41 protein-coding genes (2 of these 41 cut by a window edge) are annotated in these 57,671 nt (G+C 39.3%); 19 read left to right on the forward strand and 22 right to left on the reverse strand.

Going from position 1 to position 57,671, the window contains the following annotated elements; translation table 11 throughout:
* The 4 genes from Q4597_RS01395 to Q4597_RS01410 form a co-directional block, all read left to right on the forward strand.
* Positions 1-575, forward strand: partial view of a ligase-associated DNA damage response exonuclease gene (locus Q4597_RS01395; RefSeq protein ID WP_303404476.1) — the 3' portion only. It extends 460 nt beyond the left edge of the window; 575 of the gene's 1,035 nt are visible here — the last part of the coding sequence; its start codon lies beyond the left edge, outside the window; it ends in the stop codon at positions 573-575.
* Between the two features lie 62 nt (positions 576-637).
* The gene (locus tag Q4597_RS01400) at positions 638-2,266 is read left to right on the forward strand and encodes an ATP-dependent DNA ligase (RefSeq protein WP_303404806.1); all 1,629 of its coding nucleotides are present in this window, start codon (positions 638-640) and stop codon (positions 2,264-2,266) included.
* Between the two features lie 81 nt (positions 2,267-2,347).
* Positions 2,348-2,632, forward strand: coding sequence for a GIY-YIG nuclease family protein (locus tag Q4597_RS01405; protein ID WP_303404477.1), 285 nt, complete (start codon positions 2,348-2,350; stop codon positions 2,630-2,632).
* A gap of 24 nt (positions 2,633-2,656) precedes the next feature.
* On the forward strand, positions 2,657-5,122 hold the full coding sequence (locus tag Q4597_RS01410; RefSeq protein WP_303404478.1) for a ligase-associated DNA damage response DEXH box helicase: 2,466 nt from the start codon (positions 2,657-2,659) through the stop codon (positions 5,120-5,122).
* Positions 5,123-5,193: 71 nt separating this feature from the next.
* Here the strand turns inward: Q4597_RS01410 and Q4597_RS01415 are convergent, their stop codons facing one another.
* Positions 5,194-5,628, reverse strand: a complete 435-nt coding sequence (locus Q4597_RS01415) for a lipocalin family protein (RefSeq protein ID WP_289060699.1) — start codon at positions 5,626-5,628, stop codon at positions 5,194-5,196.
* Between the two features lie 76 nt (positions 5,629-5,704).
* Between Q4597_RS01415 and pdeM the strand changes: the two genes are divergently transcribed.
* Both pdeM and Q4597_RS01425 read left to right on the forward strand, forming a co-directional pair.
* Entirely contained in the window at positions 5,705-6,337 is a 633-nt protein-coding gene (pdeM, locus tag Q4597_RS01420; protein ID WP_303404479.1) for a ligase-associated DNA damage response endonuclease PdeM, read from the forward strand.
* Positions 6,338-6,437: 100 nt separating this feature from the next.
* Positions 6,438-7,238 carry a tryptophan-rich sensory protein gene (locus tag Q4597_RS01425; RefSeq protein WP_303404480.1) on the forward strand — a complete coding sequence of 267 codons (801 nt, stop codon included), beginning with the start codon at positions 6,438-6,440 and terminating at the stop codon, positions 7,236-7,238.
* Between the two features lies 1 nt (position 7,239).
* On the opposite strand, the gene Q4597_RS01430 is transcribed toward Q4597_RS01425, so the two are convergent.
* Positions 7,240-8,589 carry an NAD(P)/FAD-dependent oxidoreductase gene (locus tag Q4597_RS01430; protein WP_303404481.1) on the reverse strand — a complete coding sequence of 450 codons (1,350 nt, stop codon included), beginning with the start codon at positions 8,587-8,589 and terminating at the stop codon, positions 7,240-7,242.
* Between the two features lie 302 nt (positions 8,590-8,891).
* Between Q4597_RS01430 and mfd the strand changes: the two genes are divergently transcribed.
* The 4 genes from mfd (at position 8,892) to Q4597_RS01450 (ending at position 17,014) form a co-directional block, all read left to right on the forward strand.
* Positions 8,892-12,284, forward strand: coding sequence for a transcription-repair coupling factor (mfd, locus tag Q4597_RS01435; RefSeq protein WP_303404482.1), 3,393 nt, complete (start codon positions 8,892-8,894; stop codon positions 12,282-12,284).
* Positions 12,285-12,365: 81 nt separating this feature from the next.
* Positions 12,366-13,664 (forward strand): acetylxylan esterase, encoded by a 1,299-nt coding sequence (locus tag Q4597_RS01440; protein WP_303404483.1) that lies wholly within the window; start codon positions 12,366-12,368, stop codon positions 13,662-13,664.
* Positions 13,665-13,714: 50 nt separating this feature from the next.
* Entirely contained in the window at positions 13,715-15,640 is a 1,926-nt protein-coding gene (locus Q4597_RS01445; protein WP_303404484.1) for a CocE/NonD family hydrolase, read from the forward strand.
* 54 nt (positions 15,641-15,694) lie between these two features.
* Positions 15,695-17,014: a TlpA disulfide reductase family protein gene (locus tag Q4597_RS01450; protein ID WP_303404485.1), complete on the forward strand. Its 1,320-nt coding sequence runs from the start codon at positions 15,695-15,697 to the stop codon at positions 17,012-17,014.
* A gap of 5 nt (positions 17,015-17,019) precedes the next feature.
* On the opposite strand, the gene Q4597_RS01455 is transcribed toward Q4597_RS01450, so the two are convergent.
* A complete protein-coding gene (locus Q4597_RS01455) occupies positions 17,020-17,679 on the reverse strand; it encodes an aspartate kinase (protein WP_215437488.1) in 660 nt (219 codons plus the stop codon).
* Positions 17,680-17,829: 150 nt separating this feature from the next.
* On the reverse strand, positions 17,830-18,189 hold the full coding sequence (locus Q4597_RS01460) for a YraN family protein (RefSeq protein ID WP_303404486.1): 360 nt from the start codon (positions 18,187-18,189) through the stop codon (positions 17,830-17,832).
* Positions 18,190-18,384: 195 nt separating this feature from the next.
* Here Q4597_RS01460 and Q4597_RS01465 point away from each other — a divergent pair, with 195 nt between their 5' ends.
* Both Q4597_RS01465 and Q4597_RS01470 read left to right on the forward strand, forming a co-directional pair.
* A complete protein-coding gene (locus Q4597_RS01465) occupies positions 18,385-19,878 on the forward strand; it encodes a DUF1800 family protein (protein WP_303404487.1) in 1,494 nt (497 codons plus the stop codon).
* A gap of 10 nt (positions 19,879-19,888) precedes the next feature.
* On the forward strand, positions 19,889-21,601 hold the full coding sequence (locus Q4597_RS01470) for a DUF1501 domain-containing protein (RefSeq protein WP_215437479.1): 1,713 nt from the start codon (positions 19,889-19,891) through the stop codon (positions 21,599-21,601).
* Positions 21,602-21,683: 82 nt separating this feature from the next.
* On the opposite strand, the gene Q4597_RS01475 is transcribed toward Q4597_RS01470, so the two are convergent.
* The gene (locus Q4597_RS01475) at positions 21,684-21,857 is read right to left on the reverse strand and encodes a hypothetical protein (RefSeq protein ID WP_303404488.1); all 174 of its coding nucleotides are present in this window, start codon (positions 21,855-21,857) and stop codon (positions 21,684-21,686) included.
* Between the two features lie 190 nt (positions 21,858-22,047).
* On the opposite strand from Q4597_RS01475, the gene metG reads away from it, so the two are divergent.
* Both metG and Q4597_RS01485 read left to right on the forward strand, forming a co-directional pair.
* Entirely contained in the window at positions 22,048-24,117 is a 2,070-nt protein-coding gene (gene metG, locus Q4597_RS01480; protein ID WP_303404489.1) for a methionine--tRNA ligase, read from the forward strand.
* Positions 24,118-24,179: 62 nt separating this feature from the next.
* Positions 24,180-26,306, forward strand: a complete 2,127-nt coding sequence (locus Q4597_RS01485) for a Tex family protein (protein WP_303404490.1) — start codon at positions 24,180-24,182, stop codon at positions 26,304-26,306.
* Between the two features lie 29 nt (positions 26,307-26,335).
* On the opposite strand, the gene Q4597_RS01490 is transcribed toward Q4597_RS01485, so the two are convergent.
* The gene (locus Q4597_RS01490; protein WP_303404491.1) at positions 26,336-26,959 is read right to left on the reverse strand and encodes an HPP family protein; all 624 of its coding nucleotides are present in this window, start codon (positions 26,957-26,959) and stop codon (positions 26,336-26,338) included.
* Between the two features lie 539 nt (positions 26,960-27,498).
* On the opposite strand from Q4597_RS01490, the gene Q4597_RS01500 reads away from it, so the two are divergent.
* Entirely contained in the window at positions 27,499-28,401 is a 903-nt protein-coding gene (locus Q4597_RS01500) for a histone deacetylase (protein WP_303404493.1), read from the forward strand.
* 166 nt (positions 28,402-28,567) lie between these two features.
* Positions 28,568-29,401: a phosphatase PAP2 family protein gene (locus tag Q4597_RS01505; RefSeq protein WP_303404494.1), complete on the forward strand. Its 834-nt coding sequence runs from the start codon at positions 28,568-28,570 to the stop codon at positions 29,399-29,401.
* Here Q4597_RS01505 and Q4597_RS01510 read toward each other — a convergent pair.
* The 13 genes from Q4597_RS01510 to mutY all read right to left on the reverse strand — a co-directional run bounded on the left by Q4597_RS01510 (position 29,398) and on the right by mutY (position 52,226).
* Entirely contained in the window at positions 29,398-31,047 is a 1,650-nt protein-coding gene (locus Q4597_RS01510; RefSeq protein ID WP_303404495.1) for a solute:sodium symporter family transporter, read from the reverse strand. The genes Q4597_RS01505 and Q4597_RS01510 overlap by 4 nt on opposite strands.
* A gap of 47 nt (positions 31,048-31,094) precedes the next feature.
* Complete coding sequence (locus tag Q4597_RS01515) at positions 31,095-31,652, reverse strand: sugar O-acetyltransferase (RefSeq protein ID WP_215913698.1); 558 nt, start codon at positions 31,650-31,652, stop codon at positions 31,095-31,097.
* 9 nt (positions 31,653-31,661) lie between these two features.
* The gene (locus tag Q4597_RS01520; protein WP_303404496.1) at positions 31,662-33,413 is read right to left on the reverse strand and encodes a glycoside hydrolase family 36 protein; all 1,752 of its coding nucleotides are present in this window, start codon (positions 33,411-33,413) and stop codon (positions 31,662-31,664) included.
* 417 nt (positions 33,414-33,830) lie between these two features.
* Complete coding sequence (locus Q4597_RS01525) at positions 33,831-35,147, reverse strand: vanadium-dependent haloperoxidase (protein ID WP_303404497.1); 1,317 nt, start codon at positions 35,145-35,147, stop codon at positions 33,831-33,833.
* Positions 35,131-38,643 (reverse strand): VCBS repeat-containing protein, encoded by a 3,513-nt coding sequence (locus Q4597_RS01530; protein WP_303404498.1) that lies wholly within the window; start codon positions 38,641-38,643, stop codon positions 35,131-35,133. Before Q4597_RS01530 ends, Q4597_RS01525 begins: the two co-directional genes overlap by 17 nt.
* Positions 38,640-42,176, reverse strand: coding sequence for a VCBS repeat-containing protein (locus Q4597_RS01535; protein WP_303404499.1), 3,537 nt, complete (start codon positions 42,174-42,176; stop codon positions 38,640-38,642). The genes Q4597_RS01530 and Q4597_RS01535 overlap by 4 nt, the downstream gene beginning before the upstream one ends.
* 117 nt (positions 42,177-42,293) lie before the next feature.
* Complete coding sequence (locus Q4597_RS01540; RefSeq protein WP_303404500.1) at positions 42,294-43,820, reverse strand: RagB/SusD family nutrient uptake outer membrane protein; 1,527 nt, start codon at positions 43,818-43,820, stop codon at positions 42,294-42,296.
* A 21-nt stretch (positions 43,821-43,841) separates the two neighbouring features.
* Positions 43,842-46,940 (reverse strand): TonB-dependent receptor, encoded by a 3,099-nt coding sequence (locus tag Q4597_RS01545; protein ID WP_303404501.1) that lies wholly within the window; start codon positions 46,938-46,940, stop codon positions 43,842-43,844.
* A gap of 386 nt (positions 46,941-47,326) precedes the next feature.
* Positions 47,327-48,340, reverse strand: coding sequence for a substrate-binding domain-containing protein (locus Q4597_RS01550; protein WP_303404502.1), 1,014 nt, complete (start codon positions 48,338-48,340; stop codon positions 47,327-47,329).
* Between the two features lie 210 nt (positions 48,341-48,550).
* Positions 48,551-49,105: a gliding motility lipoprotein GldD gene (gene gldD, locus Q4597_RS01555; protein ID WP_303404503.1), complete on the reverse strand. Its 555-nt coding sequence runs from the start codon at positions 49,103-49,105 to the stop codon at positions 48,551-48,553.
* The gene (locus Q4597_RS01560; protein WP_303404504.1) at positions 49,098-50,411 is read right to left on the reverse strand and encodes a gliding motility-associated protein GldE; all 1,314 of its coding nucleotides are present in this window, start codon (positions 50,409-50,411) and stop codon (positions 49,098-49,100) included. The genes gldD and Q4597_RS01560 overlap by 8 nt, the downstream gene beginning before the upstream one ends.
* Positions 50,412-50,584: 173 nt before the next feature.
* Positions 50,585-51,049, reverse strand: a complete 465-nt coding sequence (locus Q4597_RS01565) for a single-stranded DNA-binding protein (protein WP_303404505.1) — start codon at positions 51,047-51,049, stop codon at positions 50,585-50,587.
* A gap of 145 nt (positions 51,050-51,194) precedes the next feature.
* The gene (gene mutY / locus Q4597_RS01570) at positions 51,195-52,226 is read right to left on the reverse strand and encodes an A/G-specific adenine glycosylase (protein WP_303404506.1); all 1,032 of its coding nucleotides are present in this window, start codon (positions 52,224-52,226) and stop codon (positions 51,195-51,197) included.
* A 178-nt stretch (positions 52,227-52,404) separates the two neighbouring features.
* On the opposite strand from mutY, the gene Q4597_RS01575 reads away from it, so the two are divergent.
* From Q4597_RS01575 to Q4597_RS01585, 3 genes are all read left to right on the forward strand, one after another.
* The gene (locus Q4597_RS01575) at positions 52,405-52,695 is read left to right on the forward strand and encodes an HU family DNA-binding protein (protein ID WP_038236075.1); all 291 of its coding nucleotides are present in this window, start codon (positions 52,405-52,407) and stop codon (positions 52,693-52,695) included.
* 283 nt (positions 52,696-52,978) lie between these two features.
* On the forward strand, positions 52,979-54,526 hold the full coding sequence (locus tag Q4597_RS01580; RefSeq protein WP_303404507.1) for a ribonuclease E/G: 1,548 nt from the start codon (positions 52,979-52,981) through the stop codon (positions 54,524-54,526).
* Between the two features lie 132 nt (positions 54,527-54,658).
* Complete coding sequence (locus tag Q4597_RS01585; protein WP_303404508.1) at positions 54,659-55,132, forward strand: regulatory protein RecX; 474 nt, start codon at positions 54,659-54,661, stop codon at positions 55,130-55,132.
* An 11-nt stretch (positions 55,133-55,143) separates the two neighbouring features.
* On the opposite strand, the gene Q4597_RS01590 is transcribed toward Q4597_RS01585, so the two are convergent.
* From Q4597_RS01590 to bioB, 3 genes are all read right to left on the reverse strand, one after another.
* Positions 55,144-55,641 carry a DUF6646 family protein gene (locus Q4597_RS01590; RefSeq protein ID WP_215437424.1) on the reverse strand — a complete coding sequence of 166 codons (498 nt, stop codon included), beginning with the start codon at positions 55,639-55,641 and terminating at the stop codon, positions 55,144-55,146.
* Positions 55,642-55,680: 39 nt separating this feature from the next.
* Entirely contained in the window at positions 55,681-56,541 is an 861-nt protein-coding gene (locus tag Q4597_RS01595) for a cupin-like domain-containing protein (RefSeq protein ID WP_215437422.1), read from the reverse strand.
* Between the two features lie 67 nt (positions 56,542-56,608).
* On the reverse strand, positions 56,609-57,671 hold the 3' portion of the coding sequence (gene bioB / locus Q4597_RS01600; protein ID WP_215913684.1) for a biotin synthase BioB. 32 nt of this gene lie beyond the right edge of the window; the window shows 1,063 of its 1,095 coding nt (coding positions 33-1,095); the start codon falls outside the window, past its right edge; it ends in the stop codon at positions 56,609-56,611.

The following is a 57,671-nucleotide window of genomic DNA, read 5'->3' on the forward strand; positions in this document are numbered from 1 at the left end:
TCAACCAGTGGTGGACAGATAACCAGGCTGAGGGGAAAACCTCAATTCTATTTGGTTATAGCCTGGGAAAGGCACAAAGGCTACTCAAATATCTGGATACGGATATCGGCAAGATATACACCCATGGAGCCATTGAGAACATGACCCAAGTGCTTCGCCCATTAGTGGATTTTCCCGAAACGACCTTAATTACCAAGGAAACTAAAAATGAGGAACTTCTCGGAAATATTGTTCTAGCTCCGCCCAGTGCACATGGCAGCACTTGGATTCGTAAAATGGTTCCATACGTTACGGCTTCCGCAAGTGGTTGGATGACTTTTAGAGGTGCCCGCCGCAGAAGGGCGATTGACAAAGGTTTTGTTCTGAGCGACCATTGCGACTGGCAGGGGCTCCTATCCAGCATTGAGGCAACGGGAGCGGAAAAAATAATTTGCACCCACGGGTATACCGAAATCTTTTCAAGATACCTGCGCGAACAGGGTTATGATGCCCGTACGGAAGAAACCCAATACGGTGATGAGGAAGACAGCACTACCCCAGAAGAGACCACACCCCTTGAAACCCAAACCTCATGAAGCAAGAACAAACTACATCGGAAATTGATAATGCTACGGTTTTTGAATCGAAGGAACTTGGTATGCGTGGTTTTGCCGCATTGATAAAAACCTTGGACAGCACCAATAAGACCAATGTTAAGGTCCAGGCCTTGACGGATTATTTTTTGGCAGCGAGCGACAAGGACAAAGTATGGACGATTGCCATTTTATCGCATCGTCGCCCACCTCGTCCCGTAAACACCACCCTATTACGGGAATGGGCTTCCGAACTGGCCAACATTCCACTTTGGTTGTTTGAGGAAAGCTATCACATTGTGGGCGATTTGGCCGAAACCATCGCTCTCATTGTTCCATCCAGCAAGACATCCACAGAAAAAACATTGACCCAATTTTTGGAGGAGATGATAGCGTTAAAAAAGAAGTCGGACAATGATAAAAAAACCTACCTCTTTGAAAACTGGAAAGTACTTGATTATTATGAGCGGTTTGTATTTACCAAATTGATTACCGGAGGGTTTCGCATTGGTGTAAGCCAGAAATTAATGACCAGGGCATTGGCAAAGGCCACTGAAATAGATGAAGATATTTTGGCCTATAAACTTATGGGGAACTGGGACCCTAACGTAATTAGCTTTCAAGAGCTTATTTTAGAAGAAAACGAAAGCGATTATTTGTCCAAGCCCTATCCGTTTTATCTTGCGTATGCTATTGAAGGTGAGCCAGAAGATTTGGGCGATGTCAGCCTGTGGTCCGCAGAACATAAATGGGATGGCATACGTTCGCAGGTAATTCTCAGAAATGACGAGCTGTTTGTTTGGAGCCGAGGTGAAGAATTGGTGACCGATAAATATCCTGAGTTCAATCAATTTAAAACAACCATTCCCAATGGCACGGTGATAGACGGGGAAATTCTCCCCTACATTGATGGACAAATAGGCACTTTCAACGATTTACAGACACGCATTGGACGTAAGACCGTTTCAAAGGCCTTACTTAAAAAGGTACCCGTGGTTCTAAAGGCCTACGATATTTTGGAATGGGAGGCAAATGATATCAGAAACAAACCTTTTGCTGAGCGCAGGGTCATTTTAGAAAAATTATACCAAAAGACGAAAAAAACAGATATACCGTTTCACCTTTCCGAAACGATGCATTTTAGCTCTTGGGAGGAAGTCGCCGAGGAGAGGGAACGCTCCCGGGAAATGTTCAGCGAAGGACTCATGCTTAAACGTAAGGATTCCCCTTATTTAGTGGGAAGAAAAAAAGGGGATTGGTGGAAATGGAAAGTAGACCCATTAACCATTGATGCCGTCCTAACCTATGCCATGCGAGGACATGGTAGACGCAGTAATCTGTTTACCGATTATACCTTTGCTCTATGGAACGAAAATGACAAAGGTGAAAAAGAACTGGTTACTTTTGCCAAAGCCTATTCAGGATTGACCGATGCAGAATTTAGAAAAGTTGATGCTTGGATCAAGAAAAACACCTTAGAACGGTTTGGACCCGTTCGCTCGGTTACCCCTCATCACGTGTTTGAAATTGCATTTGAGGGCATAGCTTTATCCAAGAGGCACAAAAGCGGTGTGGCCACTAGATTTCCAAGGATATTGAGATGGCGTAAAGACAAAAATATTCATGAAGCCAATTCCTTAGACGATTTAAAGTCGATGATTCCGAACGTAGTGAAGGAATCTCCCAGCAAGTAAACCTATAATTTGGTATAATCACTAACTTACTTAATCAGAATCGTATAATATAATTGAGAGCTTTACTTAGGGAACAAATGTATGACCAAAGGATATTGTTACATATTGACCAATAAAAACAAAACTGTCCTGTATGTAGGTGCTACAAACGATTTAAAACGGAGAATACTCGAACATAAAACTGGCAAATACAAGAATGCGTTTAGTAAGAGATACAATTGCACGCTACTTGTATATTTTGAAGAATTCGAAAACATAAAAGACGCTTTTGCAAGAGAAAAACAATTAAAGGCCGGTAATAGAAAACGAAAAATGGACTTAATTAACAAAGAAAACCCGGAATGGATTGACCTTTCCATACATTAAACAGATTGCTTCGCGCTGCTCGCAATGACTACAAGAGAAGAACTTTATCAAGTCGCACAAAATTGGTTCGACCAACAAAACTGGAAGCCTTTCAAGTTTCAAAAAAATACTTGGAAAGCTTTCCTACAAGGTAAAAACGGACTATTAAACGCCCCTACGGGCAGTGGTAAAACTTATGCACTCTGGTTTCCCATTGTTTTGAACTACATCAAGAAAAATCCGCAGTACAAGACCAAACACAAAAAAGGTTTAAAAGCCATTTGGATTACCCCGTTACGGGCACTTTCACAAGAAATCAGGCAATCGGCAGAGCGGGTCACCGCAGATTTAGAAACCCAGATGACCGTAGGCATAAGAACCGGCGATACGACGGCTAAAGAACGGGCAGGACAGAAAAAACAAATGCCCGACCTATTGATTACAACGCCTGAAAGTCTTCAGCTTTTATTGGCTACAAAAGGCTACGATAAGATTTTTAAAGACTGTTCTGCAATCGTGGTTGATGAATGGCATGAACTGTTGGGCACCAAACGAGGTGTTCAAATGGAACTGGCCTTATCCCGTTTGAAAACCATATCCAAAGACCTCCGTATTTGGGGAATATCAGCAACAATTGGCAACCTGGACCAAGCTCGGGAAGTATTATTAGGCCCACAGACCGATGCCTTGGAAAATTCCGTTATGATAAGGGCGAATATCAAAAAGAAAATCAAGGTAAAGAGCATCATTCCCAAGAAGATGGAAACCTTCCCGTGGCGCGGGCACCTAGGATTACACTTATTGGAAGATGTTGTGCCTATCATCAACAATAGTAAAACCACCCTGCTATTTACCAATACCCGTAGCCAGTGTGAAATATGGTTCCAGAAAATCTTGGAAAAACACCCAGAATATGCAGGAGTGATAGCCATGCACCACGGAAGCATCAACAAAGAAACGCGGCTTTGGGTAGAACAGGCCATCCGAAACGAGAGTCTTAAAGCCGTGGTCTGTACCTCTAGTTTGGATCTGGGTGTGGATTTTGCTCCCGTGGAAACGGTCATACAAATTGGCGGACCAAAAGGCGTAGCCCGTTTTTTACAACGTGCGGGCCGTAGTGGCCACCGACCCGGAAAAGAAAGTGTCATTCATTTTTTACCTACCCACGCCATGGAACTTATTGAAGCATCCGCATTACAAGTAGCCGTCAAGGATAATGCCGTGGAAGACCGTCTGCCCTACCTCAACAGTTTTGATGTACTCCTTCAATATTTGACCACTTTGGCCATCTCGGACGGGTTTTATCCCAATGATATTTTTCCTGAAATAAGACGAACTTTTTGCTACCAAGGTATCACCGAAGACCAATGGCAATGGCTATTGAATTTTTTGGTGATGGGCAGCCAGAGTCTTAGCAGTTATGACGAATATAAAAAAGTGGAGGTTGAAGAAGATGGTAAGTTTAAGGTGAACAACCGCGGTATTGCCATGCGCCATCGTTTTCAAATCGGGACAATCGTTGGTGATGCTACTATTACCGTCAAGTACCAAACCGGAGGTTACATCGGCTCTATTGAAGAGTATTTTATTTCTAAATTAACACGAGGGGATGTCTTTACATTTGCAGGAAGAAATTTGGAATTCATCCGTATTAAAGGCATGCAGGCGCATGTACGTAACTCCACCAAAAAGACCAATAAGGTTCCTAGTTGGATGGGAGGTCGACTTAGTTTTTCGGCACAGATGTCAGAATTGCTTCGTCAAGAACTATACAAAGCTGCTGCCAATGAGTTGCAAGGTCCGGAATTAAAATCGCTTAAACCTATTTTCGACAAACAGCGGGAAGAAAGTATCGTTCCCACACCTGCGGAATTTTTAATAGAAACCTTTAAGACCAGAGACGGGTACCACCACATATTCTACCCTTTTGAAGGCAGGGCCGTTCATGAGGCTATGAGTAGTTTGCTGTCTTACCGAATTAGTCTGTTGCAACCTATAACGGTCTCCTTGGCATTCAATGACTACGGTTTTGAGATGTTGAGCGATAAGCCCATAGACATTCAAGCGGTTTTGGACAATGATTTGTTCACTACGGATTATATGTTGTCCGATTTACAGAAGAGCCTCAACTCCAACGAAATGGCGCGCCGAAAATTTCGCGATATCGCCGTAATTAGCGGTATGGTCTTTACCGGGTATCCTAATAAAAATATTAAAATGAAGCACCTGCAAAGCAATTCCCAGTTATTATTTGATGTTTTTAAGGATTATGAGGCGGACAATCTACTTTTTCAACAGGCTTTCACCGAAACTTTTGAGCATCAATTGGAAGAAGGACGTTTACGAATGGCCCTTACGCGAATTGAACATCAAACTATTGTCTGGAAGGAATGTTTAAAAGCCACTCCCTTTTCGTTTCCGATTATAACGGACAGACTGCGAGAAAAACTGAGTTCGGAAAAATTGGCCGATCGTATTAAGCGGATGACCAAGATTCTAATGAAAAAATAAGAGCAAAAAAACCTGCTAATCCTTAGGACTTAGCAGGCTATCATGATGTTCTTTAGTACTGTATTTTTCGACTATTTTCTAATATATATCGTTTCGTAGACAAAAGTTTCATCCCCATCTTCTTCAATATCAGTAATGGTCAATGTATTGCCTGAGATAGCATAGTCAACTGTATAAGGTTCAAAATCATCTTCTATAACAATTAATTTACCTTCTGACGATATAGACCATTCACCAACCGAACTATCATCATCTAGAACACATTCATTCTCATTATCTTCAGCTGGGTCATAATCCAAAAATTCAAAGACTCCATCGGATTTAAACACAATAGTCTCTTCTAAATCACAATTATCCAACTCGTACGGGTCACCGTTTTCTAGTTCTGCAGTAAGCTGCCAAGAGCCCTTTAACGTATCTTCTGGCGTATCCGAACTATCGTCGTCGCTACATGAAGAAAACAGACCTAGGGCGATTGCACTGAATAAAATAAAACTTCTTTTCATAAGTAAAGGTTTGGGGTTTTTGTTATTTGATTTTTAACAAAACGGATCATTTATCCTTTTAGTATCTTTGTTCGTTATGGCCCCATCTTTGGAAATAAAAAAACACCATTTTATCATGCACCCTTCAGGAGCACTTTTTTGGGAGGAAAAATCAACGCTTCTCATAAGTGATGTGCATTTAGGGAAGGTTTCTCATTTTAGAAAATTTGGTGCCGCGGTTCCAAAATATGCGGTACATAAAAATTATATTTTGATGGATGAACTCATCAAAACCTACCAACCTTTCAATGTATGTTTTATGGGAGACCTGTTTCATTCGCACATCAATAAAGAATGGGCACTATTTGAGAATTGGGTGGCAAAAACCCCATCAAAAATCACATTGATTACCGGCAATCATGACATCATAGCTCCTGAAAGATTTGAAGCATTGGATATAGACCAATTTGACGAATTAATCGTAGAAGGCTTTCTTCTGACCCACCACCCTGAAGAAAGAGAAGGTTTGTTCAATTTTTGCGGACACATACATCCTGCTATAAAACTGAAGGGTTTTGGGCGTCAACACCTGAGACTCCCTTGTTTTTTCAAAACAAAAAATCAAATGATTTTGCCCGCTTTTGGCGCATTTACGGGGACGTATGTTCTGGAACCTCAAGAAAGTGACCAGATTTTCGTAATTGCCGATGACGAGGTCATTAAGGTATAACGTTTATATTGCTTGCCCGTATTAAAAAAGTTCTTTTTAAAAGGGATACGATTCACTAAAATAAGTTGAGCTGACTACATTTGCCTAAAGCAAAAAAAACATGGCCAAAACATACTCCATCCTCAATTTATTTTCGGTAATTCTAGTGATTTTAGTCAATTATGTTTCTCAAGCATTTCGGTTGAATGAAACTACGATAGGAGAAATCAGTGCCAAATATGATAATCTCTTTACTCCCGCGGGATATGCTTTTTCCATTTGGGGAATCATCTTTTTAAGTCTTATTGGCTATTCTATTTTTCAGGTGAGACGGGCTTTTTTCAGCAAAAAGGAAAGTGACTTTATTAATCAAACGAGATATTGGTTCTTTATCGCCAACATGCTCAATGCGGCATGGGTGCTGGCCTTTGTTTTCGATTATACCGGATTATCGGTTTTGATAATGCTCGGAATTCTATTCTCGCTCATTAAAATTATTCTGAATACGAATATGGAAAGGTGGGACGCTCCTATTGAAATTATTGCTTTCACTTGGTGGCCTATCTGTATCTATAGCGGATGGATTGCGGTAGCAACTATTGCTAATATTTCCGCTTATCTAACGAAATTGGGTTGGAGCGGAGGTCCGTTTTCAGAAGAAGTATGGACCCTTATACTTCTCGGTATTGCCACGGCGATAAATCTGACCATCACTTGGAAACGGAACATGCGCGAATTTGCACTTGTGGCCGTTTGGGCTTTTATCGCAATATTTGTTAGACACCAAGAAAACTATCAACTGATTGCCTATTCTGCACTTGTTGCATCCGTAATTCTGTTTGTTTCTTCAATGATACATGGCATCAAAAACAAGGACACCAGCCCAGCTCATAAACTTAAGGAACGGCTCAATAATCATTAAGCTAAACCATGGATTTAATATCGTTGGACCATGATGGATACGTAAATATGGTCTTTTTTATTTGATCAGCGGTCATACCTTGATTAATTGCCATAGCAAATAGATTTATAGTCTCACCAGCTTCAGGGCCAATAAGGTGAGCACCAACAATTTCCTGAGTACGCTGGTTCAAAAGAATTTTATACGCGTATACCGGAGCATTAACACGTTTGGCATTGAACCAATCCGGTACCGACTCAAAATTGACAATCACATTTTTATACCTTCCCTTTGCCTCTTCTTCGGAATAGCCTACAGAAGCTAAATTTGGCAACGTGTACACCACAGAAGGAGTAACCGGTACATCAAACTCACCCTTGTTACCTTCAATAATATTGTCTGCCACTATACTACCTTCTATTCCAGAAAGTGGGGTTAATGGCAAACCTTTATCCGCAACATCCCCACAAGCATATACATTTTCGTTGGTTTTGCTCTGTAGATATGCGTTTGTCTCAATCCCGTTATCGCCATAGACTACATTTCCATTTTCTAGTTTCAGCTTTGCAATAGCAGGAATACGACCGGCCGTATTAAAAACAGAACGCGTTTTTAATATCTCTGATTTTCCTTTTTTATCGTAAGCGATTTTATAGTTTTTAGAACCCTTTTTTACGCCTGTAATTTTAGCTCCAAAAATAAATTTGATGCCCAAGTCTTTTGAATAGGAGGTCAATTCTTTTACCAAATCCGCATCAAAAGGCTTAAGTGGCCTTTTGCCCGAATCTATTACGGTAACCTTAGCGCCCGCTCTAGCAGCAATATGTGCAAACTCCATGCCTACATACCCCGCTCCGATAAAGGTAATGTTCTTAGGAAGCTTCTTTTGACCCAAAAAGTCATCACTTGCCTTTAAGTGTTTATTCCCTTTAAAATTCAATTTTCTAGGCTCATACCCTGTTGCGATAACAATCTTGTCCGCTTTAATGGTTTTCCCCTCAACGGATAATGTCTGTTCATCCAGAAACTCGGGCGATTGATGATATAAGGTGATACCTCTATCCTTTAAATCCTCTTCTGTTGCTTTGGGCACGGGAGAAGTGAAATTTTCTTTAAACTTCATCAACTTTTTCCAGCTCAGATCAGGAATGCTTTTAATTCCCTTACCTAGAAGTTGGTTGCTGGTCTCTAATACCTCAGTGGCACCCAACAACACTTTTTTGGGGTCACAGCCCCGGTTGGCACAGGTTCCGCCATATTCGCGCTTATCGGCCATGGCCACAGTAAGGCCTGCATCAACACATTTTTTGGCAACTACCTTACCGGCAGTTCCACTTCCTATCACAAATACATCATATTTTTGTTCCTTCATCTGAATTCATTTTTAGCACCGTCGCAACTAGACGGCAATCCTCAAATTAGTCAAACAAGTTCCTTTTTTTGCCTCAAACCTATTGATGCTACCGCTACAATTGTGAACGCTATACCACGAGGTTCATTAATTTATAGCAATACAACACAAAAAACCGATTAATAGGGTACAAAAACATGAGCCGAGTTCGCTACCTTTACACTCACAAAAATGAAAAGACCTGTTCATTATCAGGTCAAGGTATTATCATCTTGAACGGACCGGTACCATAAAATCCGTTTAAGTTCTTAAAAAACTAACGGTTGACGCAATCTTCTATTCAACAACTGTTTTCTCAGTCTCCGCAAACGCAGAAACTGCAGGACACTATTGCCCAAAAATTCACGGAAAACGCAAAAAACACAGAGTCTATTATTCTAAAAGGCCTTTCCGGCTCTGCTTTGTCGTTTACTTTTTCCGATGTCTTTCAAAAAACAAACAAGCCCTTTCTCCTCATATTCAATGACAAAGAAGAAGCTGCCTATTACCTGAACGATTTGGAGCAGATCATAGGCGATAAAGACGTGCTCTTTTATCCTGGTAGTTACCGCAGGCCTTATCAAATAGAAGAAACCGACAATGCCAACGTGCTCTTGCGTGCGGAGGTACTCAACCGCATCAACTCTAGAAAAAAGCCGGCCATAATCGTCACCTATCCTGATGCTCTTTTTGAAAAAGTTGTCACCCGCCGGGAACTGGAAAAAAATACGCTTAAAGTAAAATTAAACGACACCTTATCACTTGATTTCCTTAACGAGGTGCTTTTTGAGTACAAGTTCAAAAGGGTGGACTTTGTTACGGAACCTGGCGAATTTTCGGTGCGTGGTGGAATCGTAGATGTTTTTTCGTTTTCCAATGATGAGCCCTACCGTATAGAATTCTTTGGTGATGAAGTGGATAGTATCCGTACGTTTGATGTAGACACACAACTCTCAACGAGCAAAGTGAACAAGATAAACGTTATTCCTAACGTAGCCAGTAAATTTCTAGAGGAGAAAAGACAAAATTTTCTTGAGTACGTTTCTTCGGATACCATCATATTCGCCAAAAACACCGATTATATTTTTGACCGTTTGGATGATTTCTTTGGAAAGGCCATAGAAGCTTTTTCTAAACTATCGCAAGACATCAAGCATTTAGAGCCCGAAGCGCTTTTTATGAATTCGGAAAATTTTAAATCACAGTTGAAAGGGTTTGGGCTTATGACTACCGAAGCTACTACAACTGCCGAATTAATTAGTGGTGCTTTAACCGTTCAATTCAACACCCACCCGCAACCTTCTTTCAACAAGAAATTCGATTTGTTGATTGAAAACCTTAACGCTTATAAAGCACGTGGGTATACCAACTATATTTTTTGCGCCAGTGACCAACAGGCCAAACGTTTTCAGGCCATTTTTGAAGAGGTTAACGAGAAGGTTCATTATCAAACCGTGGTAACACCCATTTTTCAAGGTTTCATTGATGATGACCAAAAACTGGTGTGTTATACGGATCATCAGATTTTTGAACGTTACCATAAATTCAACCTTAAAAACGGGTATGCAAAAAAGCAGGCCATTACCCTAAAAGAGCTGAACAAACTTGAAATTGGGGATTATGTAACCCATATAGATCACGGAATAGGGAAATTTGGTGGACTTCAAAAAATTGATGTAGAAGGCAAAAAGCAGGAAGCCATAAAGCTAGTGTACGGCGAGCGGGATATTCTGTATGTGAGTATTCATTCGCTTCATAAAATATCCAAATTCAATGGGAAGGACGGGGCCGTTCCTAAAATTTACAAATTAGGGTCTGCAGCTTGGAAAAAACTCAAGCAAAAGACAAAAACCCGCGTCAAGAAAATTGCTTTTGACCTTATTAAAATTTATGCCAAAAGACGCTTGGAAAAAGGTTTTCAATATGACCCTGACAGCTATTTACAAACAGAACTAGAAGCTTCTTTTATTTATGAAGATACCCCGGACCAAAGCAAGGCTACCGAAGATTTTAAAAGAGACATGGAAAGTGAGCGTCCCATGGACCGCCTTATCTGTGGCGATGTTGGCTTCGGAAAAACCGAAGTGGCCATCCGTGCGGCCTTTAAAGCGGTAGACAATGGCAAGCAGGTTGCCGTGCTAGTGCCCACTACTATATTAGCATTTCAGCACCATCGTACTTTTGCGGAACGTCTTAAGGAGATGCCCGTAAATGTAGATTACCTGAATCGGTTTAGAACGGCAAAAGAGCGTAAGGAAACTTTAGAAAAGCTGGAAGCAGGACAAGTAGATATTATCATTGGCACGCACCAATTGGTGAATAAAAACGTGAAATTCAAAGACCTAGGACTCCTTATTGTTGATGAGGAACAAAAATTTGGGGTTGCGGTCAAAGACAAATTAAAGTCCATTAAAGAAAATGTAGACGTACTAACGTTAACGGCCACTCCTATTCCAAGAACGCTACAATTTAGCTTAATGGCCGCTCGTGATCTTTCGGTCATAAAAACACCCCCGCCCAACCGTTACCCTATTGAAAGTAGGGTCATTCGTTTTGGGGAAGAAGTTATACGGGACGCTGTTCGGTACGAGATAGAACGCGGCGGGCAAATATTTTTCATACATAACCGCATTGAAAATATCAAAGAAGTAGCAGGTATGATTCAGCGCCTTGTACCCGATGCCAAAGTAGGTATTGGTCATGGCCAGATGGACGGAAAAAAATTGGAAGCCCTCATGCTCTCTTTTATGAACGGCGAGTTTGATGTTCTGGTATCCACGACCATCATAGAAAGTGGCTTGGACGTTACCAATGCCAATACCATTTTCATTAACAACGCTAATAATTTTGGACTAAGCGATCTGCACCAAATGCGTGGCCGTGTGGGGCGTAGCAATAAAAAGGCATTTTGCTATTTTATCACCCCTCCTTATGAATCCATGACGGCGGAAGCCAGAAAACGTATTGAGGCACTGGCCCAGTTTACAGAGTTGGGCAGCGGCTTTAATATTGCCATGAAAGACCTTGAAATTAGGGGTGCCGGCGATTTATTGGGCGGTGAACAAAGTGGGTTTATCAATGAAATTGGATTTGAAACCTATCAAAAAATATTGGGTGAAGCCATAGACGAACTCAAGGAAAACGAATTTAAAGACCTGTATGAAGAAGTAGAAGGTCATAAGGAGAAAGTTTTTGTAAAAGAAACCCAGCTAGATTCTGATTTCCAGTTGCTTTTCCCAGATGATTATATCAACAATATTACCGAAAGACTTACCCTTTACACAGATTTGAACGAGATTACGGACGAAGAGAACCTACAAAAATTCGAGGCCCAGTTAATAGACCGTTTTGGAGAGCTTCCTACCGAAGCCGAAGATTTATTGAATTCCGTACGTATCAAATGGATTGCCAATAGCATAGGTATTGAAAAAGTAGTAATGAAGAAAGGCAAGCTAATTGGTTACTTTATTTCGGACCAGCAGTCGCATTTTTACCAAAGTCCGGTTTTCACCAAAGTCTTACAATTTGTACAAAGTCATCCGCAGTACTGTAAAATAAAGGAAAAACAAACCAGAAACGGACTTAGGCTCTTGTTGGTCTTTGAGCGAATAACATCCGTAGAAAAAGCATTGAAAGCCATGGCTCCATTTGATGAAATCGTTGAGCCGGTTTCATAAAATGTTTTAATTAAACTATATTAGTTAGAGCTAAAACTATAGAGTTTTGGCCCTAATTCTTTTGTTTACCAAACAACTTATATGACCATGAAACTAAAAATCTGCTTTAGCCTAACGGCAACTCTCTTGTTGTGCTTTAACCTCATTGCCCAACCTAGCAAAGAACTCGTAAACGTGATTGTGACACCGGACCATACGGATTGGACCTACAACGTTGGTGAACGGGCCGAGTTTTCAATCACAGTCTTAAGAAACAACGTACCTCTAGAAAACATCACCATAAATTACACTGTTGAAACCGACCCAGGTTATCGCTCCATAAAAATATGGAATCAAGGAGAGCTTAAGTTGAAAAATGGTGTTGCAAAAGTAAAATCGAATAAATTCAATGAACCTGGATTTCTGCGCTGTACGGCCAAAGTAATTGTAGATGGCAAAGAATATAGTTCGTACGCCACTGCCGGCTTTTCTCCCGAAAAAATAAAGGCCACGACCACATTACCTTCAGATTTTGAAGCCTTTTGGAACAAGGGTAAGGAAGAACTAGCCAAGATTCCTATGAATGCTGTTATTACATTAATGCCAGAACGATGCACGGACAAAGTGAACGTGTACCACGTACGATTGGACAATATAAAAGGTAAGATTTACGGTATTCTTTGCACTCCCAAAAAAGAAGGAAACTACCCCGCTATTTTGCATGTTCCGGGAGCAGGTATTCGACCCTATTATGGTGAGGTAGACGAAGCAGCCCTAGGTTTTGTCACCTTTACCATTGGTATTCATGGTATACCCGTAAACCTTGACCAGCAAGTGTATGATGACTTACGAGCCGGAGCTTTAAGTAACTACAACACCATGAATTTAGATGATAAAAAAAATACGTATTACCATAGGGTTTACCTTGGCTGTATTCGCGCTGTAGATTTTCTAGAAAGTGTATCCAATTTTAATGGCGAGGATATTGCCGTTACCGGAGGAAGCCAAGGAGGTGCCTTGTCTATAGTAACTGCAGGACTTGATGACCGTATTGACTATCTGGCTGCATTCTACCCAGCATTAAGCGACCTTACCGGATTTTTACATGGCCGTGCCGGTGGATGGCCACAGCTATTTGTTGATGACTTTACGAACAAATCAGAAAAAATTGAAGTTTCAAAATACTACGACGTTGCCAATTTTTCACGTTTTGTAAAAGCAGAAGGTTGGTATAGTTGGGGCTACAATGACAATGTTTGTCCGCCTGCTTCTACCTATTCGGCATACAATCTTATTCCGGCCAAGAAAGAACTTCACGTTTTTCAGGAAACCCGTCACTGGACATTTCCTGAACAACACGAACTTAAAAACAAATGGTTGTTTTCAAAGTTAAGAGACTAGTCAAAATTCTTACAATTATCTATCTTTAAGCACACAGAAAAAACACTACTATGAAAATAAGGTTTCTACTAGTTCTCTTCATTTTTACGGGAGCTTTGGCGTCACATGCCCAAAATGCCGACTCACTTTACTTTAGACAGCATTATGACTTAAAGGAATACCGCATTCCTATGCGTGACGGAGCTGAGCTTTTTACCGCAGTTTACACGCCAAAGGACAAGTCTAAAGACTACCCTATTTTACTCAACCGCACATGCTATAATGCCAGTCAATATTCAAACTTCAATTACAGTAGTTACCCTTCTAGATATTTAATTGAGGACGGTTATATTTTAGCTTTTCAAGATGTTAGAGGAAGATATATGTCCGATGGTGAGTTTGACAACATGCGCCCTAATATCCCGGGAAACAATCGTAGGAACAAAAAAGATATTGATGAGAGCTCGGACACTTACGATACCATAGATTGGATGATTAAAAAAATAAAGGGCAACAATGGCCGTGTGGGTATGTATGGCATTTCATATCCGGGGCACTATACCGCCGCTGGAATGATAGATGCACACCCCGCTCTCAAAGCATCTTCTCCCCAAGCCCCAATTGCCGATTTTTTCTTTGATGATTTTCACCATCAAGGTGCTTACTTAGAAAGTTACACAGCCGCATTTGCCGTGTTCGGATATCAAAAAGACAGCCTTACCAGAGACCCGTGGTACATGGATAAATTAATGCGTCTGTATGGCAACCCAGCTGCTGATGCCTATGATTTTTATCTGAAATTAGGACCACTTAAGAACATTACAAAAAACTATCATCACGATAACTTTTTCTGGAACCAGATTGTTGAACACCCCAATTATGATGAATTCTGGCAAAAAAGAAATATCCTTCCTCACCTAAAGGATATTGACCATGCAGTAATGACCGTTGGTGGATGGTTTGATGCTGAAGACCTTTACGGACCTTTAAACATCTACAAAACCGTTGAAGCCACTAGTTCAAAAGCCAAGAACAGCATTGTAATGGGCCCTTGGGATCATGGTGGCTGGGCTAGAGAAAAAGGCAAGACTGTACACAACCACATTTATTTTGGGGATAGCATTTCTTCCTTTTATCTAAAAAATATTGAACGAAAGTTCTTTGCACATCATTTAAAGGAAGATGGTCCGGACACCCTTCCGGAAGCCTATATGTTTGATACCGGAGCTAAAAAATGGGAAACTTTTGATACTTGGCCCCCTAAAGAAATTGAGCCTATTAGTCTTTATTTTGGTGAAAACGGTCAACTAAGCATCAATGAACCAATTGATAAAAAGGCGGTTTTTGAATACACTAGCGATCCCAAAAAGCCGGTTCCATATACATCACAAATAGAGGGGTTGACGTTCACCCCAAGAAGATATATGTCCGATGACCAGAGACAAGCTTCAAGAAGACCGGACGTACTAACTTTTGAGACGGATGTTCTTGAAGATGACCGGGTTTTGGCAGGTGAAATTATGGCTAAGCTTAAAGTAGCCATGACCGGTACGGATGCCGATTTTATAGTAAAGCTGATAGATGTTTATCCTAATGATCACGAAAATTACGAACACAATCCGGATAACATTATCATGGGTGGCTACCAGCAACTGGTACGTGCCGAAGTTTTTAGAGGACGATTCAGAAACAGTTTTGAAAATCCAGAACCGTTTGTACCCGGTGAGCCAAGTGACGTTAACTTTAGATTGCAAGATATACTGCACACGTTTAAAAAAGGGCATCGTATAATGATTCAGGTTCACAGTACTTGGTTTCCTTATATTGACCGTAATCCTCAGAAATACGTAGACAATATTTATAAAGCCAATGAAGATGATTTTATTAAGTCTACCATTAAAGTATTTGGCTCCTCGTCAATAGAAGTAGGCGGTACGCAGGATTGTTGCGCACCTGAACCGTTTCGTACTGCGAACGAAAATCCAATAAAAGACTAGGGTATCGCTCCAAAACTGATACTTTTGTGGTATCATTTTTGGAGCATTTATATCATGAAAAAAATTCTAGTCGTATTTACGCTGCTTTTTGCGTTTTTTGCACAGGCACAACATAGCATTTCCGGAACTTTTACACCTGCCAGCAAATACAAGTATTTATTGGCTTATAAGCTAAAACCGGGCTCACAGTCCTTTGTTGCAAATACGTCTATTAAAGATGGTAAATTCACATTACAAATACCTGAAAACGCCAATCCGGGCATGTACCGCTTGGTTTATGCGGTTCCTCAAGACGAGTTCTATTTTGATGTCATTTACAATGGCCAAGAAAATATAGAACTAACTTTTGATGAAAACCAGGGCGTTTCCTTCATTTCTTCAAAAGAAAATAAAATCATGGACTCCTACTTCCGAGCAATTGGCTCATTAGTAGAGGAGTTGGTAGATTTTTATGTGGAAGGAAAATCCGATAAGAAAGAATTCAAGGAATGCACGGAGCAACTAACTGCTACCCAAGAAGCCTATGAAGAGCAGGCTAAAAATCTAATGGTAGAGCACTTTATTAAAGCCAATAAACCTTACGTTCCCTCTCAGTTTGAAACCGTTCAGGAGTATATAGCGCATAAAAAAGAGCATTATTTTGATTACCTAAAAGTAGACAACAAAGTTCTACAAGCTTCTGATTTTTTAACTGATAAACTCAAAAACTACGTATTTACGGCCCTACCTGCAAAACAATTGTCTGCCGCAGATATGGAAAAAGCAATCCAGGCCAATATTAAAAAAGTGAACACCCAATTGGCCCCAGTTGCTGATGCCTATAAGTTTGATGTATTCTATAACATATGGAAAATGAGTTCCAATAGTGGGCTACACGAAACTACGGATTTTGTTTACAACAACTATTTAGAGTCTCTTATTCCCGCTTCCAGTGACCCCAATAAAGCTCAGACCCTAGCTGCTCAGCACCGCTTGCGAATTGGCGCGAAAGCACCGGAATTGGAATGGACCACGGGCAATGCCCAAAAAAAATTAAGCACTATTGAAGGAGCCGAAAAGTATCTACTGGTTTTTTGGAGCAGCACCTGCTCGCACTGTTTAAAAGAGCTTCCCCAACTTCACAAAGAACTAAAACAGTACAGTACTATAAAGGTCATTGCCGTAGGTTTGGAAGACGATACTACTACATGGACACCTGAATCTGCCAAACTACCAAATTTTGAACATGTCATTGCCCTAGGCAGATGGGAAAGCAAATATGCAAGATTGTATGACATAAGCCATACTCCCACATATTTCTTGTTGGATTCTGATAAGCGCATTATTGCTAAACCAGAGAGCGATAAAGATGTAGTAGAACTACTAAAAAAATAACCCTTTTAAAGGGTTTTTAAGTCTTTTATGGTCTTGAAAGCTACATCTACCTGCTTGTCATCTACTAGGATAGTAAATTCGTTTGTTGTGGATATTACTTCATATAGTACTATTCCCTCCCAAGCTAAGCGCTGAAAGATAAAGTAATAAATTCCAGGAACGGATACGTTCTCAGCAGGAAGCTTTACTGTAATAGATGATAGATTCTTGGCCTTTTGAGTACACTTTTCATTCTTAAAAAGCTCCTCTACCGTACCATCCAGACTATTACTTACTACAATATTCAGTTCATTTACACCACGCGAAGACGTGTAAAATACATCTTTGTTCTTATTTACCTCTTCTAACAGTTGGGTCTGGTTCTCAAGAATGGACTCAGAGACCAAAAATGTAAAATCGGTGAGCGAAGAACGCACCGTAATCTCACCAATATTTTTTAAAACCTTTATGATTTTGTGGGTTGCCCTGAACTCTAAATCATCTGATAAACGTTTTAAGGCCATAACAATCGCTCCGTTGCGAATGTCTTTTCCTAACTCATTTTCAATTTCAGGTTTTACAATCCTTGAAAGTGACGTTAAATTAATGATGCCCTGTGCCAACGCACTTTGCAAGAAAGGCTTCTTTTTAATGTACTGTTCCACTACGGAAGAAATCGTTTTCATGGGTTCACAAGTATTGGTTGCTGAGCAAAAATAACATATTGTTATAAATAAAACAAATTGTGTTGTAATCTTCTTTCTTAAAATTTTTGCAACCTCAGTTTTTGCCCTAAAAATGGGAAGTATCCCATGGTTTTAGATTTTGGAAAAACATTAAAAATGATAAAAAGCACTTTCCAAATGTTCAATTTTAAAGATTTTACTGTTCTTTAAAATGGTAATTACATCAAAACGAACTTCTACATCTAGGTCATTTTCAACAATGTAGTTATCCGCAGCGGCAACAAGCAGCTTTATTTTTTTAGAGGTTATTGTTTCCGCTATAGGTATAATTTGGTCGTTACTACGGGCACGCACCTCAACTATGGCCAATACATTTTCCTTTTGGGCTATAATATCAATTTCCGCTTTTAAATAGCGATAGTTTTTATAGAGGATATCATATCCGTTCTCAAGCAGAAAGTCGGCAGCCAATTTCTCCCCTTCTTTGCCAAATTCATTATGTTTTCCCATAAAACCACCTGTAAATCTTAATAAAACGTGTCATTCGTCGAAAAGTCGCGTAAAACAACATCAAAAATTGGATTGCGTTCGTAAATGAAGCAACAGTACATCGAAAATACCAGAAAAGACATACTATCCAAAATCTTTGTGCGTTAAGAACTAGCCCCAAACACATGAAACGGTTCTTTAAAGCCTACGAAAATTATGGAATATTTTGTTAACTGTAATACGGCGCCATTGGCACCGTATACAACTCCCTTAGACAGAAATAGGGCGGCTCATCTGTACAGAAGACTCGGTTTTAGTGCCTCTACAGAGACCATTGACCAAGCCGTTGGTTCTACAGCAGAGACCATAGTAAACACCCTAATGAACCAAGCGCAAAGCGCAGCACTTATTCCAGCTCCCGAATGGGCAGATTGGAACGGCAGTAACTATCCAGAAGACGACACCCAAAGAAATCAATTAAAACGAACCCAGGAAACGGATTTTAGTTTGGCCTATGCCAAAGACTTACTGAACAACAACCTGCGTGATCGTATGAGCTTCTTTTGGAGCAACCATTTTGTTACCGAGTTGGATATCTATGAATGTACCCCTTATCTATATTACTACGTAAACTGTTTGCAACGTAATGCCCTTGGCAATTTTAAAACGTTCGTGAGTGAAATTGGGCTTACGGATGCCATGCTTTATTATTTAGATGGAGTTTACAACAACGGCTACAACCCCAATGAAAACTATGCCCGTGAACTTTATGAGCTTTTTACCCTTGGGGAAGGAAACAATTATACCGAAGAAGATATTATAGAAACCGCACGTGCCCTCTCCGGTTACGTAGAACGTGGTGAATTAGGTTGTGAAAAGGTAACTTTTGATGCGGAACGCCATGATGCCGACAGTAAAACGATTTTTGGACAGGCGGGCAATTGGGGATACGACGATGTTATTGATATCCTATTTGAACAACGGCCTAATGAAATAGCGGAATTTATATGCAGAAAATTATACGAGTTTTTCGTGCACCCGGACTCACAGGACAGTGCAGGTAACGCCCAGACTATAATTTCTGGCATGGCAACAACATTTATTGCCAATGATTTTGAAATTACTCCGGTACTTTCCCAATTATTTAAAAGTCAACATTTCTTTGATGATGAAGCTATCGGGGTAATTATTAAAAGTCCTTTTGATTTTTATTTCAACTTACTAAAAGAAAGTAGTTTTAGTTATGATGATACGGTTCTAGCCAGTCTTATAAACTATAGCGGACTCCTTAGTCAGCGTATGTTTGACCCCTTTGATGTGGCCGGTTGGCAACGAAACCGCTCTTGGATCAACACCAATTTTATGATTGGCCGGTGGCTGACCATAGAAACTATTCTGGAAGATTTCTTTAATGCCGATGATGAGCAGTTCAGAGCCTTGGGGCTCTCCATATCCGGTAATGACGGACTCACCAGTAACAACCCTGATATTGTAGCCAGACCAATTATAGATTTTATTCTTCCAAAAGGCCTGTTGAACGAATCTGAATACGAAAAGGCATACACTATTTTTAGAAGTGACATCCAACCGCAATATTATGAGGGAGGAAGCACACCAACTTGGACTTTGGCCACGGCAATGGAAGGGCCAACCCAAGTATACCTACTCTTACAATATTTAGCCAGACAACCTGAATTTCAACTAAAGTAAACCTACTACTATGTGCGACAATCATCATAATCATCCCCATAAAGGCATAGAACACGACGGTCATGACCAAGAACATAAAACTTGGAGCAGACGTTCATTTTTACAGGCATTGGGCATTGCCGGTTCAGGTTCAATGATGCTGGGCAGTAACTTGCTTACCGCTTCTGCGCCATCACCATTAACATCGGCCATAGCAAATGCGGAAACGGATAAAATTTTAATCTTGATTAGGCTTTCCGGTGGTAACGACGGCCTTAGCACGGTTATTCCCATTGAACAATTTGATTCGTACGCCAACGCAAGGCCCAATATCTATATTCCAGAAAGTAAGGTTTTAAAACTTACAGATGAATTTGGTGTACCTTCCTATATGAAATCTTTAGAACCCATGTGGGGAGAAGGTCAGTTTAAGGCGGTTCATGGTGTAGGCTACGAAGGCCAGAGTCTATCTCACTTTACGGGATCCGATGTTTTTGCAAATACCGATTTAACCTCAACAGGTTTTAGCGGACTGAATACAGGTTGGATGGGAAGGCATTTTGAGGAATGCTACCCAGATTATCTAATTTCTCCCCCACCCGCTCCGGCGGCCATCCAAATTGGTCAGTTTGGCAGTTTGGTTTTTCAAGGAGACGAAACCAACTATGCATTTGTTACTTCAAATGTGGAACAACTAGAAGAGATTGCTGAATCTGGTGTTCGCTACGGTCTTGAGCAGGAACTATTTAACGACTGTATGTATGGCGACCAATTGAAATTTTTGAGAGGTGTTGCCAACACCACATATGAATATTCAGGTGTAATACATGACGCTTGGTCACGAGGCCAAAACCAAGTAGAATATCAGAAAAACAGCTTTGCTAGGCAGTTGGCCCTTTTAGCTAGATTGATAAAAGGAAATTTAGGTACAAAGGTCTATATGATTTCCATGGGTGGTTTTGACACACACGGTAATCAACCTTTAGCCCACGAACGCCTAATGAGCACCCTATCTATTGCCATTGACAATTTTTATGAAGATTTGGCTTATACGGAACAGGATGATAACGTTCTTAGTATGACCTTCTCCGAATTTGGAAGGCGTATTTTTGAAAATGGTTCCAATGGTACCGACCATGGCAAGGCCGCACCAACACTTTTCTTTGGTCCCGGTCTACAAGGCAGCGCCTTTGTTGGCGAGCACCCTACGCTAGACAATCCGGATGGAAGAGGTAACTTGGAATACACTATGGATTTTAGAGACCTATATGCCACGGTTTTGGCAGAATGGCTCTGTGTGCCTATACCGTTAGTAGAACAACATTTATTGGGGCATACCTATGCTCCGGTAAATCTAGGATTTAATTGTAGCGGCACGGATTTTCCGGACATTGTATATAGCGATGGGGAACCAACCATACCAACATCTCCGGATGGTGGATTAACGGACAAACCGGTAATTCCTAATAGGGAAGAATTAAATGCCATAGTCCATAAACCGTTCTATCCTTCGGAAAACACACCGCATATCTACCTAGAAATGCCCGTTACGGCACATGTAGACATCCAGCTTTTTAATATTATTGGACAAAAAGTAGGAACCATTAGCAACGCTATTATGTCCGAGGGAGTAAATGAGATAAACATTAAAGAAAACATTCCCGGTCATTTGGCCGCAGGCAAATACATTTACCGCATTCAAGTGCAGCAACATAAAATGAGTAAATCGGTTATGGTAGCATAACCATTACCAAATTCAACTTATAAAAAAACCTTCGCTATGAATTTCTCATTCGCGAAGGTTTCTTATATCCAATGAATTTTTATCAAGCAAGCTTAGATTTATTCTTGGTCTTGAAAGATAGTTCTATTGAGATGCGGGAAGCTTTGTTTTTGTACAGATGGGTTACGTCCTCAGTATCCACTTCACTTTTTATCGATTCAACACTCTTTTTAATTTTTTCTAGGTTCTTGAAGTTCCGGGGGTTAATTGTACTCATAGTTAATAGTTTAGGGTAATGCTTATTAATAAAACCAAATAGTCAGGAAATTAGTATACATCTTCGGCAAACCGCACAGCTACATCACTCCTGCCTAAAATCATTGTTTTTAACCTCACTATTTTCATTCTACATTCCGCTTGTGTAATGCAGTGCAAAATCAGTACTTTTGCACCCTAATTCATAATCAATGGCCCAGAAGCTAACACAACCAGAGAGATATACAATTACAGCCGCTTTGCCTTATACAAATGGCCCAATACATATTGGTCATTTGGCAGGTGTTTATGTGCCCGCAGATATTTATGCACGTTACTTACGTTTAAACGGAAACGATGTTGCCTTTGTTTGCGGTAGTGACGAGCACGGTGTAGCTATCTCTATGAAGGCGAAAAAAGAAGGTATTACGCCAAAAGAGGTCATTGACAAGTATGATGGTATTATCCGTAAATCGTTTGAAGATTTTGGAGTTACTTTTGATAATTATTCACGTACCTCTAGGGAAATTCACCATAAAACAGCCTCCGATTTTTTTGTAAAGCTATACGAGCAAGGAGATTTTATAGAAGAAACCACCGCTCAGCTTTATGATGAAGAGGCAAAACAGTTTTTGGCAGACCGCTTTGTAGTAGGTACTTGCCCTAAGTGTGGGCATGAGGAAGCTTATGGAGACCAATGTGAAAATTGCGGTTCTACTTTGAACGCAACCGATCTTATCAATCCAAAATCTACCATTACCGGTACCGTACCTACCACCAAAGAAACCAAACACTGGTTCTTACCGTTGGACCGTTATGAAGACTTTTTGAAAGAATGGATTTTGGAAGGCCATAAATCTGATTGGAAACCCAATGTATACGGACAATGTAAAAGTTGGATAGATGACGGACTAAAACCACGTGCCGTAACCAGAGATTTGGATTGGGGTATTCCCGTACCTGTTGAAGGTGGTGAGGGCAAAGTACTTTACGTTTGGTTTGATGCGCCCATAGGCTACATTTCCTCTACTAAAGAATGGGCAGAACGAGAAGGCAAAGACTGGGAGCCGTATTGGAAAGATGAAAACACCAAACTGGTTCATTTTATAGGAAAGGACAATATCGTTTTTCACTGTATTATCTTCCCGGCTATTCTAAAAGCTCACGGCGGTTATATCTTACCTGAAAACGTACCCGCAAACGAATTCCTGAATTTAGAAGGTAACAAACTTTCTACTTCCAAGAACTGGGCGGTATGGTTGCATGAATATTTAGAGGAATTCCCGGATATGCAGGATGTACTTCGGTATACTTTGACCGCAAATGCTCCCGAAACCAAGGATAACGATTTTACATGGAAAGATTTTCAAGCCAGGAACAACAATGAGTTGGTTGCTATTCTCGGAAACTTTATTAACCGCGTAGTGGTCTTGACAAACAAATATTACGAAGGAGTAACTCCTCGAAAGCATCAAAACTATGGAGAATTTGAAGTTATTAATAATGCTCCAATGGACATCTCTGAGTCTATTGAAAACTACAGGTTTCGAGAAGCTTCTCAAAAATTAATGAATCTGGCAAGAACAGGTAATCAATTCTTACAAAATCAAGAACCTTGGAAAAAAATAAAAGAGAGCCCAGATGAAGTAGAAGGGATAATGTTCACTGCACTTCAAATAGCAGCGGCATTAGCATATCTATCTCAACCCTTTTTACCATTTGCTTCAAAAAAGTTGAAGAATATTTTAAACATTAAAGATAGAGCCTGGAGCGAGGTCGAAATTAAGTATCTCGATGAAGAAAATTACTTGATTCCGGCAAATCATAAAATAAATAAAGCCGAGCTACTTTTTAGAAAAATAGAAGACAGCGAAATACAAGCTCAGTTAGATAAATTGGAAGCTACTAAAAAAGCAAACGAAAACGCGAACAAAGAACTTATGCCACAAAAAGACACCATTACTTTTGACGACTTTACAAAATTAGACATGCGCGTTGGCACCATTGTAGAGGCAGAAAAAATGCCAAAAGCCAAAAAGTTGTTGGTATTAAAAGTAGATACCGGTCTAGATACCAGAACTATTGTTTCCGGTATTGCGGAAAGTTTTACGCCAGAAGAAATTGTTGGTAAGAAAGTAACCGTTCTCATCAACTTGGCACCACGTGCATTGCGCGGTGTTGAAAGTGAAGGTATGATTCTTATGACCGAAAACGAAGAGGGCAAATTGGTTTTTGTAAACCCAGATGAAGAGGGTGTTGGTAATGGGGAAGGAATAAGTTAGAACTTTTTCCACTCGTCATTTTACATTGCACTAACTATTTAAACATTGGTTACTAAGGGCCTATGCAACTCATTTCCTATATATCCAAGCACACTCAACTCCCGCAAAAGAGTATTGAGAATACTGTAGAACTTCTTAATGAAGACTGTACCGTACCTTTTATTTCTAGATATAGAAAAGAAAAAACGGGCAATCTAGACGAGGTTGAGATTGGAAATATAGTGCAGTTTAAAACCCAATTTGAAGCACTTGAAAAGCGAAAAACCGCTATTCTAAAGGCCATTGAGGAACAAAGTGGGTTAACGGACGAACTCCGGCATAAGATTGAACAGACTGATGACCTCGTTTCCTTGGAAGACCTTTACCTTCCTTTTAAGAAAAAGCGAAAGACCAAAGCTGAAACCGCCCGTAAAAATGGACTAGAGCCTTTGGCGAAAATCATAATGGCCCAAAACCATGGTGATATAGAATCGGCTGCGAATCAATACACCAATAGTGAAGTTGCCAATGCAGATGAAGCTTTGGAAGGAGCCAGACACATTATTTCGGAATGGATCAATGAACACATTTCTGTTCGAAATCTGGTAAGAAATCAGTTAGAGCGTAGCGCCATAATTGTCACAAAGGTTATCTCAACCAAAAAGGATGACGAAAAAGCCCAGAAATTCCGTGATTATTTTGATTGGAGCGAAGCTTTAAAACGATGTCCATCTCACCGTTTATTAGCTATTTTGCGTGCCGAAAACGAAGGTTTTATACGTGTTAAAATTGAAATTGATTCGGATGAAATGCTCAGACGTATTGAAGACCGGGTTATAAAATCCAATAATTCCTGTACGCCTCAAATAGAAATGGCCGTTGCTGACGCGTACAAACGCCTACTTTATCCTTCTTTATCAAACGAGATACTTAAAAATGCCAAGGAGAAAGCAGATGAAGATGCTATAAAGGTATTTTCTAAAAACCTAAAACAATTGTTGTTAGGGGCTCCTTTGGGAGAAAAACGGATTTTAGCAATAGACCCTGGTTTTAGAACCGGTTGCAAAGTGGTTTGTTTGAGTGCTCAAGGCGATTTAGAACATAATGAGACAATCTATCCGCATGCCCCTCAAAACAAGGACAAGGAAGCTATAAAAAAAATAAGCTCACTCTGTGACGCCTATAAAATAGAAGCCATTGCAATTGGTAACGGAACCGCTTCCCGTGAAACGGAACAACTGGTGAAGCGCATCCATTTTAAAAATCCAATCGAAGTCTTTGTAGTTAGTGAAGCTGGTGCATCTATTTATTCCGCCTCAAAAATTGCGAGAGAAGAGTTCCCAAATTATGATGTTACCGTTAGAGGTTCCGTATCCATAGGAAGACGACTGGCAGACCCATTGGCAGAACTTGTAAAAATAGATGCAAAATCTATTGGAGTGGGCCAGTATCAACATGATGTGGACCAAGGTAAATTACAAACGTCTCTGGATAGCGTGGTGGAGAGTTGCGTAAATTCGGTTGGTGTAAATATCAATACCGCTAGTGTTCCTCTTCTTAGTTATGTATCCGGTATTGGACCAAAATTGGCCGAAAACATTGTAAACTATAGAAACGAAAACGGAGCTTTTAAAAGTAGAACGGAAATTAAAAAAGTACCTCGCTTAGGAGGTAAGGCTTTTGAACAGGGAGCTGCTTTTCTCAGGATAAAAGATGCCAAAAATCCTTTGGACGATTCTGCCGTACACCCGGAAAGTTATAGTATTGTTACCAAAATAGCTAAGGATAAAGGTATTCCTGTTACCAAATTGATAGGAAACAGCAGCGTTTTGCAAAGTATAAAATTAGAGTCCTATTGCACTGAAACCATAGGTTTACCCACACTAAAGGATATTGTAGACGAGCTTGAAAAACCAGGACTTGACCGTCGGGAGAAAGCTAGGGTCTTTACCTTTGATCAAAACATAAAGTCCATTACGGATTTAAGGGAAGGCCAATTGTTACCGGGTATTGTCAATAACATTACCAATTTTGGCTGTTTTGTAGATATAGGCATAAAAGAAAGTGGACTCATTCACGTATCTAACCTAGCGGATACCTTTGTTAAGGATGTTAACGAACATGTTAGCCTACACCAACAAATTATAGTTAAAGTGCTACAGGTTGATGTTCCGCGCAAGCGTATTCAACTTAAATTACATAAAAAGTAGGGATGTACTAAAAGACAAGTAGCACATTTTTATGTAGCACAAGGCTTCTTTCCTTTATGAGCTCTTTTCTTTATAGCATGTGCCAGCCTGCCGTTTGCAGGGTATCTTCTATGTTTTGTAATGTTATTAAAAACAAGGGCCGTAGCAAAGAGAATTACCGTACCCATTAAAACAGGTGAAACTACATAAAAATAACCCAAGGATTTAATTTTTGCCGTACCTATGACAGCAATTAGAGCCGTGGCACCACCTGGCGGATGCAAAGTTTTAGTTACCTGCATAACCACAATAGAGGTAGCAACGGCCAATGGTGCAGTTAACCAAATTACATCTGGCAAAAGCTTGTACACCGTAACACCAATGAATGCAGATAACAATTGCCCTCCAATAAAATTACGAGGCTGCGCCAACGGACTTTCAATAGCTCCGTAAATCAATACGCTAGAGGCACCAAAAGAACCGATCAAGAGTACATTTTCTAGTTTAGGCAGGTAAAAAGACTGCAAAAGGGCAATAAGACCAATACCCATAAACGCACCAAGAAAAGACCAAAATTGCTCTTTAAAATCTACTAAGGTTTCTTTATAGATTACATATTTTGAAATACGTGCCCTGCGGTTAATTTTTCTACTTAGTTCACTTCCTGTTTTCATTGCAAATGCTTCTTTTTACAATTCAATTTCTTTTCAATTCCACTAAGAACCGGCAAAGATATAGGAACGAAAAACACAAACAAAAATAAAACTCTATTTATCCTATCTTTTTTATAGGGTTAAATTCAAAAGACAACTATTCAGAAATAATACACTTAATCTCAACACATTATAATTTGATGTTTTTTGAACTTGGAGTATGAATTTTAACTTTTCTATCTTATTTAGATTTATTTAAAATAGTTACATTTGCCCATATTTAGAATTTAAGCGGGTGTCAAAGAAAAAGAAATCGTCTAAGAAGAAAGACAAAAAAAAGGCAAAACCAGAGTTGCTGCAACAACGTCTGGAGAAGGTGCTATCTTGCGAGACTAAACTTAAAAGCAAGTGCTGTAAAAAGTACAAAAAGAACGAAAGCAAAAGATGTGGCAAATGTCCGTGCTTTGACCTTCTTAAAAAAGTAGCGTAACCAACCGTCCACCTTCCATTTATCAACTATCCATTTTCTAGTTCCTGAAAAGCTTAACTATATTTGTGATATGCTAAAAATAGCGCACCATCCTATTTACAGGCATTCCTTATCAGAAGGGCACCGTTTTCCAATGCTTAAATATGAATTGCTTCCCAAGCAACTTCTACACGAAGGTACCTGCACACCAGAGAACTTTTTTGAACCGGAAATACCCAATGACAAATACATTGTAGCCGTTCACGACCCTGAATATTTCTATGATTTACTCAACATTAAAATTCCTCCTAGACAGGCAAGAAAAATTGGGTTTCCTCTTACGGAAGATTTGGTAGAGCGTGAACGCATCATTGCAGACGGTACAATGAAAGGTTGTTTATATGCCTTAGAAAATGGTATAGCGATGAACATTGCGGGTGGAACCCACCATGCCTATTCCGATCACGGTGAAGCTTTTTGTATGCTGAATGACCAGGCTATTGGCGCAAGATATCTACAGCAGGAAAAATTGGCCAAAAAAATACTCATTGTTGATTTGGACGTACACCAAGGTAACGGCACTGCCGAAATTTTTCAGAACGACACCTCGGTTTTTACGTTTTCTATGCACGGAGAAAGCAATTATCCTTTCAAAAAAGAAAATTCGGATTTAGATATCGCCTTACCCAAAAACACGAATGATGATGATTATCTTTTAATCTTAAAGGAAACCTTACCCAAACTTATTTCTAAAGAAAGACCTGATTTTATTTTTTATCTCTGCGGTGTAGATGTTATAGGCTCGGACAAATTGGGAACATTGGCCCTAAGTATGGAAGGATGCAAAAAACGGGATTCTCTAGTATTGGAAATTTGCCATCATTTGCAAATACCCGTACAATGCAGCATGGGTGGTGGTTATTCCCCGGACATCAAAACTATTGTAGAGGCTCACGCCAATACGTTTCGCCTAGCTCAGGAAATCTATTTCTAAAGTTTAGGCTCAATTATTTATGATTCCCGGCAATACTCTTTCTATCCATTTATTTTGTAAATTAACTGAAAGTAACCTCTAAATACAGCCAAACCGCACAATCCTATCTATTTTTTCATTTTCAAAGGCTGAAACTTTAAAGAATACGTCTAGTTTTGCAATTATTATGAAAAAGACCTTAGCCTTACTCCTTACCATCTTTACGATGGGTTCCTATGCCCAGGACTCAATTGTTCCTTTACCTGAAAAACGGTGGGATATGTTCAAGTATGATTTTGTAAACATGTTTAAAGGCGTTGGTTACTCCTACTCCAGACCTTTTCACTGGAAAGGGCAACAATGGGCTCAATTTGGCGGTGTAGTAGCAGGTACAGGTGCCGTTTACCTTTTGGATGATGATACTTCTCAATTTATACAAAGACAAAAAGAAAGCGTACCCCATATTATTAGGGAATACGGCGAACTTTACGGAAGCCCCGAGAACAATTACCTGGCAACTTCCGGGGTTTATTTAGCTGGATTGATAACAAAAAACGAAAAATTACGTCGTACCGGAGTACTCTTAATATCATCGGCCACCTCGGCCGGTTTTTTACAGCAAGTATTAAAATCTGCGGTAGGACGGGCAAGGCCGGTAGCCGAAAAGGGAAAAGACACTTTTGACCCCTTCAACTCGAACAGAAACTATCATTCTTTCCCCTCAGGACACGCCTTATTGGCCTTTACAAACGCGTATGCGATTGGAAAGCAATTTAAAAGTCCGTGGGTAAAAGCAGGTATTTATACACTAGGAGCCGTACCAGGCATTTCTAGAATTTGGGATGGCCAACATTGGTTAAGTGATTTTGTATTTGCCGTAGCAATCAGTGTAGCCACAGTAGAATCTATAGACCGTTACTTAGATAGAAAATACAACGAAAAATACAATGACCAGGCCAAGAAAATGAGCTGGAACCTTAATTTTGGCCCCGGAACTTTAGGAGTGGTTCTTCAATTTTAAAATATTAAATACGTACTAAGAACCAAGACCGTTATGGCCGCCCCTACAACAAAGGCGTATTTCCAAGGCTCAACACTTACAGCATCGGTAGTCATTGGTTTATAATCCGTTTTCCTTGGATAAAGTTTACCAATCACCAGCATAATTATAATGTTCAAGACGAACAAAATGGCCATTACATGTAAAAAATGCGGATAAGCTTCCGCTTGTATCACACTCAACGCTTTGGCATCGGTTATTCCGTTCTGTGCTGCTTCCGCTAATGCGCTATCCACATAATAAGGCTTAATAACAAATTGGCTTATAGAATACAAAACGACGCCTGAAATCACCCCTATTTTAGCCGCTATGGCTGGAACCCGTTTGGTAAAGAAACCTATTACGATAACCGTTAAAATGGGAATGCTATAACAACCGTTCGCTTCTTGCAACCAGGCAAACAGTCCTTGAGGCGCATTGGCAATCAATGGCGCTACGCACATACCCAAAATACCCAGAACAAGACCAAATGTTTTACCTGCTTTTACGGTTTGTACCTCTGTGGCATCTTTCTTAAAATATTGACGATACAAATCAAACCCGAACAAGGTGGCACTACTGTTCAAAAGGCTATTGAAGGAGCTGAGAATTGCACCAAATAACACTGCGGCAAAGAGGCCAGTAAATGCAGCTGGAAGAACCGTAGCAACCAGTTTTGGATAGGCTTGGTCCGGATTATCAAGATTCCCCTCAAAAATATGCCATGCTATAATACCCGGAAGAACCACAATTATGGGTATTAAAAACTTTACTAAAGCAGCAAGTATAACCCCTTTTTGACCTTCCTTTAAATTTTTAGCCCCAAAAACACGTTGCAAAATTACTTGGTTGGTTCCCCAATAAAACATCTGCACGAGCATCATTCCCGTAAAAATGGTCCCAAAAGGAATGGAAGCATCCACATCTCCCTTTACATTAAATTTTTCAGGGTGACTTTTCCAAAGCATACTCAATCCCTCAGAAATACTCCCATCGCCAATAGCCATCAATCCAAAAACAGGAATGAGAAGACCACCTATCAAAAGCCCTATAGAGTTGATAAGGTCAGAAACCGCAACCGCTTTTAATCCTCCAAAGATTGCATATATAATACCGATGATACCAATACTCCAAACACAAATCCACAAGGTAACCGTACTTGAAAGTCCAAGAAGACTAGGCAAATCAAACATTGTACTAAACGCCAACGAACCGGAATACAATACCGAGGGAATTACTACAATAACGTAACCTGATAAAAATAAAGCCGTGAGAATAGCTTTTGTATCGTGATCGAACCTATCCTCAACAAATTGTGGAATAGTGGTTATACCGCCCCTCATGTATCTGGGAAGCAGGAACACAGCTGTTATAATCATAGCAATTGCCGCCAAAGTCTCCCATGCCATTACCAATACACCTTCGGTAAACGCTTGTCCATTAAGCCCTACAATCTGTTCTGCGGAAAGATTGGTCAAAAGCAAAGAACCGGCAATTGTAATTGCCCCTAAGCTTCTACCTGCCAAAAAGTACCCATCGGCAGATTTTTCATTAGTGCTTCTTGTAGCGTACCAAGCAATGAACGCTACTAAGAGTGTAAAACCTACAAAAGAAACAATTGAGAGCATGAATTTGAAATTTTAAATTGGTATGGAACAAAAAAGTTACAAGGGCACTAGTTATCAATTTTCTTTAGTACGCGACACGGATTACCTACGGCCACAACATTATCGGGAATATCCTTTACAACCACACTTCCAGAACCTATAACACTATTATTACCAATAGTAACCCCAGGATTAACGATTACTCCGCCACCAATCCAAACATTGTCTCCAATATGAATTGGTTTTGCATACTCTATACCAGAATTTCGGGCTTCAAATTCCAAGGGATGCGTAGCGGTAAGTAACCTTACCCCCGGTGCAATCATTACATTTTTACCTATGTAAACCGGCGCGGCGTCTAAAATAATACAATCAAAGTTAGCGTAAGAATTTTCTCCCCAGTAAATATTGAACCCGTAATCACAAGTAAAACGGTTTTCTATGTAGAAATTCTTGCCCGTTTCGGCAAATAGTTCTTTGAAAAAATGTTTGCGCTGCCGCTCCTTATCCATTGGTATGGCCTCAATTTCACGCATTAGTCTACGTGCATTCAACCTACCTTTTACCAACTCCTTATCATGTGGATTATAAGGTTGACCAGCGATCATTTTTTCCTTTTCAGTCATTGAATTCGATTATATTTTCTCGGTCCTGATAATTCCGCAAGCTGGAACTTGAACCTCAAGTACTCCTTTCGAAAATACTACATTATCTTCCCTAATCAAATTTCCTTGGCAATCATAAATTTTGCAACGGTAAGCGCCCCAATCCTTTGTGCTCCGGATGACAATATGGTCTGCTATTTGACCATTTAAAATATCCATACTCTTATATTCTTCATTAAACTCTACAACCCACGCGTCATAAACTCCTATAATTGCATGCCCATCTTTAGACACACGCTTTGTTGGGTAGTTGGCGAGAGGCTTTGAGGGAAGGAAATTACCGTTCATGAGAACATTGGCGTTTTCATTCCAATACTTTGTATAAAAACCAATCATGTTTACATACTCTTTTGGTGTTTCACTCAGCATAATAGAGAGCTGAGGCACACCAAAAAGTGTATTAATTACTTGTAATGCGGCAATTTCCAAGGGTTCGTCCGCATGCCATGTAACCATATCCGAATGAACGGCGGTATTACCGGCAAGCATACGTATATCGGCAATTCGCAGTCGGTTCATGGTAGCATCTCCAGGGCAATCAAAAGCGCGGAACATGTTTCCATATTTACGCATTGCAGGTCCGGTGTATTTTTGTCTAAACTCAATAAAAATTTCAGGGTTTATAGCTGTCAACGCCTCCTTTACATCGGTCAACAGGCGATCTACAGCATCATTTATTGAAGTATAGTCTGCATCCGGTCCTAGTTGGGTAGGCGTGTCCTTATAAAATCTGAAGTCATCTATAAAATCTAGTTTAAAACCATCTAGATTCCAGTCTTTGGCCGCGCTTGAATAGATATCTATTAAATACTGTCTTACATCTGGATAGCGTGGATCAAAAACTGGTGCCCATCTATGGTCTTCCGTCAAGAATTTGCCTTTAAAGCGTTTAAACGCTTTTGACTTTTCCCCACAAAAAGGAACAGAGTACCAAAGGGCTACCTTCATACCTGTTTTATGCACATTCCTGACAAATTCTGCCATTTCGGGAATGCGGTCCGGTTGCCAATCCCCGGTAAAATCATAACCTCGGTTCGAATCGAACGTTTGCCATCCATCATCTATAATAATGGCCTCATAACCTAACTCTTTGGCAATTTTGCACTCCTTAAGTAGTAGGTCTACTTCAAGATTCTGATGAAATTGGTACCAAGTGGAGTACAATGGTTTTTTTGCAATTCCGGGAACATAGGCAGGTTTCAACTCATCAAACGTCTCCCACCATGAGGAAACCGCTTTTAAACTTTCAGAGAAATGCTGATTCTGATTATCCAATCGCAATTGCACCTTAAAGTTTTTTATGGGGTAATGTTGCTCCGTAAAAAAGGTGATATGGCAGTAAAAACAATTGTCCTCTTCCCTTAAACGCGCATTCATCTCCAATTTGTTGATTGCATTGGAACAAGCAAAGGTTAAGATATTCTCGTCACTGTTACCAAAAAGTGAAATGACAGGAGAGTCAATAGAAATTCTAGACTCCATATTATCCAGCTCCCAGTCTGCCTGAATACGCTTGTTAAAATCAGTTGTTGGCTTCCATACCCCTTTTACATTAATCGCTGGAACCTTCCACTGCAGGGTTATTGGTTCAGGAATTCGCTCCTCGTTACTTGATACTTCAAAATTGTAAATGACCGTACCGTCTTGATCGTATATTTTTTCTAGAGTGGTTTGAAAATTATCATCCGCTCCAATAGTATTTATCTTGGGGCCGTCGGTCATTAGAGTCGTGTTTGAAGTCATCTATTTATATATTGTAATAAAAAATTAGTGTTTAATTAAATTCTACCAACTCTAAAGTCGTGTAAGAAAACGTAATATAATTTTAATTATTGTGCTATGATATTCTATGCTACTAATCAAATATACAGTGTATTGTAAAAACTGCAAAAATAATTTGAGCGTGTCAGCTTATTAATGCCGTTTTAAATACGTTTAACCAATAAAAAAAGAAAAAAGTTTACCGAATTCTAATGAAAATTGTCTCAATCAATAAATTTTCATAACGTAAAAACCTTTGAAAGATACATATAATCTATTTATAAAATAAGATATTTCCTTCAATTAACGTGGTCTGTGGAATTTCCCGCAGTTTTATATCCTTCTAAAAATCAAAACAAAATACCCTCTTACTAATTCTTACTTTAATTGCTGGACAACAAAATTACCTATGGCTTTTCCTTGTTGTACACCAAGCTCAATTGCAGGCCTATAATGAATTCCACCATACAATCGGCTTATTGCTGCCTCTTCTGCTGCTTGCCAAAATGATTGAAAACTTCTTGGCGGAAGACCGTATGGCACTTCTGTAGCATCTACAAAAGCATAATCCTCACCAAACAACTGTGTAAGCGCAGTTGCCGCTGCACTAGATGCCACACTATGACCCGAAGTATGTTCAGGAAAAGCTGGTGTCTGTAAAATAGGTTCCCAATCTTGATCTATATAATTATTGATATAAGTTTCCGGCCTAGTTAAACTGCTCTTGTACTTTTGATCCCAACAACTTATAAAAGCATCCGCAATGGTCACCCCAACTAAAGACATGGTTTCTGCAGACTCAACCACACCTGCCTTTTGCTCTTCTAAAACTTGGGCGGCAATATGCATCCAATGCCCACCAGGTGATATTTGTTGCTGAAAATACATTACGTGTCCCTTGGTATGCGATATATTTGGATTACAATCCCAAAACTTGGCAACCTCTAGTTGCTTGTCATCTAGTTGATTGACCGTACTATATACTTCCATGGCCTCTTTATAAAATTTAGAGTCCTTTTCTACATCAAAGGACGTGGGCAACCCTGGATCAAACTGACCAGCAGATTGCAAAACAAAGGGCCTTATGGTATTCCAATGTGGCTCTATAGCCTCCATATAATCGGGCGGAGTAGGTCGCCATCGGCCAGCATCCTCACTTACAGAGTATCTAGGGAGCGCCGTGCGACGCAAGTATCCATCTTTTGCAGCCCAAGCCAATATTTCCGCTGCCAATTGTTCCCCAAAAGACACCGAGTTTTCATAGACCTCTTCATCAATACCAATTTCTCTAACCTCCTTGAGCAACTCACTTTTAATCGCCTCTACCTTGTCCAAATCAAACACTAAAGATTTACCTACGTTTAAAAATGAAACCGCAGACACCAAAGGATAATAATACTGCTTACTTGACTCAGGCTCAGATAATTTTTCCAAATCATTAAGCTTAGATGCCAAAGACTTTTTTGAAGGTTCCATAAACCGAATTCCTTCATATGCGGCAACATTGGAATATGCGTATATTCTACTTGCTACTGGGGGTGTAAAAATATCGGCAACTATAACATCAGTAAGCTGGCGGTTATATTTTGACAACCCTCCTTCAAAATAAGTATCCAAATCTTCTTGATTGTGCTTGGTACCACATGACACCAGCAACACAATACATATTATGATACTACTACTTAATTTCTTCATCTAAATACACCGTTTTTGTATTTCCGTTTGAATCTATAACTTTTATTTCCTGAATGTTTTCATTTACGGGCATACTTCTACTGTTCTGCGATAAATACCCTGAACCAAAATAAAACTCTTTCTTATATTTCTTACCGTTCTTTAGCCTTATTTCCGCAAACGCAACATTGTCTTCTATTCTTACCCATTTTCTATTAGGAACGTCATTAACTTCGAAAACTTTTAACCTTGCATCGTTATTAGCTGCCAATATATTCTGAACCCCATCACCTCTTTGAATTGAAACCAAGCCGCTTCCATCCAAGTCGTTTAAAAATCCGCTTTCTTGTACAGAGACATTTTCAAAAGTACCTTGACCATTTCCTTTTAACAATGCACCTATAAAGGCGTCATACCTACCTGTAGCGGCTTCCGTAGCATACGAATTACCAGTCATGAGTACATCCAAATTTCCATCTCCGTCAAAATCATCAACAGCAATCCCCTCAACAGGTGCCGTTTGCACCTCCAATGGAAGTTGGCTCAAACTAAATCTGCCATCTCCCATATTCTCAAGATAACTGCTGGCGAAAGTATGACTCTTTACTACGTAAGACTCTTCTAACTCTTCGGGCAGAAATGATTTCTCAAAACTAGTTTCCGCATATGACCTATAGGTCTTAAACCTACTTCTCATAGCGTTGACTTGACCAATAATCTCATCACGCGAGTGGGCCAAATGATTTTCACCATCAATATAGTAGCACATTATAGGGTCTATACGGCCATCCTTATCATAATCATTAGCATAAATACAAAGAGGTTCCTCGGAAGAAACCTTATATTTACTATTGAGCCCTAAATTGCCCAAAATATAATCCGTATCTCCGTCTTGATCAAAATCGCCACCGTTGATGCTATTCCACCAGCCTTCGGTTTTTGCCAATCCGGCTGATTCTTTTTGCATGGCCAATTTGCCCTTTTCATTATGAAAAATAGTGATAGGCATAAATTCACCAACCACTAAAAGATCCGCCCAGCCATCATTATCATAATCTGTCCATATACCAGATGTAACCATGGTGAGTTCTTCCCAGCCAACTACCTCATTGCCAACATCTACAAACTTAAAACCCCCGTCTTCCGATGACTGGTTTTCAAGCAAATAACTACGCGATGGCATTGGGTATTTGCCAGGGTCCAATCTGCCTCCAACGAACAAATCCAAATCCCCATCCTTATCAAAATCACTTGCAACAACACATGAACCACTTGCATTAATTTTAGGCAGTGCATCAGAGAGCACAAAGCCTCCTTTACCATCGTTCATATAAAGCCTATCTTGATATACCTCGTAACCCATTTCTGCACTTACACCCCCACTTACTAGATATAGATCTTTGTAACCATCCCCATTAGCATCAAATAACAAAACACCCATATCTTCAAGGTTGGCATCAAAACCCTCTTTGGACACGAAATCTCCATCGTTATTTTGCAAAAACAGCTCTCCCGGTTGACCTTTTGCCCCACCTACATAAAAGTCCTCTAAACCATCTCCATTAACATCTGCAACAGCAATGCCCGGTCCGTTTCGTGAGTGCATGTGCGGTAAAATTGGCTGTAATTTAAAATCAACAAAATCATCTTCATGATGCGTAAAGTCAATACTCAGACTATCCGTTACATCAGAGAACAATTGCTTTTCAACTTTCTTTTTTAGGGGACTATCTTTAGAAGCCTTAGACTGCCATAACGTTAAAAGCGTATCAACAACCTGATTATTCACAACCTGATACGTACCATTAGGCCACCATACTTCAACACTGCTTATTTTTTTAGCTTTTCCCAGTCCAAAATGTACGGTAGGGTCTACACTAGATTCATACCCCCTACTTAAGTAATGTTGGTAATACTGTTCCGAATCTTCTGTTGTTACTTTTAGTTTTGCGCCTATTCCTTGAAGATTGCCTTGATGACCCTCCAGTTTAACACGTAAATAATGATTTATCTCTTTAGAGTTACCCTCATTTTCATACACGAAAGCTGGTTGATCCATATTATTTACCAATAGGTCAAGATCACCATCATTATCCAAATCAGCATAAGCTGCACCATGGGAACAACTGGCCTTATCTATGCCCCAAGCAGCGGATACCTTTTCAAACGTCATATCCCCATTATTCCGGTAAGCATAGTTTGGTAAATCTGCCATAGGCAGTTCACTAATTGACTTTAATTTTAAGTCTATTTTTGCGTCCACATCACCTAAAGGTGTATCGTATGCTTTTTGATAATGGATATAATCCAAGTCTCCCAAATCTCTTAAAAAACCGTTAGTAACATATAAGTCTTTACGACCATCATTGTCGTAATCGGCCAAAAGTGGGCTCCAGCTCCAATCTGTGCTACTAATTCCCGCCATAAAACCAATTTCACTAAACCTATCCATACCTTGATTTAACTGAAGGGTATTACGACTATATTGGGCATTGTAACCTGCATTCAGCATAATTTGAAACCGATCGTAACCCGTTGAGGAAATAATCATTTTTTGCCTTAAATTATCTTCGGGACGCATATCCAGCACCATAATATCGGGTTCACCATTGTTATCTACATCTGCTACATCATTACCCATTCCGGCATAAGAAGTATGCTTGATCTGTTCGGTAATTGCATCTCTGAACGTACCGTCTTTCTGATTGATATAGAGAATATCATTCCCAATAAAATCATTGGAGATATAAATATCCGGCCAGTCGTCTCCATTTATATCAGAAACCCCAACGCCAAGTCCATACCCTTCAACTAAAATTCCGGCGTTTGCAGAAACATCTTCAAACTTGCCATTACCCAAATTCCTATACAAACGGTCATTACTTACGGATTGACCATCAAGCTCTCGCGGTTTACTCACATTTACATTATATTCATAAGCTGCGGGATTTACCAGCAAGTACATGTCCAAATCATTGTCTCTATCATAGTCAAAAAAAGCGGCATGCATGCTTTGACGCGTATCAGCTAGGCCGTATTCCTCTGCCTTTTCGGTAAACGTCATATCGCCATTATTAATGAAAAGCATATTGGCCCTTTCCGATACCGTAGCACTTCCGGAAACACAGACATAGATATCTAAAAATCCATCTTGATTAATATCAACCATACTCACTCCTGTACCCCAACGCGTGTTAAGTAGCCCTGCTTTTTCCGTAATATCCTCAAATTGCATGTTTCCTTTATTTAGGTATAACCTACCAGAAACCATATTACCGCTAAAATAAACATCGGTAAGGCCATCATTATCTATATCGCCCACTGCCACACCGGCACCGGTATATACATTCATAAATTCAAACACATTTATACTGTCATTTTCAGCAATCGTATTCTGAAAATCTATTCCCGTTTGAGAGACATCCAGCAAACGAAAACGATGCGATTTGTTCTCACCACAACTTATAAAAAGAAGAATGAGACCTAACGTCAACAAACTGGGTTTCAAATTCTTCATAGGTCGTTTAAAATTTCGGTTTCAGTACCGTCCAAACTTTTAATCTTAACTGAAACTGCTGAATTGGGAATACTCAAAATGCGACTTCCACTAGAAAGGTAACCTTCTCCATAGTGAAATTCAATTTTTTGTTTTTGACCATTCTCAAAGGTCAATAAAACTGAAGTTTCTCCCGGCCTTGGCTGATATACTTTATTTTTTACAGGTCTATAAAAGCTTTTTAAACTATCATTATTTACTCCGGCTACAATTATTTCTTTACCAGGAGCAGCTAGACCAACCAAGCTTTTTCCATCTCCATCAACCAAAAAACCACTTTGTGACACATTGGCTTTGCTAAAACCTCCTTTGCCATTACCCATCAACAACCAACCAATTGAAGCATCATACCTGCCCGAGAATACCTCGCCACTGTAAAAATTACCAACAGCAAGTATATCAAGATTTTGGTCATTATTGTAATCTCCAACCCTTACCCCGTACATAGGTGCAATTTGAGCTATCCTCGGTAATTGCAAAAGCTTGAACTTTCCGTTACCTAAATTCTCTAGATAAGAGTTGGCAAATGTTTCGCTTCGTACCACATGGGCATTTTCTATTTCCTCCTCTAAAAAAGATTCTTCAAAAGTAGCATTGGCATAGTCCGTAAAGGTTCTAAAACGCGAACGCATGGCATTGATCTGACTAATTAAATCGTTTCTGGAGTGTGCCACGTAATTCTTTCCATCAACAAAATGACACATAACGGGATCTATTTGTCCGTTCTTATCATAATCACTTGCGTAGATACACAAAGGTTCCTTAGAACTAGCTCTGAACTTGCTATTAAGACCAAGGTTGCCCAATATATAATCTGTATCTCCATCATTATCAAAATCACCCGAAGTTATACTGTTCCACCAACCATTGGTATGCGCAAGACCCGTTTCTTCTGTTACCTCAGACAATATCCCTTTGTTGTTCTGAAAAAAGCGTAGGGCCATAAATTCTCCTACTACAATTAAATCTTCCCAATCATCATTATTAAAATCTGTCCACAGGGCCGAAGTTACCATGCCCAAATCCTTGAGTACCGAACTGACAGACTGCGAATCCTTACTGAATTTTATACTACTGGCATTACTACTATTTTTTAAGAGGAAGCTTTCAGGAGCTAACGGATATTCTCCCGGCCTTACCCTACCCCCAACAAAAAGGTCCAAATCTCCATCTTTATCATAATCGGACGCGGTAACAACAGATCCACTGACAGGCATATTTGGTAATGATTTATATAACTTAAAATTGCCTTGCCCATCATTCTCATAGAACCGGTCTTGATACCTCTTGTCTCCTATAGGAAAAGAGGAGCCCCCACTCACCACATATAAGTCTTGATCACCATCATTGTCAGCATCAAAAAACAGAGCACCCATATCCTCATTATCTGTTTCACCAAACTCCTTCGTATCAAAAGAACCGTCTTGCCTTTGAAGCATTAATGCTCCTGCTTGACCCGTAGCACCACCCACGTACATATCTTCTAGTCCATCACCATTAACATCACCCACGGCAAGTCCAGGCCCGTTTTTTGAATGCATGTGGGGTAAAAGTGCCTGAACCTTAAAATCTACAAATTCGTTCTCTACATGTAACCGATCAAGACCTATACTATCTACTGATTGAAACAATGTTTTAGGTGTTGAAATTTTTGAAATATGCTTTGCTTCATTTGCATTTTCATAGACCAATACCAACTCTTGATTGGTAGTTATACCTTCAAGCTTTTGAACTTTACCATTAGGCCAAACTACTTTTACACTATCTAATACCTTAGACTGCCCAACCCCAAAATGTAAAGCCTGTTCTACGGTAGACAAATAACCGCGATAAGGAGTAAAGTATTTTTTCTGTACACTATCTGCATAAAAAATTTCGACTTGACTTCCCAAGGCTTGTTGGTTCTTTTGAGCTCCTTTAAACTTAAATCTAATGTATCTGTTTTCTTCTGATGAAATAGTGTTTTCATACAAACCTGCCGGATCATCAATATTGTTCATGACCAAGTCCAAATCACCATCGTTATCAAAATCCGCATAGGCCATTCCATTGGAATATGTGGCTTTATCAAAACCAACTTTTAGTGATGTATCTTTAAAAGTTAGGTCTCCTAGGTTCTTAAAAAAGTAATTATTCTCCTTTATACCTGGCAACTTATTGAGCTCCTCAATACGTTTTTTACGATTGGCCTCTTCCGTACCCATAGTAAGCACTCTATCTCCGTAGACCATAAAATCAAGATTAGTGATATCTTGACGGTATCCGTTAGTAATACATAGGTCATTAAGTCCATCCTGATCAAAATCTGCGAACAAAGCGCTCCAACTCCATTCCGTAGCATCTATTCCTGCCAATTGCCCTACTTCACTAAAAGAACCATTACCGTTATTCAGTTGCAAAGTATTTCTAATATACTGTGGTTGATAGCCGTAAACTTGTCTGGTCCTAAATTGATCGTAATTATTACCCATCATAGTAAGTTTCCATCGTTTGTTATCCGGCGGAAGCATATCTAACACTACAACATCCATATTACCATCATTATCAATATCGGCAATATCATTACCCATACCATTAAATGTAAGATGTTTAAAATAGGTAGCTATTTCATTTTTAAACGTTCCATCTTTTTGATTAACGTATAGCAAATCATCCGTTAGAAAGTCATTGGAGACATATATATCTGGCCAACCGTCTGAATTAATATCGCACGCCTCCACACCTAAACCATACCCTTCTATGGAAATTCCGGAATCTAACGAAACATCGGTAAAAACAGGATTACCGGGAAGTACTTCCCCACTATCATTCCTGTAAAGTTTATCCACGGAGGGCACTTTATCCGCATTATCCTTAGGTTTTGCCGTGTTCCTATTGAAATCTACAAGTGCATTGTTCAAAAGATACATATCCAGATCACCGTCACCGTCATAATCAAAAAAGACCGACTGTACAGAATAGCTGGCATCTGCCAACCCCCATTTCTCTGCTTCTTGGGTAAAAGATAACTTCCCATCTTTTACACCATTGTTTACAAATAGCAAATTGGTCTTATCCGCGTCTTTAGCTCCTCTTAGACCTGCCCTACAAACATAGATATCAGGATAGCCGTCTTGGTTGATATCAACTATTGCTACCCCATTTGACCAGTGTGTAGAACCTACATTGGCCGTTTCTGTAATATCCTCAAACATAAAATCCCCTAGATTACGATACAGACGGTTACTTACCATATTTCCCGTAAAATAGATATCCTGTAGACCATCTAAATCAAAGTCGGCTACGGCAACACCAGCCCCGTTATACATGTATTCAAAATCAAGTATGGTAAGGGAATCCGTTAATGTCAAGGCATTCTGAAAACCAAGTCCCGATACGGAAGGGTCTATTTCCCGAAAAAGCGTTCGGTTCTTTTGAGTACATGATACAAACAGCAATACCACGCACGAAAAGAGAATACAATAGAACCGTCCTATTTTATACGTAGTGAACATGAGAAAAATTAAAAACGTCTATGAAAAGAAAGGAATCCAATCTAGAGAGTATTCAAAATTGGATTCCTTTTCAGTAAAATTACTATACTTTTTAGGGAAACCCCAAAAAGAAAACTTTTAATATCCTGGGTTCTGAATCAACAAGCCCTTAGACCTGTCAATCTCCGTAAGTGGAAAAGGAAATACATTGTACTTATCATCCCAAGCTGCTCCAAAAACCTCAGCACCAATTCCCCATCTGGTAATATCAAAATACCTGTGAGGCTCCAATGCAAGTTCTACTCTTCTTTCCTGCATTAACGCATCCATTGGATCTTGTGAACGATCAACAGGACCTAAACCTGCTCTTTCACGAATATCATCTATCTCGTCAAATGCAATTCCAACATCACCGCCTCCTCTGATTAAAGCTTCGGCGTAAAGTAATTTGGCTTCTGCAAACCTGAACCAACGTTCATTGTTAAAATCTACTTGTCCGTTAGCAGAAGAATTGCCCACTACAGCATTTAAAGTTCCTCTATATTTTTTTAGTGTATATCCTGTTGAAGACCAAGCTGGATCGTAATCCAATTCATAACGTGTTCCATCAAAAGAGTAATACATATCTCCCTCTTGGTAAACTGTAACACCTAATCTTTCATCTCCAGCTTCATAGGCGTCAACTAAATCCTGAGTTGGCACCCACTGACCTTGCTTTCCACCTGGAGCACCTCCGGCCGCATCCCAGTAATTTCCGCGTGCAGTTCCTTGAGAAGCTTTAAAATCTTCTGAATGCGTATCATCAAAAACCCAAAGGTTATCATCCGAAAACGGTCCACCATACTGAATCTCAAAAATAGACTCTGAATTATTTTCATTGGTATAAGCAAACAATTGCTCATAATCCGGAACCAAAACATATGGTCCTGAATTTACAACTTCTTCCAAAGCAGTAATTGCAGTAGGCCAATCTTCTTTCCAAACATTCACTTTTCCTATATAGGCTTTAGCAGTCCATAAGGTTACCCTACCAGTATTGGAACCGTCCCACTCCGCAGGAAGGCCAGCTTCAGCTTCAGCTAAATCAGCCAATATTGCAGCATACAATTCTTCTTGAGTTGCATTTGGCCTAGCCTGATCATTAATACCAGTTCTAATTTCTAGAGCCAAAGGAGGCGTACCAAACATTTTCATAGCCTGAAAATGAAACCAAGCCCTTAAAAATTTGGCTTCTGCATTAATTATGGTTTTATCCTCTTCCGTTAAGTCATTCTCACCATCTAAGTTTTCAATAACTATGTTAGCTCTGTATATGCCTTCATAGATTTGAGTATACACAGCTCCAAATGGCACATCATTAGAACGAAGTAAGAGGTTATCTATATCCCTAGAAGATGTTCCGTTAACCTCATCTGCGGCCACATCATCCGTTATAGCCAAAGAAATCTTCCAAAATTCCCCTCGTTCACCTAAAGTTTCTGTACTTGTACCCCAAAAATCTTGAATAGATGAGTATGAGGCAAAAACAGCTCCATCAAAATCCGTTCTAGTTTTATAGAACTGATTTGTGGTGACACGATCCAGCGGCTCGAGGTCTAGTTGATCACCACAGGAGAAAGCTCCCAATAGCGATACAAACGCGAAAAATACAATTATTTTTTTCATAATATTTTTAGTTTTTTAGGCTTAATTGAACGTTACGGATAGTCCTAATTGAAAGATTCTAGGCAAAGGTGATGCTCCACCATCTTGACCTGTTGCCAATGTGAACTCACCTTTTTGGAAACTTTGGGTTCTCCCTACCTCTGGGTCATAGCCAGAATACTTCGTAAACGTTGCCAAGTTCTGTGCACCAACATATATTCTAAAATTTGAAATCATATCATTGGTCCAAGAAGTTAAGAGGTCTTGAGGAAGGTTGTACCCTATTTGAGCGTTCTGGATTCTCAAGTATCCCGCATCTTCTATCCAACGATCAGAGTATCTATTGTTCCCATTAGGGTCGTTCAATGTTAATCTTGGATTAGAACTGGAAGTAGCCGTTCCCTCTCCTGTCCAACGATCTAAGACCTGCGTACTAAAGTTGTTTCCAGAACTTAGATCTTCTAATGCGATCCTTGCTGAATTATATACCTGTTTGTTACCAACACCTCTAAAGTTAATTGAAAAATCAAATCCTTTATAAGCTGCATTAAAGTTTGCACCATAATAAAACCCTGGAAAAGGACTTCCCAATTCAGTTCTATCTTCTGCGTTCACTATTCCATCTCCATTTACATCTACAAAACGAATGTCCCCAGGTGATGGTGTGCCATTTGCATCTGGAACAGCAGCAGCCACTTCAGCATCATTTTGATAAAGACCATCTGTCTTATAGCCGTAAAAATGACCAAGACTTGCACCTTCTATAGTCCGGTGCGTGCTAGCCCCACCAATTCCAGTAACTATTTGGGTAACTTCTCCTAAATCTGTGACCTCATTTTTATTGGTCGTAAAATTACCTCCAATGGAGTAGGTGAAATCACCTATTTCTCCAGCATAATTCATTGAAAACTCAATACCTGAGTTTTTTATTGAACCAATGTTTGCATCCGGAGCTAAGAAAAATCCGGATACATAAGGTAATGGCAAGCCAATGAGAACTCCATCATTCTCTTTGTTGTAATAATCTAAACTACCTGTTAGCTTATAATTAAATAAACTAAAATCAAGACCAATATCAAACTGAGTACTAGTTTCCCAGAATAAATCTTGGTTAGCAAAAAGAGTTGGCGCAGGAGCAACAACCGTTCCCTGATCATCGCCAATAACATACCTTATATTACTATCAACAGAACTTAGATATGGAAAATTGGTAGGTGAAGCCTGATTACCAGACTGCCCCCAACCTGCACGGATTTTTAAATCATCAAAAGCTCCTTCCTTAGGAAAGAAAGACTCATCTGAAATTCTCCAACCCAAGGATACAGAAGGAAATACATCTGTTCTATTATCTGGAGAAAATCTTGAAGTGGCATCACGACGAACATTAAAGGTTGCCAAATACTTTCCTTTATAATTATAGGTAAGTCTACCTAACCACCCTTGCAAAGTCCAAAGATCCGCTTCATTGGCCGCCCCTACAGTTCCTACTGCACCCGTTGAAGCAAAGTTTTCGTTAAACAAACTCCTACCTTGAACCCTAAGCTTATCAAATCTAAACTTTGTTTGTTCAAAACCGAACAATGCCCCTAGGTTATGATCACCAAAAGACTTGTCATATTGTAAAGTTGCCGATGATGTTAACGTTAATTCAATAGGTCTGGACGAAACCAAAAGTGAAGATCCTGTTGAATTATTAAGAACAGCGTCCGAAGTAAAGTAATCTCCAACACCTACATTATAATCAATACCTAAGGAAGGCCTGAATTTCAAACCTTCTAAAATTTGCAACTCTCCATAGAAACTAGCTAATACCTTACGTGTTTGTAACGTTGTTCTAGTATATCTATCATCAGTATTAAAAAGATAGTTACTAGCAGTTATTCCGTTACCTCTAGTTTCAGGGGTAGAGTCATTATACCCAAAAGCTCCATCACCAAAAGGCTGGTAATACGGCGCATTCAATGACGAACGGAAACCGGCGTAAATACCTTGCTCGCTCTGTACCTGTCTATCTGTTTGACTTAATAGAATAGACTCTCCAAATTTCAAATACTTACCGACATTGATTTCTGAATTGGCTTTTAAGGAATATCTCTTGAAACCTTGACCCAACTCTATACCGTCTTGATCTAACAATCCACCTGAAATAAAATATTTGGCTTTTTCATTTCCACCACTAACACTTACGTTATGATTTTGAATGAAGCCCGTTTTGAAAATTAAATCTTGCCAGTCAACATATGGACTTCCAGAAAACTCAGAAAGATCTCTTGCCAACTCCCCCTGGATGTCAATAAACTGCTCTACATCAAGAACATCTATTCTATCTCTCGTTGTAGCCGTTGAAACATACCCATTGTAAGTTACCCTAGCGTCGCCACTTTTTCCCCTCTTAGTTGTAACAATAATAACACCGTTTGCAGCTCTTGAACCATAAATTGCAGTTGAAGCCGCATCCTTTAGGACATCTATGGACTCAATATCATTTGCATTTAGACCAGCTAACGGGTTAGAATCAGTAGTAGAAGAAGTGTTTACCGTAATATTGGTCGTCTGCACAATAGGAATACCGTCAATAACCCAAAGAGGGTCAGTATTTCCAGCTGTTCCCACACCCCTAATCAACACACTGATAGGTGCTCCAGGATCTCCACTACGGTTTGTAATATTAACACCAGAGATTGTACCTGCCAAAGCTTGGTCAGGACTTGTAATTGGTTTGGAAACGATATCTGCAGAACTAATTGAGCCAACAGCCCCTGTCAAATCCGCTTTACGTTGCGTACCGTATCCAACAACAACAACCTCGCTAAGCGCTTGAGCGTCCTCAGACATAGTAACGTTAATTGTTGTCCGACCATCAATGGCCACTTCTTGTTTGGAATATCCCACATAGGAAAAAACCAAAGTAGAACTACCTTCTGGCACTTCTATAGAATAATTTCCATCAAAATCGGAAACACTCCCAACAGTAGTGCCTTTCACCAAGACATTTACGCCAGGCAAAACGCCTTGATCGTCAGAAGTAGTACCTGAAATTGTGGTTTGCGCGCATACAGATGCCACGCCAAAGAAAAATAAAGCCACGAGCACAAAAACATGTGATCGAACCCTATTTAACCTCTTAAAGTTCTGGTTCATAATGAGTAATTTAAGTTAGTAATTGAGTTAGTATTTTATAATTTGCCTAACCTAACATGTTGAGTAATGTTAAAAAAGACAGAAAGTGCTATTGCGCATATTACAACAGAAATGTAATTTAAAGTTGTTTTTGACCAAGTTACCCCCTTTTTTTTGAAAAAACCAAAATTTATAAGGAGACAACACCAAAATCATTAACAAAATTAACTAAATCTATGCTACTCTATGCTACTCTATGCTACAGGTCAAAAATAAGTATTTTTTTGATACAAAAAACAATTTTTCAACCTCAAGGATAAGAATTAACTAATTGAGAAGGAAAAAAGTGCGAATTTTTAAATTTGAGAAGTGTATTTTTCTATAATTCTCAGGATCTTCCAATCGTATTACAAGGAATTACGCTTGAACAGTTTTGAAGTAACTATAACCTGAGAAGTAACATTGTTTTTTACGTGCTGAGCCGCTAAAGTGGCCATATCCTTAAAATCTGTGGAGATGGTAGTGATGCCGTCAAAGACAATTTCTTTGATTATATGATCATTGTGGGACAACACACCAACATCGTCACCTACTGACAATCCCTTAGTATGACAATCTTTAAGTAATTCCCATAGAGACGCATCGTTTATGAAAAAATAGGTTGTTTCCTTTTCGACGGAACCTTCAACGTAATCCTCTACAACAACGCCATTCAACCCATAATCGGCAATAAATCTATGGAACGCGATTAGTATACCTCTTGGATAATCTCTATTTTCCGCATAGAAAAGAACTATTTTCTTGAACTTTTTAATTTCCGGAAGCAGTTCTACCAATTTATCAAAAGTAGTTCCTTCAAACTCTTGCGAAATATAAGAATACTCTTCTGGCATGGGCAAATACCGGTCAACAATCAATAATTTCTGAGGCTCAATAGTTTCAAGAAGTGGTCTAATGGCTTTATCGGGAATTGGAGCCACCACGTACATTCCATACTTCCCCCGAATATTATTAAAGATGGTTTCAAAAATAGAAACATTGTTATGATGAAAGAAGACATCTATCTGATAGCGGTTTCCTAACTCCTTTCTAAAAGTATTGTAAAAATCTTCCTGAAAACGCTGAAAGGAGAATAAAAGCAAGGCTATTCTAAGCGTTACTTTAGTTTCATCACTTATTATAAAATAACCTTTGAGCTTTTTGGACTCTACTAATCCTCTCTCTTTTAACTCTTCATATGCCTTAACGATGGTTTTTCTAGCGTAGCCAACATCAGATACCATTTTGTTTATGGAAGGTAACTTATCGCCAACAGAAATTTCACCCGAATCCAAAGCTTCGATAACGCCATGCACCAATTGCTCATGCTTGGTTAAACTATTTACTTCTTTTAGTCGATGGATTATCTGGAGTAAAGACATTAGATCCTATTAAAACAATTATGAATTTTGTAAGTATAATAATACAAATTTATTATAATAAACTTCTATATCGATCATTTTAAGACAACAAAAGCTAAATATTTTTCATGAAAGCAAACTTAACTTCATATTTATGCTAAATATATAAATCTCAAGAAGATTTTAATTGCCTAAGATAAACACAACAAGTTTAAAAAATACAGACCCTACCTAATTTTTCCATTTTAAAGTCTCCATAATTCCCCTAATATCATTTTGAAGATAAGCAGCCGCAGGGTATATGGAATCATAATTGGGCCTTGTATAAAAATATAGCGCACCGGTCATAAAATTCTTAGTGCTATCCGTTACATAAAACTGAGCTTGTGAAGCTGCATTTCCGCTAACCTCATAGAACATACCATATACGTTGTTCTTTTCATTAACGAAAGGCTGCTCTAAAATACCATCTGCTTTTACGGAATGTTCATAACTCAACTTTTGAGCGTCAGAAAGCAATTTTTCTACATTGTCATCCACCTTTTTGTAATTGATATAGATTTCACCCTTCATTTCCGGGTAATCTAAAACTAAAGAAGTCTCCGTATTACTTTTAATTTTTGCATTTGTGTTATAACTGAACATAAAATGCTCTGTTTGCAACTCTCCCTGCTGGGGAGCATCATACTCCAAACGCAACTGAGCTTTGGGCTTGGGCAAAACCTCCTCCTTACATCCAATGACCAATGCGAGCAACATTAAAAGAAATAAAGGATATCTATACATTCTGGGGCAACGTTATTTTTATTTGTTTTAACCTCTTTTTATCCGAGCTCTCTACTACAAATTGATATTCGTTAAACGAGATTACCTCTCCTCTCTTAGGAAAACTTCCGGCTATCTCAAGAACAAAACCGGCAATGGTCTCAGACTCTCCTTTTTGTTCCTCAAATTCGGTTTCATTCTCAATTTTGGCTACTCTATAAAAATCCTTTAAGGCAGTTTTACCATCAAAAACGAAATTAAAATCGTCCAATTTTGAAAACACAAGGTCTTCATCATCAAACTCATCACTTATATCGCCTACAATTTCTTCTATAATATCCTCTAGAGTTACAATTCCCGAAGTCCCCCCATATTCATCCACAACTACGGCCAAATGGTTCTTCTTCTCCTGAAACTCCAATAACAGATCATCTAGTTTTTTGTTTTCCGGAACAAAATAAGGTTCACGAATAAGCGTCATCCAATTAAAGGTTTTCCTATCTATATAAGGTAGTAGATCCTTAACGTAGAGCACACCAAGAACATTGTCCATATTCTCCGAAAAAACCGGAATCCTAGAATAGCCATGGGTCTTTATTTCGGACAGTATCTCTAAAAACTTCATATCCTCGCTAACCGCAAAAATATCTATTCTGGGCCGCATGACCTGCTTTGTGTCCGTATTCCCAAAGGTAACTATACCCTGTAATATCTTCTGTTCTTCCTTGGTAGTATCACCATCTGCCGTTAACTCCAAGGCCTGCGAGAGATGGTCTACACTTAAGTTAGATTTTTGTTTGCCCAATTTGTTATACATAAAAATTGTACCCGCTCTCATGGGCAGGCTAAGCGGACTGAACAAAAAGTCTAGAATATTTAGAGGATAAGACATTAAATGGGCAAATGCTATTCTGTTCCGGTTCGCGTAGACTTTAGGCAATATTTCTCCGAACATTAATATTAAAAAAGTAGCGACCACTACTTCCAAAAGAAACCGGACCCATTCTAATTCCACATTCGCAAAAAGTGAATTACCAATAGTACTGAAGAGCAATACAACACCAATATTAATGGCATTGTTTGCAATAAGAATAGTGGCCAAAAGCTTCTTGGGCCTATCCAAGAGTTTAACTATTATATTTCCACGAACACTTTTCTTTTCCGAAATCTCATTTACATCTGTAGGTGAAAGACCAAAAAAAGCAACCTCCGCACCAGAAATGAGGGCAGAAGACATTAACAGTACAACTAGAATTGTAATTTCAAATGCAAAAGCACCTGTAAAAGTGACAAAATAAGGTACTAAACTAAGGGGGTCAGGGTCCAACAGTCAGAAATTTAGTAATAAAAGGCGGTTAGTGAATATAACTGCGCACCACACCCTTGCTCTAGATATAAATCGGCATTAGGTGATTTTATAAAATTACAATGGTCTGTGTGCGCTTGCTTCATATTTTAATTGCATCTATAGAGGCTACTACTAAAAATACATCTTTTTTCTTAGAAAGGAAGGTCATCTTCCTGCTCTGGCCGAACTAAAGGCGCGGCCTTAGGACTACTTGCTGTATTTGAAACGGAGTTTTGCTGTGGTTGTTGCCCACCTCCTTGCTGATTTGACATACTCTCTTTCATAGTAGTAAGAAACGTAAAGTCCTGCACATGAACTTCGGTACTATAACGTGTGTTGCCGTCTTCTCCTTGCCATTGGCGGTTTTTTAAACGCCCCTCTACATAGACCTTATCTCCTTTACTTAAATACTTTTCACATATTTCAGCAGCTTTATTACGCACCACTACGTTGTGCCAATCCGTATTAGTAACACGTTCTCCCGTTTGCTTGTTCGTGTAGGTTTCGTTAGTAGCAATAGGAAAGCGGCCAATACATCCTCCACCTTCAAAATAATGCATTTTTACTTCATCGCCCAAATGGCCAATTAACATTACCTTATTTAATGTACCGCTCATAATCTACTTTTTTTTGCAAGTTTGAATCTACAAATATACTTGTTTTTTAACCTCCACTATCAAGTGTTACTGTTACGATTTTTATAAATTACGGATAAAGTTGAAGAAAATAAAAAAACACTAAGGTTCCTTTTAGTAATAGAGCTTACAATTTCTTTAAAAAGTCGGCTATTAATACTGGAACCGGGTATTTTTGTACCGCTGCCATTGAAATACCTTCCTTTAAATCACTTTTGACCTGTACAATCCAGAACGTTGTGTATAAATGTTGATGGGAAAGTTTGTGTATAATAGGGCTGGCATTGAACTTATCTATGGAAGCAATACTGATTTCATCGTCCAAACACTTTACATTTTCCAAAAACTCTGCATCTAAAAGCTCTTTTTTCGATTCAATAAGTGGAAATTGCCAAAGATTTTGCCAAATTCCCTTGCCTTTTCGCTGCTCTAGAATGGTCTTTTCATCTTGCGACATGAAAACAACATAGTTAAAATAACGGTTGCGAACCTTGGTCTTTTTAAGCTTTACTGGAAGTTGATCTACTTTGTTCTTTTGAAGTGCAACACAACTTTCATTTAAAGGACACACGATGCAATTGGGATTTTTAGGAGAGCACTGTATGGCACCAAACTCCATGATTCCTTGGTTATAATCACGAATATTACCCGTATCCATAACCTCTCTGGCCAACTTTTTGAAATATTTAACACCTTCCGTGCTATTGATTGGCAAATCAACACCAAAATACCGAGCTAACACCCTGTAAACATTACCATCTATCACCGGTTCGGGCCTATCAAAACATATAGACGAAATGGCACTTGCAGTATAATCTCCCACACCTTTTAAGGACAATAACTCCTTATAGGTATCAGGAAAATTACCACCATATTCATTAACTACCATCTTAGCCGTAGCATGCAGGTTTCTTGCCCTGGAATAGTATCCCAAACCCTGCCAAAGCTTTAAAACTTCTTCTTCCGAAGCATTGGCCAAGTCGTGAACTTTGGGGTAATTGCTAATGAACTTAAGGTAGTACGGAGTACCTTGAACCACCCGTGTTTGCTGCAACATGATCTCAGAAAGCCATATTTTATACGGATCACGGGTACCACGCCAAGGAAGGGTTCTTTTATTTTCTTCGTACCAAGTAAGGATTTTATCTGAAAAGGTCATTTTTACCGCTAGTTCATGCCAAAATTAACGGATTATAAACGGATATACATTACCCAGAACAGCCATAAATTGAAAAGTGATGGTGAACTACTTAAAATTAACCCTTTAGCACAAAAGATTAATTTTAATTTATATATTTGCATCCCAAAAAAATTATACTGAAAATTTAACACGAAAGATGACGAAAGCAGAAATTGTATCGAAAATCTCAGACAAGCTGGGAATTGAAAAAGGAGACGTACAGGCTACAGTTGAGAGTTTTATGGAAGAGGTGAAATCTTCTTTGGAAAGTGGTGATAATGTGTACCTTCGCGGTTTTGGTAGTTTTATTATTAAAACTAGAGCCGAAAAAACTGGAAGAAATATTAGCAAGAACACTACAATTAAAATACCGGCACACAATATTCCTGCATTTAAACCTGCAAAGGTTTTTGTAGAAGGTGTCAAAAGCAACGTACAAGTAAAATAAATATACTAACTTAAAGTAGAATTTTATGCCGAGTGGTAAGAAGAGAAAAAGACATAAGGTAGCTACCCACAAACGCAAGAAGCGTAGGAGAGCTAACAGACACAAGAAAAAATAGTTGCTAGGGGTTGAAATTTTCAACCCCTTCGCTTGTTTTTTCACCCCATACGTTCATTGACATAGAGATTGCAGAAAATCTCGGCGAATTCCAGTAATTCGTTTTAATAATTGTTTAATCTATTTGCCTACTTATTAATTAAGTACCGGCAAATACAAATACATTCAGGTGAATAGAGAATTAATCGTACGATCTAGTTCTGATGCCGTCGATTTTGCACTCCTAAAAGATGGAAAGCTCACTGAATTGCATAAAGAAGAAGACAACAACGATTTTTCCGTTGGTGATATTTTCTTGGCAAAGGTTCGTAAACCGGTTACCGGTCTAAACGCCGCCTTTGTAAACGTTGGTTATGAAAAAGATGCTTTTCTGCACTATCATGACCTTGGCCCACAACTGGCCACTATGCTTAAATTCATAAAAGGCGTGAGTACCAATAAAATTACGGATTACTCACTAGCCAACTTTCCATTTGAAAAAGACATTGACAAGAATGGCGTAATTACAGACGTCATCAAAGCCAACCAGTCATTATTGGTTCAAATCGTTAAAGAACCTATTTCTACCAAAGGACCTAGAATTAGCTCCGAACTTTCCATTGCGGGGCGTTATTTGGTAATGGTACCTTTTTCCGATCGTGTTTCCGTATCTCAAAAAATAGGAAGCAGTGAAGAAAAAGAAAGGTTAAAAATACTGGTAAGAAGTATTAAACCTAAAGGATTCGGCGTCATTATAAGAACAGTGGCCGAAGGCAAAAAAGTAGCGGAACTAGACAAAGACCTAGAAAATTTGTTGGCCAAATGGTCAACAATGTGTAAAAAATTGTACAAGGCCCACACGCCTTCAAAAGTATTGGTCGAGCTCAACAGGGCATCGTCTATCCTTAGGGATATTTTTAATGATTCCTTTACCGGAATTCATGTAGATGATGAAACCCTTCATGATCAGATCAAAGATTATGTGCTAGAAATTGCACCTGGAAAGGAATCTATAGTTAAACTGTATAATTCATCCGTTCCTATTTTTGAAAAATACGGAATTGAGCGACAGATAAAAACTTCTTTTGGCCGTACCGCCAGCATGAGCAAAGGTGCGTACCTTATTATTGAACATACCGAAGCACTTCACGTTGTAGACGTGAACAGCGGTAACCGTTCCAATAAGGCCAAAAATCAAGAAGATACCGCTTTAGAGGTAAACCTTCTGGCAGCTTCTGAAATAGCCAGACAATTGCGCTTGAGAGATATGGGAGGCATTATTGTTGTTGATTTTATTGACATGGTAAAAGCACCGCACAGGAAAAAACTTTTTGACCATCTTCGCGATGAAATGAAAGATGACCGCGCCAAGCACAAAATATTACCTCCTAGTAAGTTTGGACTTATACAGATTACAAGACAACGGGTACGGCCCGAAATGAACATCAAGACCACCGAGGAAAATCCGAATGGTAATGGGAAAGAAATAGAAGCCCCAATAGTCTTGATAGACAAAATTAGTGCCGACCTTGAAAAGTTGTTGAAAGGCCCTAAAAAAGATAACGGAATTACACTTAACATTCATCCGTTTATCGCGGCTTATATTACTAAAGGCTTTCCTTCCATGCGTTCTAAATGGTTCTTAGAACACAAAAAATGGATTAAAATTCAACCTAGGGATGCGTATACGTATCTTGAATACCGTTTTAAAGATAAAGACGGTAAAACCATATATTAAAAGTTTTTAAAGCGACCTTCGGCAACGATGGTCGCTTTTTTTATGCCTTATATTTAAATTCAAAGTTAGCTTCCTTACTACTTCAAATTGTATTTTTGTTTCTAGATACATTGGCAAAACCAGAATTTTTATATGCATGAACAACGCGCCTATTCCATTGAAGAAGCCAAAAGAAAACTAGAAGGGTATTGCACTTATCAAGACCGCTGCCACAAAGAGGTGATTACAAAACTCAAGCAAATGCGAATGATTCCTGAGGCCATAGATCAAATTATAGTTCACTTGATCAATGAGAACTTCTTGAACGAAGAACGTTTTGCCCAAAGTTTTGCCCGAGGTAAGTTCTCCATGAAAAAATGGGGCAGAAATCGTATTGTAAGTGAGCTGAAGCAACGCAATATCTCTAAATACAATATTACCACAGCACTAAAAGAAATAGACGACGAGGCCTATCTAAAAACGCTGGACAGCTTAGCCTTAAAAAGACTGGAGCAGATTACCGAACAAAATCCCTTAAAACGAAAGAAGAAATTAGCGGACTATCTTTTATATAGGGGATGGGAAAGCCATTTGGTCTACGAAAAACTAAAAGAGCTTGTTCCCTAAACTATATTCTTTTATAAAAAGTTGAAAACAGCCCCTATGTTAACCATGAATTGGTTGTGAAGCTTATCGGCAGGTTCCAAATCCTCAATTTTATATTTGGCAATAGGAAAACCTAATTCCGTATAAATTCCCAAACCGTCCGAGAAAAAGTAACGCGCACCCAAATGAAAACCAAAATTCTTAAGACCTAAATCCAATCCCGGATAAACATCTACCTCATCACTAAGTCCCACTATATTTCCTAAATGCGCACTAAAACGGGCCTTTGTATCAAAACGTTCCCAAGTACTGGCAGAAACACTCTCATCAATACCCAAAAGGTAGGTTGCCGTTGCACCAATAGATATATTCTCACCTAATCCAAAATCATAAGAAGTCATAATTCCTGTGCCGTGTCCCTGAAAATTGGCCCCAACCTGGAACTTTTGATCATCCCTACCCTCATAGGCCTGAGCCGATAGAAAAGTAGTTGTAAGAAGTAAGCAAACTGATAGAATGTAAAATTTCATTTAAAGTGTGTTTTTATGAAAAATGGATGCTCGAAAAAATTAATTGGACACTCTTTTAGAGGTTCGCTCTATGGCCTTTTGGTTTTTTCGGTCTATCCATTTCTGACCTTGTATTTTTCGCATTAAGATGTCAAAATTACGCATTATGAAAACATTATAAAGCCCCTCGGCAAAATTTATGGGGTTCTTTGGCCAAGACCTTAGACTCATAGAAAATCCCGGAGTTTTGTATTTCATATAATGCCAATAGCCTTCGGGCATATATAACACCTCACCATGGTTCAATTCCGTTTTATAACCGTTGGCCTTTTGCAAGGCGGGCCACTTATTAAAGTCCGGATTATCAAAATCTATGCTTTCATGGGTGATAAGCGAATTGGGCACCTTGTACAAATATTTAGTCTCTGAAGGCGCAAACAAGATACACTCCTTTTTTCCTTCAAAATGAAAATGGAAAATATTGGACATATCTATATCATAATGCATAAAGGTGTAAGAGTCCATCCCCCCAAAAAAGAGCATGGGCAACTTTTTCTTTAAGGTCAATCCAAAATCAGGAAACTCGTAATCCTTTTGAAGCTGAGGCACTTCCTTTAGTACATTCCAAAGAAAGATTCGGTATTTGGTAGGTTTGGCCCTTAGCAAATCAATGTATTCGGACATCTTCATTTGCGCATGCGGCTCATTAAAACCATCTTCATGGTTTACCGGGCGATCATCATAAAGAGGAACAGTTTTATCTCCTGCAACCTCCCGAATATAATCAAGGTTCCATTTTTTAAAAGCCGGCCAATTTTCTATGGCGCGTTCTATCACCACAGGTTTCTGCGGTTTAAAATACTGTTCTAAAAAATCTTCCTTAGAGATTGTTGATACCCTTGGAATAGCCGCTAATTTCAATGGAATTAAGGTTATGTATAGTTGGCAAATTTAATTAACCTTATGGAAATATTTTCTTAAAATTAACCTAATCTACCACTTTACTCTTTGCCTTAGCCTCCTCATTACGCTCAATAGTATGGCCCGGTCGGCTCCATTTTGGCTTTTCACCCAAAGGTTGCAATTTAGATTCCGAGGCTTCCACAGTTTTGGGTTGAGAAACTTTGGTAAACGGCTTTTGAGGATTTAATCCCAATAATTTGAACATTTCCATATCCTCGTTTACATCAGGATTTGGAGTGGTCAATAACTTATCTCCAGCAAAAATAGAATTGGCTCCGGCAAAAAAGCACATAGCCTGTCCTTCCCTGCTCATTTCTGTACGACCAGCAGATAAACGCACTTGGGTCTCCGGCATCACAATACGCGTGGTAGCCACCATACGGATCATATCCCAAATGGAAACAGGTTCCATATCTTCCATTGGAGTTCCTTCTACAGCTACTAATGAATTGATAGGCACAGATTCCGGCTGAGGATTTAGACTAGCCAAGGCCACCAACATTCCGGCACGATCTTCAATTGCCTCTCCCATACCTATGATACCACCGCTACAAACTGTTACGTTGCTCTTGCGCACGTTATCTATAGTCTCCAAACGGTCTTCAAACGCGCGGGTAGAAATAACATCTTTATAATAATCTTCAGATGTATCCAAATTGTGATTGTAGGCGTATAGACCTGCTTCTGCCAAACGGTGTGCCTGGTTTTCGGTTAACATACCCAAAGTACAGCAAACCTCCATATCCAACTTGTTAATGGTACGTACCATTTCCAGAACTTGATCAAACTCAGGACCATCTTTTACGTTACGCCATGCAGCCCCCATACAAACACGAGAACTACCGGAAGCTTTTGCCCTTAAAGCTTGAGCCTTTACATGCGAAACTTTCATAAGGTCGTTCCCTTCAATATCCGTGTGGTATCTTGCCGCTTGTGGGCAATACCCACAGTCTTCCGGGCAACCGCCCGTTTTTATGGAAAGTAAAGTAGACACCTGAACCGTATTGGGATCATGATGTTTTCTATGGATGGTAGCCGCATCATACAGCAGCTCCATTAAAGGTTTATTGTAAATATCAAGAATCTCT

The organism is Zobellia sp. 1_MG-2023, from assembly GCF_030549125.1.
Lineage (GTDB): Bacteria > Bacteroidota > Bacteroidia > Flavobacteriales > Flavobacteriaceae > Zobellia > Zobellia russellii.

Bases quoted from the DNA above. Each gene is read 5' to 3' on its own strand.
- Q4597_RS01545 (WP_303404501.1), bottom strand. From the start codon at position 46,940: ATGAACCAGAACTTTAAGAGGTTAAATAGGGTTCGATCACATGTTTTT.
- gldD (WP_303404503.1), bottom strand. From the start codon at position 49,105: ATGTATAGATATCCTTTATTTCTTTTAATGTTGCTCGCATTGGTCATT.
- Q4597_RS01505 (WP_303404494.1), top strand. From the start codon at position 28,568: ATGAAAAAGACCTTAGCCTTACTCCTTACCATCTTTACGATGGGTTCC.
- Q4597_RS01565 (WP_303404505.1), bottom strand. From the start codon at position 51,049: ATGAGCGGTACATTAAATAAGGTAATGTTAATTGGCCATTTGGGCGAT.
- Q4597_RS01455 (WP_215437488.1), bottom strand. From the start codon at position 17,679: ATGAAAACGATTTCTTCCGTAGTGGAACAGTACATTAAAAAGAAGCCT.
- Q4597_RS01530 (WP_303404498.1), bottom strand. From the start codon at position 38,643: ATGAAGAATTTGAAACCCAGTTTGTTGACGTTAGGTCTCATTCTTCTT.
- pdeM (WP_303404479.1), top strand. From the start codon at position 5,705: ATGGCCCCATCTTTGGAAATAAAAAAACACCATTTTATCATGCACCCT.
- Q4597_RS01400 (WP_303404806.1), top strand. From the start codon at position 638: ATGCGTGGTTTTGCCGCATTGATAAAAACCTTGGACAGCACCAATAAG.
- Q4597_RS01525 (WP_303404497.1), bottom strand. From the start codon at position 35,147: ATGAAGAAATTAAGTAGTAGTATCATAATATGTATTGTGTTGCTGGTG.
- Q4597_RS01445 (WP_303404484.1), top strand. From the start codon at position 13,715: ATGAAAATAAGGTTTCTACTAGTTCTCTTCATTTTTACGGGAGCTTTG.
- Q4597_RS01415 (WP_289060699.1), bottom strand. From the start codon at position 5,628: ATGAAAAGAAGTTTTATTTTATTCAGTGCAATCGCCCTAGGTCTGTTT.
- Q4597_RS01410 (WP_303404478.1), top strand. From the start codon at position 2,657: ATGACTACAAGAGAAGAACTTTATCAAGTCGCACAAAATTGGTTCGAC.
- Q4597_RS01590 (WP_215437424.1), bottom strand. From the start codon at position 55,641: ATGAAATTTTACATTCTATCAGTTTGCTTACTTCTTACAACTACTTTT.
- Q4597_RS01515 (WP_215913698.1), bottom strand. From the start codon at position 31,652: ATGACTGAAAAGGAAAAAATGATCGCTGGTCAACCTTATAATCCACAT.
- Q4597_RS01470 (WP_215437479.1), top strand. From the start codon at position 19,889: ATGTGCGACAATCATCATAATCATCCCCATAAAGGCATAGAACACGAC.
- Q4597_RS01490 (WP_303404491.1), bottom strand. From the start codon at position 26,959: ATGAAAACAGGAAGTGAACTAAGTAGAAAAATTAACCGCAGGGCACGT.
- Q4597_RS01500 (WP_303404493.1), top strand. From the start codon at position 27,499: ATGCTAAAAATAGCGCACCATCCTATTTACAGGCATTCCTTATCAGAA.
- mutY (WP_303404506.1), bottom strand. From the start codon at position 52,226: ATGACCTTTTCAGATAAAATCCTTACTTGGTACGAAGAAAATAAAAGA.
- Q4597_RS01575 (WP_038236075.1), top strand. From the start codon at position 52,405: ATGACGAAAGCAGAAATTGTATCGAAAATCTCAGACAAGCTGGGAATT.
- Q4597_RS01585 (WP_303404508.1), top strand. From the start codon at position 54,659: ATGCATGAACAACGCGCCTATTCCATTGAAGAAGCCAAAAGAAAACTA.
- Q4597_RS01510 (WP_303404495.1), bottom strand. From the start codon at position 31,047: ATGCTCTCAATTGTTTCTTTTGTAGGTTTTACACTCTTAGTAGCGTTC.
- Q4597_RS01430 (WP_303404481.1), bottom strand. From the start codon at position 8,589: ATGAAGGAACAAAAATATGATGTATTTGTGATAGGAAGTGGAACTGCC.
- Q4597_RS01450 (WP_303404485.1), top strand. From the start codon at position 15,695: ATGAAAAAAATTCTAGTCGTATTTACGCTGCTTTTTGCGTTTTTTGCA.
- Q4597_RS01485 (WP_303404490.1), top strand. From the start codon at position 24,180: ATGCAACTCATTTCCTATATATCCAAGCACACTCAACTCCCGCAAAAG.
- Q4597_RS01405 (WP_303404477.1), top strand. From the start codon at position 2,348: ATGACCAAAGGATATTGTTACATATTGACCAATAAAAACAAAACTGTC.
- Q4597_RS01535 (WP_303404499.1), bottom strand. From the start codon at position 42,176: ATGTTCACTACGTATAAAATAGGACGGTTCTATTGTATTCTCTTTTCG.
- Q4597_RS01520 (WP_303404496.1), bottom strand. From the start codon at position 33,413: ATGACCGACGGCCCCAAGATAAATACTATTGGAGCGGATGATAATTTT.
- Q4597_RS01440 (WP_303404483.1), top strand. From the start codon at position 12,366: ATGACCATGAAACTAAAAATCTGCTTTAGCCTAACGGCAACTCTCTTG.
- Q4597_RS01465 (WP_303404487.1), top strand. From the start codon at position 18,385: ATGGAATATTTTGTTAACTGTAATACGGCGCCATTGGCACCGTATACA.
- Q4597_RS01475 (WP_303404488.1), bottom strand. From the start codon at position 21,857: ATGAGTACAATTAACCCCCGGAACTTCAAGAACCTAGAAAAAATTAAA.
- Q4597_RS01460 (WP_303404486.1), bottom strand. From the start codon at position 18,189: ATGGGAAAACATAATGAATTTGGCAAAGAAGGGGAGAAATTGGCTGCC.
- metG (WP_303404489.1), top strand. From the start codon at position 22,048: ATGGCCCAGAAGCTAACACAACCAGAGAGATATACAATTACAGCCGCT.
- Q4597_RS01540 (WP_303404500.1), bottom strand. From the start codon at position 43,820: ATGAAAAAAATAATTGTATTTTTCGCGTTTGTATCGCTATTGGGAGCT.
- Q4597_RS01425 (WP_303404480.1), top strand. From the start codon at position 6,438: ATGGCCAAAACATACTCCATCCTCAATTTATTTTCGGTAATTCTAGTG.
- Q4597_RS01550 (WP_303404502.1), bottom strand. From the start codon at position 48,340: ATGTCTTTACTCCAGATAATCCATCGACTAAAAGAAGTAAATAGTTTA.